Source organism: Lysinibacillus sphaericus (assembly GCF_006864135.1).
GTDB lineage: Bacteria > Bacillota > Bacilli > Bacillales_A > Planococcaceae > Lysinibacillus.
Map to the genome: position 1 here is coordinate 57,672 of NZ_SADV01000002.1, position 57,671 is coordinate 115,342.

Below are 57,671 nucleotides of genomic sequence, written 5' to 3' on the forward strand. Positions count from 1 at the left end.
ACACTATCGCTACTTCGACTTAAAATCATTTCTTTAATATTGCGGTCGATTGGTAAAATTTCATGAATAGCCATCCGTCCACGATACCCGGTTTGATTACACGAAGGGCAGCCTCTTCCGCGTCTACCATGTGTGAAACCTTCAATGCCGTTATTACGCATTATTTCTAATTCATGGTTCGTAAAAGTATAGTCCTCTCCACAATCTCGACAAATTCGTCGTACTAAACGCTGTGCCATAATTCCTACAAGTGAGGAAGATAATAAAAACGGTTCTACCCCCATATCTTGAAGTCGAGAAATCGATTCTACTGCACTATTTGTATGTAACGTACTTAACACTAAATGCCCTGTTAACGAGGCACGTACTGCTATTTGCGCCGTTTCAAAATCCCTAACTTCACCTATCATTACAATATCTGGGTCTTGGCGCAAAATTGAACGTAATCCAGTGGCAAAAGTTAAGCCTACTTCTTCTTTCACTTGAATTTGGTTTATGCCATCGAGCTGATATTCAACCGGATCCTCAACTGTAATAATATTGACACCCTCTTCATTCAAGTTAGTTAAGGCAGCATATAATGTTGATGATTTCCCTGATCCCGTAGGACCGGTAATGAGCAGAATGCCATTCGGATTGGCAATCATGTTTCGGAAAAGGGCCTCGTTTTGCGCTGTAAAACCAAGCTTGTCAATAGAATTGGCAACACTGCTTAAGTCTAAAATCCGCATTACTACTTTTTCTCCATAAACTGTTGGCAATGTCGAAAGTCGAATATCTACTGGCCTAAAATTAACATTCGTTTTAATGCGTCCATCTTGAGGAATTCGATTTTCGGTAATATTTAAATTCCCCATAATTTTAATACGTGCTAATACTATATTTTGCATATGTTTTGGTAAAGAGCGCTCTGTTCTCAAAACGCCATCCACTCGATAGCGAACCCTTAACTCCGTCTCCTGTGGGTCAAAGTGGATATCGCTCGCTCGTTGGGCAACTCCGTTAGCAATAATTTGATTAACTAGTCGAACAATCGGAGAATCCTCTCGTTCTATTTCTTCCTGTGTTTCAGCAACTGTCGCGCCAATGTCGAGCAATGCGGCTTCCATAGACTCTTGTAAATCATAGTATTTTGTTAGTGTTCGATATAAATCATCCTTAGCTGCAATACTTGTTTCGATTTGGCAGCCCGTCGCCATACGTACTTCTTCAATTGCAAAATAATCCATCGGGTCAGCCATCGCGATAAACAGTTTATTTTTTTCGCGACGAATCGGGATAATATTAGTTCGTTTAGCGAGTTCGGCTGGAACAAGCTGCAGTAAATCCGGGCTAATTGAATATTGGTTCAAATGAATGTGTGGGATTCCTAGCTGAAACTCTAGTACTTCGATTAACTGTTGCTCAGTTAGAATATTTTCTTTTATAAGAAAATCACCCAATTTCTCTTCTTTTGTTTTGTTTGTAAGAGCACATTCTAATTGCACATTTGTAATAACACCAGATTCGACAAGTAAATCACCTAAGCGCTTTCGTCCAGTTTTTACGACCATTCGCGTTTGCTCCTCTCTTTACGGGCTGGTTTGTATAAAATTCCCACCTTTATCGTAGTAGCCGTATACAATTTCGGGGTCATTCGGGTCTGTTGAAGTATTAGTATCTTTACTCGATATTGCAGCATTATTGCCGGATTTTTTATTTTCAGATTGTGTATCTGGTAATCCATCTCCATCTAGATCCATTTGTAAGTCAGGATCATTGGAATTTACCTTATCCGTTCCACTACTATTTTCAGAAGCAACAGGTTGTCTTGAAGATTTCACAATAATTTTATTAACTGGTGGATAATAGTCACGACTAACAAGTTCCTCTGCAGTGTTACCATCTTCTGAAATCGAGCGATACACTTCGACCCGCACACCTTCTTGACCTTTTTGAATAACTTCTTCTCTACCTATTGGTAAATCTTTCGAATAACGAGTAATGACTCGAGGCTGTATAATCTTATCTTTACTAACACGAACTGAAATTTCTTTTTCTTTCTTTTGAGCTAGTAATTCCACTTTTAAAGAATCACCTTCTATTGTGAGTTTTAATTTATTCGGTTGATCCGTACGGTTTATAAATTGCAAATCTTTCTCTAACGCTTGATTTACCTTCGCATCCAAACCTTGTTGTAAATAATTTGGCTTCTGTCCTTGAGAATGTCTTTCTAAAATCTCATAGTCGGTTTGAAGAGCAACATGATAAAGCATAGAGGCGAAGAAATTAATCGCTTCACTATCTGATTCTTCATATTGTTCTTCTATCATCGTTAAAAAAGAAAACGGTTCATTCGGTAAAACAATAGCATCATTTAATGTATTCGCTAATTTATCCACACCCATTGCATTTGCAGGGATTTCCTCAATCGATAGAGCTAAACGCTCCGCTTCTATTAAAGTAGTATCTGCAACTGTTGCAGCGACTTCATGACGTTTTAAATTGGAAGCTTCGGTAATAATCGTATGTAATGTCTTTTCAACTTCCCATACACCAGTAGCCTCAAGCTGCTTCTTCACTTGCTCGTCAACCACCACATGTAAGGGTATATGTACTACTTGTCTTTGCTTCCAGAAAGCAAGCCAAGACTTGTCAGTTAAACTATGATATTCAGCTAACGTACTCTCTACATCAAATACAAACAATTTAGGATCGAGTGAAATCGTAACATTAGCCCCTTCTACATCGATAGGAGCCTCTTGCCAAGTATTTATGGCCTCTCGTAAAGCATTTTCAATAGCATCATCTTCTAAATCCTTAACTGATATTCCACCGATTGTAGATTCATCGCCTTTAGCTAATGCTCTATCCATCATTAAATTCGGTACCCAGACTGTTAATAAAATGATTAGAACAGCTACTATTGAGCCTAGCTTCAAATGTAATTTCATAGCCTTACCGCCTTTACAAATATATCCAAAATTAAAATGTCTAATTACTCATATATGTCCATTACTTTTTATTCATATTTTTACCATACAACATACTAGATATTATTTAATGAGTCTTTTTAACTAAAAAAAGTTAAAATTTTATGAACTGAATTTTTTTCATATGTAATTAAAATCATCAATAACACATTGTCAATAAGGTAAACACCCTATATAATAGGGTTATATATACCTATACTTTTCCGAATCAAACTTATTAAATCAAATTTTCTAGATAGAAAAAACTATTAGATCGGAGGTAAGTTTTTTATGTTGATCAAATCACAGAGAGGATTTTCTTTAATCGAAGTAGTTGCATCACTTGTATTAATATCTATTATTCTTTTATCCTTTGCCCAAATATTTATATCTACGAATAAAACAGCCACAGTAAATACCGAAAAATTAGTCACTGTAAATTTAGCCGATGCTGTATTAGCTAAATTAAAATCTGATCCATTTACCAAAATAGCTACACAAGACTTAAATGATTATTTTAAAGATACCGGTGAACCAGATACCAAAAAGAAAAACCCACCTCTCGAGATAGATTTAAATGGAAAAACATATGCAATTACATATACCCCTTATCAAAATTCTAATAAATATGTAAATTCAGATTTCACAGAAAAGGATTTGAATCTAATAAAAGTAGTTGTAACAGTAACTTCTCAAAATGGAAAAACAAAAGGCTCGTCGGAAGGATATGTGTCAATTGAATAAATATATGAAAAATCAAAATGGTTTGACACTAATTGAATTACTCGCAACGATTGTTATTCTAGCAATCGTCTCCACCTTTATCTTTTCAATCCTTGTGAAAACTTTAGAAACGAATCAAAATATTCAACAAGAAACTATGCTTAGGGATGAAGCAGATCTAATCATAAGTAAATTTATTAAAACCCTCTATACAACAAACCAAAGTCATATTGTAAGGAATATCAGTAATCAATATATTGAAGTAACCAATGATCTGTCTAAATGTAAAAAAAACGATGATGGTAAATGGATTATTACTAGCGAATGCGAAAAGACTCTTGAGCCGATAGGATTTAAAACTGAAAATAGCACTACATATATCCATTTTAAAAAGGAGAAATATAAAGTTCAAAACAGCAACATTAAAATTTCCGAAAATTCAAAAATAACAGGAAACCCTATAGTCGAATCCATTTACACAATCAATTTAAAGCTTCAGATTATAAAAAAACGTTCAGGTAATGACCAAACAAAAACTATGGAATTTAAAAATCAGATTGAACCTATTGTAAGCTCAAAATAGTTTAAATAAAGGAGATTGTACTATGAAAATTTTCCAGCAAAATGAAAATGGCTATTCATTGTTACTAACATTTGCAGTCATCATCATTTTCACTATACTCGGTTTGAGTCTTATCACTTTAACGTCAAGCGGCATTACAAAAAACAACACCCGAGAGGAACTAGTACAAGCACAAGATTTATCAGATAAAGGAATCGACTATGCCGTTAAAGACATTCAAGCTATTCTAAATAAAGAGATTAAAGATAAACCTATGGGAAAGACTGCATTTGAAACTTTCCTCGATAACACCTTGAATGCTTCAAAGCTAAGTTGCTCGCAAGGCATTAACATCCCTGCTGAGAAAACGAATCAAACAAACGTCTGCATCGAGAAAGTAGAACTAATGTCAAATGAAGAGAAGGATCGTTATAAACGCCTAGTAACATTTAAAAGTACTGGAAAAGTAAATAGTAAAGAGCATATTACATATTCACAGATTATCATCGGCACAGATGCAATTCCAGATCAATTACGCTATGCTGTTTCAACGAATGACGAGGGGAATCTTTATTTACATGGTGGTGTTGAAATTCAGGGAGATATTAAAACAGATGGTCATTTAATTATCTCTGAAAAAGCCCATTGGCTAAAAAATAATATAGCACAATGGCCAGATAGCGTTTTTCCTAGAATAATTCCAGACTCTAAAAGTGTTACCCCAAAAATTATTATGAGGGAATCAGAAAAAAATATATATTATGTAAATAATACTGTTGATTACTCCTCACATATATCTGGCAATACAAACTATTTAAACAGTTCAAGATATATAAAATTCATCCCTTCAAATCCTGCTTCAAAAAGTGAATTACAGAAACGTTTGTTTTTAACAAAAAATGTATCCCTAGTCACAAAAAGCTTACCAGGAGATAATCTTGAAATAACAGAGAAAGTTATACCTTTGTATACAAATAAAAATTATAATAAAAATTATCCCGCTGGATTAAGTGTCTCGTACACAAATCACGAGACATCTAAATTTAATAGAGACAATATCATTTTCATACATGGAGAAAAAGAAGACTGTAATATTTGGGGTTTATTTGGATGCAAGAAAACCCTCGATAGAGGAAATTTTAATATTAATGGAAGTGGAAAAACTTTAAATTTGTCGGGCACCTATTTTATTAATGGAGATTTCAATGTCAACAATACTAATTTACGTAGCGATGCCATGCTATATGTAAACGGAAACGTTGATATTAAAGATAGTACTTTAAATGGCATAAATTCAAACAGCACCCTCTTTATTTTCGCTACAGGAGATATTTCAATTAGTAATATTTCTGTTGATAGTGCTACGCCAAGTATGATTAAAGGCTTTTTCTATTCAAAACAAAACATGATTATGTATGGAGTTGGCTCGAATATTAACTTGTATGGAGGCATTTCTGCAAAACGAACGATTCTAACTGCAGTACGAGGTAATAGTTATAACTATACTTATGAAAGTTCTAAAAACCAAAAAGAAACCGTTATTACAAACGGTGTTGAAGTACCTAAAAGAAATTCTAGATTGAAAATAACCTATGACGAAAATTTAATATCCCAATACACGTCCTTTAAACGTGATGAAGAAGAAGAATTTATTACAGAATTGAACGAACCCGAAACTATTAATCGTTATTAAAATAAGGGTTGTTTAGAAAGACTGATTTCACACAGTCATTGTAAACAACCCTTTTCTATTATTTCCTCAAGAACCATCCCGACAAATCGAAGAATATATGTTTTTCAACCGCTTAATGCTATTTAGTCAACTTCAAGCATACCATTAGAAATTGTTAAATTGTTATTTTCTTCAAAAATCAAGCCACCATTTGATATTGTATCTTCAATCGTTTTCGGTTTGTACGTAACAGCCGGAGCTCCACTAGTCTTTACTGTATGAGCCATTATTCCGCCTATAACTGTTCCTGATCCCCCCAATATGACTCTTGCATTAGGGGCATATATATATAAGTTATGATTATAAGATCCTCCTTCAATAGTGATATTTGATCCACCTGCATAGATATTTCCTTGTACGCTACCCGAACCATCAATGTTTATATTGGTTGATTTAGCATAAATAGAGGCTTTTGTGCTTGTATCACCAGTAAAATCCATTGACGAAGTGCCTGCATAATAGACACTTAATTGGCCTATGTCCCCTGTATTATTCATACTTGAATCCCCCTTTAAATCAAAAGCATTCTTTATATACAAAGTTAATTTACCACTTCCTATAATCTTTAAATGACCTTGAGAGAAGTCAAAGTTATCTATAAATAAATTTTTGTCTGAATTACCAACATCAATCGTTAATGTATTATTCGAAGCAACCATAAGCGTCTTGACGTACATATCCTGAGAAATCGGAAGAATACCACTGAAATTTGGTTCACCATTTATCTTTCGATCCCCATCGATCTCAATTGAATTATTTTTCAAAAAATGTTGAACCCGCTCCCCACCGATTGTAACTTGGATTGATTTCGTATATGGCCTTGTGCTTAAATTAGTAAATTGATTATCCGGGAAAGGTGGCAATATATCTTCAGGAAACGCAACATTCCCTATAATCTCATTTGTAATAGTCATCCAGTCTGGTTTTGAAAATTTATCCAATGTCGTTCCAATTTTCCCACTAATTTTTGTATCATCTTGTTTAATAGCAATATTTCCACTTTCCGATACAACATCCCCATTAAACTTACCGCCCCCAAGTACGATGTTTTCAATAGCGTGGATAGCAGCGGCATTTGAAAAAGCAGGGCCAGTTTCCGTTCCACTTCCTAAATTAACTGTAATTGTTTGCGCTACGGCTCTCGTTTTCTTACCAATAGATCCAACAGACGTTATTTTATATTGCAAAGGTTCTGTATTTTCTTGAACAATCGTTACATTCGCAATAGGTTTTTCTTTAAATTGTTCATCAAAAGTGACTGTAGTAGTATATGTTGATTGGGTATTCTCTTCAAAGGTTTTTTTTAAGCTACGTTCAAATGCATCAATAAAATCTAACTTAAATTTTTCCGGCTTTCTTTTATCAAGAGGTAGCTTATTGAAATCCTTTCTATTTTGATCGTATGTAATTTTTGCTAATTGTTCTACTTTGCTTTTTGTACTGTTTAAACCGCCTTCTGCAATGTAAAATACAGATTGGTCATCTCGCTCACTAGTAGAAATCTTTAATGAATTTGCAGTAAGTGTTAAAAGCATAATTCCAAGAACTGATAGTAAAGCAATTGTCAAAATTACTAAAAGTAACGAATACCCATTTTCTTGTTTTAGATACTTAAACATCTAGCTACCTCCTCTGAAATATATAGTTGATGAAAAGGGCTTATTATTTGGCGTTGTAATATCAATAATTATATGACTCCGTTTATCTTTAATTTTAAAATCAAGTACATTCACAGCAATTATTTCATCGTTCCTTGCAATTGTCTGATTATTTCGATGAAACACGTAGTTGTATTTTTGATTATTTTGATTATTAGTTAATATATATTCTGTACGATCATCTAAGTCTTTCGTAATAATTTCTGTAGATTTACGAGTATCTTTAGTAACAACTTTCAAAATATAAGTTGCATCAGACAATTGTACACTCGATTTCATTTGTTTATCGCTAGAAGTCTTGCCATTCGTTAAGATCGACATTAGAACAATAGAAACGAGCGTAACTATTATGGTAACAGCCAAAACTTCTAGTAAGGTCATGCCTCTCTCATTATGAAATTTAGACATATGCACCACCTCTTTCCTTATAAGCTAAAAATATTTTGCACTTTTGCTTTTAATATCTTCCCTCTTGAATCATAGACTTCAATAGTAATCCTAACTGTTTTATCAGACGACATATCTTCAGCTGTCACTATTATGATTTCCTTATTTTTAGCATTCACGGGTGTCACTTTATACTGAGTGGTATTACCGCTCGATTTCTCTTCATCCTTTTCGTTTACGTATGGAAAGTCAGATTCCCAAGTTTCGATTTTGGTGGATTTGAAGTAGTTATACATTTTCTCCATTTCCTTTTGCGCTAAATAGGTTGCATCAATAATTTGTTCAGAGCTTTTTCCTGTTTTATTCGATTGAATGAGTAAGCCAAAAAAGGATACTAAGATGATAGTTATGATAACTAAAGAAGCAATAACCTCAATTAAAGAGAATCCCCCTTGACTGTTAAATAATTCTCTATTTTTACGCTTCATTTTCGCCCTCCTTCTGCAGATAATACTTTTATTAATATAAGATATCAAAAAAGTCTATTAGCCTTAAACACTATAATAACAGTGCTTATAGAAACTAATATTTACTAATTATTCAATTAAATACTATTTTATGATAATTACACTATTCCATATCTAAACAATATTTACAAGACCACTTCTTCATATGAATATATATATTTTTAAAAATTTTCCATACCTAAAACTACGTTTAAATTACAATAAAAAGCAATACGATGTAAAAAAACGTTTACCCAAATTATGGTAAACGTTTTTGTGAAAACATTTTATTCATTTCCTCAACAACCTACCCGACAACAGCAACCCAATCCCACCAATCGTCATAAATAGGACTGCTCGTATTAGTAAGTCTAGTGCTGACAAATCAAAGAATATAAGCTTAATAAACGCAATAACTAAGATGATAAAACCCGTTATGCGTAATGTTCGTAAGTTTCGCACGTTGCTAAGCCAAAGGGAGATACTTGCTGTCAGGAATAACGTAATCGTTGAGAAGGCAATGCTTAGCTTCCAATCAAGCAAACTGTTGTAGGAAAGCTGGAAGATGAGACCCCAAACAGATATCATCGCAAGCACCACACCTGCACTTACAATTGGGTCAAGAAGTTTCTCTATTTGCTCTTGATAGCTTTGATAAATGCGCCCCTTCATCAGTAAATCGATCATCATTGCTACGATAACAGCTATATAGACAATTCTTGTCACTATATTTAACCACTCGACACCTTGCATATTGTACGGAATTATTTCAAGCATTATTGTGAAGAGTATGAAAAATACACTAAGGACCGGCGTTAATGCACGCCCTTTGTATTTTGTTGGTACTAAAAGTGATCCCGCGAAAAGTACAGCGAGGATCATACACATTAGATGTGGAATATTACCAGCACCTGCAAAGTACGTTCCATCCAGCTTTCCGATATAAGCTAAGAAATAACCAGTCGTTATTACTGCTAAAAAGTCAATCACATATAGTTCCTTCATTACCTTTTCAAATACAGTCTGTGTCTCTTTCGGACGTCTTGCATATACATAAATAATTAGGAGATATATTCCTGGCATTATCAAGCTAACATGGTCTATGCTAAAAAATGGTGTTGGCTCATGAATTATAAAGCTTAAAGCGAGTGCAATCATAAATGAAAATGAGCTGACAATCTTCATCCTACTAATTCGTAAACGTAAACTCATCATTACGCCCATAAAGGTAATGAATGGGATGAGCAAATGATCCACTTTCTCTGGGAAATTCATAACTAGTAGTGTATTACATAATGTAATAAATGCGAGTGTTACGGCACTATCAAATGCCTCCTGCCATTTTTGCTTATAGCCATAACCCGCTAAAGCTGCAAACAAGCAAACTAATATGAGTAATAGTGCTTCGCTATATTCAATAGGACTAATGATAAAGTTCAAGAGCAATAAACTAAAGGCTCCTAGGCTAAATTGAAGTCCAACATGGATATATTTCAATTTAGACTCTGCATTATATAAACGGCACCAACTCGTGTGAAAAATAGATAAAACAACAAGGAAACCTATTGCAAAAACAGCTCGATTGTCCTGATTCATAAACGCTATAATGCTGACAGCTAGCACTGAGAAAAAGGTTGCTATATAGAGAGCCAACTTCTGCTTGTGTTGATGAATAACAAATTGCAGCATCGTAAATAGGACAACCACATAGATTAAAATAATGATAGGACTAAAATCCATATATTCTAATAAATAAGGTAATAATAATGAGGTAAATGCTACGAATATTGTTAGTACTTCGTTTTTCTTTAAATAGCTAATAGCAATACCGTAGCCGATATAAACGGCTGCAATAACAAGTGCCATCGTTAAACCGATGATTTCATACAATATCGCACTAGCCGCTGTTGTTAATATTCCAACAATAAACGCCCCACCGTATAAAGATATTGTGATGGCTGAAGACCCTATTTTTTTATGTTCCAACACATAAGCTGTTGCGGCTAAGGCAAGCGATAATGCATAGGCGAGAATAATTTTAACCTCGTTCGATAAATAGCCATAATCACTCACAAGCTTAAGACCCCAAAGCACCCCCATCACTAAAATTACCATAAATACTTTTGGAAGTGCCCACATAAAACGTTCTTCCAACGTTCGCTGTGGCTCCATCTTTTTTTCTGGAGCTGGCATTGTTTTTGGCCTTTGTTCCAAGTTTGAATTTGGCTTTGGGCTTTGCGCTAGTTTTGGCGTAGATTGCTCAATGATGGATTTTCTGGCGTTCAATATGCTTGTTTTCTCAACAGATTGCTGACGCTTTAAGCCCTCTAATTCCCGCCGTAAATCCACCATTTCTTGCTCGAGCGTGGCAATCCTCCGCTCCATTTCAAGCGACATTCAATCATCCTCCCTGCACTATCAATTTTTAACATTATAACATATTTATTCTTGTTGTAAAATTACACTTTTGATTTATTTTTACCCCATTATTTATCTTGGTCTTCGATACATTAAAGCACGTTCACTATCACTGGTTCCCCGTGTAGTTGGATCTACTACAACTCCTATTAAAACGAAAATTGATAATACGGTATTTAAGATGTGCGTTGCCTGATTACTCATTGCACTCGTTAAGTCATAGCCAAAAATAGTTGCTACTTGCTGTGCGAGTAACAAAATCAACGAAAATAGCGCAAATAAAAATGGTTTATGCTGAAAACGGATCATCCAGTTAATTCTCATAAATACTCACCTCCCTCCTTCTTATACACAGTATATGCTCCTCCGTAATATGGCACATATGCAAAAATGGAGCTATAAATAGAATAAGAGGGATTTTTATACCACAAATATTATTAAGTACAAATATGCAATGCTAGTTTTCGCAAAATGCACATTAAAAAGCCATCTCAGCAATGAGATGGCTTCGAATTGTTGAAAATCTATTATGTTAATGAAATTAAGTATAGCTCTTCGACAAAACGAGGGATTGATTTCCATTCCGACTGGGCGCTTTCTCGGGGGCGTCAAGTCTTCGCTCTATTTTATATCAGCTGAAGTTTTTTGTGGGAAAGTGAAGCGACAGCAACACCAAATGTTTTATGTCTGAAAAACAAAGCCTCCTAGCTATGATGATCCGTGCGAAAGCGGAGTGTCAGTGGAATTGTTTATTGCTAAGTTACGAAGTGTACGCAACAACAAAGTGCAGTAAGTGACACACCATTTCTTATACACCATTTTTGTTTTTCATCACATTAATCATTTCAGTAATGAGATGCTTCAAAGCCTTTTCGTTTATCAAATTTTCGCGCAACGAAAACTAGCCCATAAACAAGCGGTGTTGCTACAATGGACGCAAAAAATTTAAACAAATACTGTGTTATAAATAATGTCAGTAACACTTTAATTGGCATTATTCCATAAAAGGCTATCGTAATAAACAATGCAGTATCGATGAGTTGACTTAACATCGTAGACGCATTGTTTCGAAGCCAAAGTTTACCGCTTCCATGCTTTTCTTTTAATTTATTAAATATCACTACATCCAAATTAACACTTACCGTATAGGCTACAAGACTTGCAATAATGACACGCATACTGCCGCCGAGAATTGTCTCAAACTCCTGTTGATGAACAAAGGCTTCTGCAGGTGGTAGTGCAATGGCAATCGCGATAAAGCATGCTGCAAACACCTGTGCCATAAGCCCTGTTCTTACCGTGCGAGCGCCCGCTTCCTTGCCATATACTTCACAAATTACATCAATAAGAGGATACGTGAAAATAATTAAAATAGCTGCTGCCGGAAGCATCATCCATTCGCCTATACTAAACACTTTAACAGCTAAAACATTTGCTAAAATTAAAAAACCTACAAACAATCCATTTAAATAGTAAAGCATCAACGATTATCTACCTTTTCTGGATACAGATCGTGGTTCATCAAACGATGCTCCGCCATTTTTTCATATTTTGTGCCAGGGCGACCATAGTTACACCATGGATCAATGGACAGGCCCCCACGTGGCGTAAACTTACCCCACACTTCAATATAGCGCGGCTCAATCAGTTTAATTAAATCATTCATGATGATATTAACACAATCCTCATGGAAGTCCCCGTGATTACGGAAGCTAAATAAATAGAGCTTTAAAGATTTACTCTCCACTAGCTTTTTATCTGGAATAAAAGATATATACATAGTCGCAAAGTCAGGCTGCCCTGTCATTGGACAGAGGCTCGTGAATTCTGGGCAATTAAATTTCACAAAAAAATCGTTTTTCGTATGTAAATTGTCAACTGCCTCAAGTATCTCCGGAGAGTATTCAAATAAATACTTTGTGTTTTGGTTACCAAGTAGGGTTAAATTCTGTAATCCTTGTTCTTCATTTCTTCCTGCCATAAAAATGCCTCCTCAAGTTGTGAGAAGTCCATTACGCATTAAATCTAATAAAAAAAAATCGCCATATCCGCATTTTTGGGATATGGCGTAAATGACGTCATCCATAGTTTTTTATAGAGGGTATGCGCTATGAACCTCTTTCTTATTCGCTAGTAATATTAACTTAATGAACGCATTCAGTCAACTAAATTTTTCATAATTTAGCATTAAAAAAAAATACTGTCGTTATATCTTCCATAGTACAATGGCAACGAGTTACTAAATAGAACGTTACCTTATTATCTAAAAGCTTGGTTTAAGTAGAATACAGTATATATTCAATGCTGGAATATTTTCCATCTATTGGAGCTTATTAGGCGCTTTTATTATTGCCTATACACATAAAATAGTTGCTTACGTTTCTAATAAATGTGAAAGATATTTACACTATCCAGCCAATTTTATTTTTTAATCATTCTCCTTTGGGTAGTGTTTTACTGCTCTTCTTCCTAATATCTAGCCTTTTATTAAATGTTGTCTTGTATCGCTTAGTAACTGTTGGTAGTTACAATTTTATAGGGTTTCTAGGCTTAATTCCAATTGTTACAATCATCTTCAAGTTGTATTCTTCTTTGTTTGACCTTTTATCAAATATATCTACATTTACTTTAATAAGTAGTTTATTAGTTTTTAGTGCCCTACTTTACTCTATCCTATCTATGGCGATTCGAAATGCTCCTGTAAATCCAGAATAGTTCCATAAGGATTATTTAAATACCCAATGCTTTTTCGATGTATTTAATTTTATAGAGTAAATCATCTCTTAAAGTAAAGCCTTTTTGTTTTAACAGCAACAATCTTTAAGAAAACAGCCATAAGAAAATGATGCCAAGCCCATATTAAAGGTCTTGGCATTTTTTATTATCCATGTTCATCCTCTTGCGTTGTATAGTCAATGGAATTAGCTATGTCAACTAAAACTTCAGGTGTCACCTTATTTGAAACCCTTTTATCAATCCACAGCATGTATTGCCAATCTTCTCTTTCAAAAGCAAGAACATTAAAACCTGATATTTCCATATAAATAGAAGTCATTCCGTTTTTCAACTTGAATGTCTTTACTATATTTTCTTTTTTAGATGGGAACTTAAACTCAATAGGTCGAACCGTTATTTTATAATGATGCTCGGGAAGTTGATGATTAATAAATGTCGCTTCAAAAAAATCATTCATCTCATCGTCAAGATCATTAAATCGACCAAAATGATGTGTAAAACTAATAGGAGGTACTCGAAGTGGTAGCTTTAGCCCTTGATGAAAGTGCCGTTCAAAATCGGAGGCAGCTGCTTCAACCGTTTTATAGCCTATCTCTGGATAAATTTCTTCATAAGAACTGAGCGAATCATTGATATAGGCATCACTTGGTTGAGAAAATAATAAATAACAGGAACTTAAGCAGAGAGAAAAAATTCTGTCCATTTTATCACCTCAGTATCACTTTACGTGTAGTTTTTCCCAACTCAATGAAATTATGTGTCAAGTTGTATTCGGTTCACAGTTATTTATTCATTTTTCCTACGGATATTTTCCATTAACGCGCGATATAGATAAAGAAAAAAGCAATTGTTCGCGTTAATAAGTTCGAACAATTGCCTTTTTAGTTTAAAAGAGTATATGTGCAACTAATGCTGCGATTGGTAGAGAAATAATCGTACGTATTAAGAAAATAACAACTAGATCAAAAAATTTAAGTGGAATCTTTGTACCTAAAATAAGTCCACCAACTTCAGACATATAAATAAGCTGCGTCACAGAAACGACAGCAATTACAAATCGTGTAGTGTCAGCTTCAATCCCTGCTCCTAAAATTGAAGGTAGGAACATGTCAGCAAAACCAACAACCATCGTTTGTGCTGCCTCAGCTGCTTCCGGTAAACCAAGCACTGTTAAAATAGGTTCAAACGGCTTTCCTAAAAGTGCAAAAATATTAGTGAATTCAGCAAGCATTAAAGCAACCGTACCAAATGCCATAACAACCGGTGCTACACCAACCCATAAATCCAAAACATTTCTAATGCCATCTTTCAAAAATTGACGTGGGTCACGATTTGCATGCGCAACAGTTAAAGCATTTTCTAAGCCATGTGACACAGAATTATAACCTTCTGGTAATTCCTCACGCGATAAATCTACTGGTGTTCCGTCGATATAAGTATCTTCTTTGTTAGCAAGTGGGAAAATTCGTGGCATTACTACCGCTAACACAAGACCACAAAGAACTACTGTTAAGTAATATGGAATAAAATAGCGTGACAAATGCACTGTATCTAATACTACGATACAGAATGTGATAGATACTACCGAGAAGCTCGTTGCAATAATGGCAGACTCTTTTTTCGTGTAGTTCCCCATTTCATATTGCTTACTCGTCATAAGAACACCAATTGTTCCATCCCCAACCCACGATGTAAGTGCATCAACCGATGAGCGACCAGGGCTTTTAAAGAGAGGACGCATGATTTTTACCATCATCGTTCCGAAAAATTCAAGCAAGCCGAAGTTTGTTAAAAACGGTAATAGTAGGCCTGCAAATAAGAAAATCGTGAATAAAAATGTTACTAAACCACCGTCTGGGTTCATTAATAATCCACCAGTATTTTCATTATTAATCGCTGATGGTCCAAAATCAAAGACAACCATTGAGGCAAATACTAAACCGATGACTCTTATAATTGTCCAAAACCAGTTGACATAAAATAATGTATCTAAAATACTAGGCTCTTTTGAATTATTTCGCGGAATAAATTTGGCAATGAGTGAACCAATTGCCGAAATCGCAAACATAATTATAGTAAAATAACTAATAACCGGAGCAATAAAACCTGCTAGTAAATTTGCTAAAATAGCAATCGGAACTTTCCATCCATCTTCCGTTAAGACCGGTGTCATAAATAACAGGACACCAATAAGAGACGGAATTATGAAGAAAAAGTATGTAGAAGTAGGATATTTTTTCATCATTTAAAGCCTCATTTCTCTTGGTTTTCGAAGTTCTATATATCAAGCTTGTTAGTTATGGACTGATCAATTTTACCTCGGCATAATTAAGTCCGGAATCGGCCTAATTCCGTGACATCCGCCGGAGGCTTTAACTTCTTTTGTGCGAATGTCTTTTGTACCGAAAGCGTAGCGACAGGTACTGATGTTTGGACACCGGCTAAAAGAAGTTATCCCGCTAAGAAATGTATATCTGCACTTTAATCAGTAGGAATTTTTTTACTCCTCACTGATTATTAGTCTTTACCAATTAGGCATTTACGAGCCGTTAATCTCCCACTCTTAGCGAGAGCGTTGTTACCTGAGCTTCTCTTTTTTGTACAGATAAATTACTGTCCGTTAATGCGCGATAAAAATGGGATACGGATAAAATAAAAAAACATCCCTCTAAAAAGTAATAAAGGAATGCCCAAACATACTTTTTTATAATTAACATCCGCAATGCAAAATTTCTATTCATTAAGTCATAGCTATAAAATATCATAAACCAACAATACATCGGTTAATTCTACAACAAAATGCATTTTTATTCAATCCATAAAAATTTGTTATTATGATAATTCTCTTCTAATTATCCACGCTTCTTCTTAGTATCATTCCCTTTCAACAATGCTCAATTTTACATTGTTTAAAAGAAGACCCATTTGGCCTTGCATACTTGCGTCCGGAAACTTTAAGTTCTCTCAGCAGGTGTCCAAACATCCGCTGAGAGAACTTAAAGTTTGGTGAAACTCTCCATTAATCATATCTATTTTAATTGCCTAAGAGATTTAACCAGCCCTTAATAGGCATACAAATAGACCATACTGTCTTTCATCTCATATGTTAATTATGAACCACAACTTATCAAAACAGGAGGTTTTACCATGCATAGACGTATGCATCATCATCATGCAGGTCCACATTGTTGTCCACCACAGCATTGCCCAACTCAATTTGATCCACCACACTTTTGTCCGCCAGAGGAATTTGTTCGCACTAATTACATCCATACGGTCGTACCTCATGTACAACCAGCACATATTACAACAGTTAACAAACATATAATTGATCATCAATATCATTTCCCATGCACTGAATGTGTAGTGGAAGAATGTTGCGAAACTCATACACTTTGCGAGATGCCACCTGATCCTTGCCATATGCCACATCATCATATGGGACACCATCATATGGGACACCATCACCATCACATGGGCCATCATCATATGTGCCATCATACAGATCATCATATGGGCCATCATATGGGTCATCATCATATGGGCTATTAAAAAATATGCGATGAGGTTAGAAATACCTCATCGCTTCATTTTTTCATAGCATACTGCTTACCTAGTTCTATTATTGATCTCTTAATTTCATAAGAAAAACCGAGCACCTATACTAGGTACTCGGTTACTATTTTTAGTACATTTTTAAATATTGATCGCGTTCCCATTGGTGTACTGTTGTACGATACATGTCAAACTCGATTTCTTTTGCCTCTTTAAAGTTTGCATAGATATGCTCACCTAAAGCTGCTTGCGCTACTTCATCTTGAGCAAGTAATATTAAAGCATCGTCCAGTGCTGCTGGTAAGTTTGCGATACCATTCGCTTTACGCTCTTCATCAGACATCACGTAAATGTTACGGTTAATAGCTGCTGGTGGTGTTAAGCTACGGCGAATACCTTCAAGACCCGCTTCTAAAATAACAGCCATCGCTAAATATGGATTAGCAGATGGGTCCACAGAACGTACTTCTACACGAGTTGAAAGACCACGTGCTGATGGGATACGGATAAGTGGTGAACGATTTTGAGCTGACCATGCTACATAACATGGTGCTTCATAACCCGGTACAAGACGTTTATAAGAGTTAACCGTAGGGTTTGTCACAGCTGTGAAGCCTTGAACGTGAGCAAGGACACCTGCCATGAATTGCATCGCTGTTTCAGAAAGACCTAGTTCAGTAGATTCATCGTAGAATGAATTCTCTTTACCTTTAAATAATGAAACGTTGAAGTGCATACCAGAGCCAGCTTCACCGAATAATGGTTTTGGCATAAATGTAGCATGTAAACCGTGTTTACGAGCAATTGTTTTAACAACTAATTTAAACGTTTGGATATTGTCACAAGCTGTAATTGCATCTGCATATTTAAAATCAATTTCGTGTTGTCCTGGAGCTACCTCATGGTGAGATGCTTCAATTTCGAAGCCCATTTCTTCTAGCTCTAATACGATATCACGACGGCAGTTTTCGCCAAGATCAGTTGGTGCTAAGTCGAAGTAACCACCGTGGTCATTTACTTCTAGTGTCGGTTCACCTTTGGCATCTAATTTAAATAAGAAGAATTCTGGCTCAGGCCCTAAATTGAAGCTTGTGAAGCCCATGTCTTCCATTTTCTTAAGGATACGTTTTAAGTTGTTTCGTGGGTCACCAGCAAATGGCTCGCCTTTAGCAGTGAATACATCACAGATGAAACGTGCTACTTTCCCTTTTTCAGAAGTCCAAGGGAACACTACGAAAGTATCCAAGTCAGGATATAAATACATATCTGATTCTTCGATACGTACGAAGCCCTCAATAGATGAGCCATCAAACATCATTTTGTTTTCTAGAGCTTTGTCTAATTGGCTTACAGGAATCTCAACATTTTTGATTGTGCCAAGAATATCTGTAAATTGTAGACGTATAAAACTTACGTTTTTTTCCTCGATTAGACGTTTAATGTCCTCTTTTGTGTATTTACCCACAGTTTTCCACACTCCTATAAAATGTCTAGCTTTTTTATCATTACCCTACCCTATTAATAAAGTAATTAATGATGTTGCTTTTTATTAATAGAATCGAGATAAATCCCCACGACGGATGGATGATTTTTGCATGCGCTGCGCTTGAAGCATTTCCTCACGCATGATGCGACGTAATTCTGAGTCACTTAAATTAGGTTCATCTGTTGAAACAGGTTCATTCTTTTTAGCGAACAGCTTTTTAATTTTTGCCATGTTCATACCCTGTTCCAAGTAATCTTTTATTTCTAGCAATGCATCGACGTCATTTAATGAAAACATTCGACGGTTGCCTTCTGTTCGGTGCGGCTCAATTAAATGGTGTTCTTCATAATAACGAATCTGACGTGCCGACAGCTCGGTCAATTGCATTACGATATTCATTGATAATAACGGCATAGTTCGTCTAATTTCACGACTCATTTAAGTCCCCTCCAATACCTGCTAATAATATAACGAAAAATTTACACTGTCAACCGCTCGTGTAAGGTTTCCTAACATGAGTTAAAAATTTTTTTCGAAATTGTAAAAAACTAAAAATATTATCCTAACGTGGAGATTGATTTCCGTTCCGACTTGACGCTTTTCCTGGAGCGTCCGATGTCCAATTCACTTAATTACATTTCTACGTTTTAACAAATGAAATCTTCAACTTTTCATCTATAAATAAAAAACTATTCAAAATAGAAATTTTGAATAGTTTTTTCTCTACCTATTTTTGGATTTTTTGAACAGCACTACAAATTGCAAATTTTACGTGCTCGTATGTTAACCCACCTTGAATAAATGCTGTAAATGGCGGACGAATAGGACCGTCTGCTGTAAGCTCAATACTAGAACCTTGAATGAATGTTCCAGCTGCCATGATGACATCATCCTCATAGCCAGGCATATAAGCGGGCTCTGGTGCATAATGCGCATTAATTGGTGAATTCGCTTGAATTTCACGGCAAAAAGCAATCATTTGTTCCGCAGTTTGGAAAGAAACCGATTGAATTAAATCTGTACGATTAGCATCATAGCTTGGTGATGTATTCATACCAATTTCTCCTAGCATAGCAGCCGTGAAAATCGCACCTTTTAAAGCTTGAGATACAACATGTGGTGCAAGGAAAAACCCTTGATAGAAATCACCAAGCGTATTTAATGTTGCTCCTGCTTCAGCACCAATACCTGGTGATGTCATACGATAAGCACATTTTTCTATTAAATCTGCACGGCCAGCAATGTAACCACCAATTTTCGCTAAGCCTCCGCCTGGATTTTTAATGAGTGAGCCTGCTATTAAATCAGCCCCAACCTCTGTCGGTTCCTGTGCCTCAACAAATTCACCGTAGCAATTATCAACGAAAATAACTGCATCCGGTGCTAATTCACGGATTTTTGCACACATGTCTGTAATTTGCGAAATGGTAAATGATGGGCGTGTTGCATAGCCCTTCGAACGTTGGATAGCAATCATTTTTGTGTTTGGTGTAATTGCAGCTGCAACACCTTCCCAATCGATCGCTCGATTATCGATTAAATCTACATGGCTATAACCGATTTTATAATCTTTTAACGAGCCAGTATCTTTATCGCCACCATCAACTATTGATTGCAATGTATCATAAGGCTGACCCGAAATATAAAGTAATTCATCACCCGGACGTAGTACTCCGAATAAGCTAAGTGTAATTGCATGTGTACCAGAAATAATTTGCGGACGTACAATGGCAGCTTCCGCTCCAAAGACCTCTGCATAAACTCGTTCTAGATTGTCACGCCCCTCATCATCATAGCCATAACCATTAGACGGGTGCAGATGATAGTCACTTACTTGATGCTTTCGGAACGCGGCAAGCACTTTTTGTTGATTGAAGAACGCCATGTCTTCTACCTTTGCATGAAAAGGGCGTACCTTTTCTTCTATTTTAGCAGCTAATGCTAGTGTTTCTTCTGATAAATTGGTTGTAAAAGTCATACTGTTCTTCTCCATTTCACATTTGTTCAAATCTTATCTTAACAATTTGTGAGCTTGCCTGCAAAGCTTGCTAATTGCATTAGGCACTAAGATCAGGACTCGGCATAATTGCGTGACATCCGATGGAGGCTTTCATTTCTTTTTAGCGATGTCTTTTGTGCCGAAAGCGTAGCGACAGGGACAGGTGTTTGGATACCTGAAGTAACTTAAATCCGCATTCATCTCACCACCTATAGTGCTAGGATATTTCTGCTGAAAAGAAGTTGAATTACGAACTTAAAGTTTTAATTCTGCTATAATAAAATATTTAGTATCTGATAATTCCTTTCTTTGCAAAAACTTGTAGATACAGTAACTAATCTACAACAACATAAAATGATTTATTCACATAAGGGGTGAAAGGGTTGACTTGGGAGGTTTTTAGTATCATCGGAACAATTGCCTTCGCAATTTCCGGGGCAATAATTGCAATGGAGGAAGAATACGATTTATTCGGTGTATATATACTCGGTATCGTAACTGCTTTTGGTGGTGGAGCTATACGAAACTTACTTATAGGTTTACCTGTAACAACACTGTGGGGGCAGGATAGAATGTTCCAAATTGCCATTGCAGCTATTACGCTCTTTTTCTTATTTCCACATCGACTCATTCAGCATTGGCATCGTTGGGGCAATGTCACTGATGCTATTGGATTATCAGCATTTGCGATTCAAGGTGCCCTTTATGCTGTGAAGCTCGACATGCCTATTAGTGCCGTTATTGTTGCTGCTGTCTTAACAGGGTCAGGTGGTGGAATTATTCGTGATTTATTAGCTAGACGACAACCATTAGTCCTCCGCGATGAAATCTATGGTGTTTGGGCAGCATTAGCCGGGCTTATCATAGGACTTCAACTATTTTCAGGGGATATCTTTTTATATGTATTATTTGGTGTGATTACAGTACTTAGAATACTTTCATATATGAAGAAATGGCGTTTACCGTTACGGAAGTTGAATCGAGCATAGTTATACTGTTGCATATTAAAAAGCCCAAATCTGATATTGGGCTTTTTTGAAATTTTAAATTCAATTTTTCTTAGCGGTTCTTTCCGTCGCCTTGGCGGTTCAATCCATCACTTTGACGGTTCTATCCAATGACTTCGGCTGTTCTATCCACGATTTTGACGGTTCTATCCATGACTTCGTTTATCACACACCGTGATCCACATAATAAAGTTACTTTTTCAACAGCAACATTGCTTCTTCTAAAGTAGCCATATTTTTCATCATAGAGCACGCTGCGTCCAAAATAGGAAAAGCTAAAGCTGCACCAGAGCCCTCCCCCAATCGCATATTCATCTGCAACATCGGTTCAACTCCGAGCATTTCAGCGGCAATTTTTGCACCTGGTTCTTCAGAGGCATGCGAAGGAATGATATAGTCTTTTACGTTAGGTTCAAGTTCGTAAGCGATAAGGGCAGCGATGGTAGAAATAAAACCATCAATAACAACAGGTTTACGATGGGCAGCGGCAGCAAGTATCACCCCAGTCATAGCGCCTATTTCTAATCCACCAACTTTTCCAAGAATATCTATAGCATCATCACGATTTGGTTTATTTAATGCAATAGCATCATAAATGACTTGTACTTTATGCGCTATCCCGCCTGGTCCAACACCTGCACCGAAGCCTGTCACTTCATTCGGATGACATTCACGAAGAACCGATAATATGGCAGCACTCGGTGTTGTATTACCAATACCCATTTCACCTGTCCCGAGTACATTTATCCCATTTTTTATTTCTTCCGTAGCTACTTCAATTCCTACTTCAATAGATTGAATGGCTTCTTCCCTTGACATAGCAGGACCCTTTGCCATATTGTCCGTGCCATATTTAATTTTTTTTACGATAACACCAGCATCATGTGGAATATCTTCTTTTACGCCAACGTCAACTGTGACAATTTTAGCATCTGTGATTTTTGCGATGGCACAGACACCAGTTCCTCCTCTAGGAAAATTTAATGTTTGAAAGACTGTCACATTTTGTGGATTAGATGTCACCCCTTCATCACAAACACCATGATCTGCGGCACAGACAATAATTGCTTTATTATCAATCGCAGGAAATAGTTCGCCTGTAATTCCGGATAGTTGCACAGCAAGGGCTTCCAGTTTCCCCAAGCTTCTAGGAGGCTTGCAAAGTGCATCTATGCGTTCTATTGCCTTCTCCATCATTATGTAGTCAGCACTTTGAATGTTTTGAATCGTCTGTTGTAATAATTGCATGAAAATTTCCCCTTTCTTTTTTGCCCTTGTAACTTGAAGAATGATTTATAGAAAAAATAAAAAGCCTGTAGTTTATTCCATAACAAATAAACTACAGACTTTTCCATCGTCTATATAACCAAAGCAGATAGGCAGGTCTCCTGGCTCAATTTCAACATTTCATAGAACCTTCCCAGAACGATGCTAGTGGCATTCTCTATGAAACTCTCTTTTACAGTGGTGGGACCGCTAAAGCTTTTCACTTTATTCCCTATTCTCCCGCAATGGGCACCTAATGCTTTTATGCAACTACTTTAAATCTACGTCAAAGTGGTTTTTGTGTCAATATATTAGTGAAATTGTATATTTCTTGCCAACTTTTCTGAGTCCGACTATCCAAGTAACTCAACAATCAACCGAGACAAGAAAGCATTTTTGTAAGGTTCTATTTAAAACTTATCTTTCATTTTAAGCAATACATCAGGCTCTACACCTTTCAATTTGATATGGCTATTTTCAACTCTTTATGCTCCGTATCCGAAAAGCTCCCTACTGCCAAAAAGGCATTAAGAAGCTTCCTGTCCATCTATTGTTGTGATATCGTCTTTGTTTTATCTAATTCACTCAGAAATGTTGCGCCGAGTAAAAGGATAGCACCTAGTATTTGTAGGGTCGCCATTTTTTCTCCTATAATCATCGTCGAAATCACTAATGATGTTAGTGGATCAATATAGCTTAATATAGCTATACTTTGCCCTACTAAATGACGCATTCCAAAAAAGAACAGATAGAAGCCGATCCCAGCATGGACAATGCCCAATGCTATAAGTAAACTAATTGATTTTATATCGATTTGCATTACTTGGAACCCATTAGTCCCAAAGAGGTAAAGAGCAAGGAATAACGCTGCTAAAGCAAGTTGAATAATCGTATTATCAGGCTCTTTTAATCCACGAATATACTTATTGGTGAATGTTACTACTGCATAGAAGCAAGCTGCAATAAGGCCATAGACAATACCAATATAACGTTCGCTTGTTTCGGTAGTTTGGCTTTGAACGATAAAATACAGTCCTACTAATGCAACACAAACATAAAAAATTTTTTTCAATATTATTTTTTCTTTCAAAACTATAGGTGACAAACAAATCACTAGTACTGGAGCAAAATAGTAGCTTAGAGCTGCATTGGCGATGGTTGTTTCCTTGTACGCCTGGAAAAGGAAAATCCAATTACCACATAAGGCAAAGCTCGAAAGTACCAACGGCCATTTATTTTGTAAAATAGTTGTTTTCGTAAATCTTTCTTTTTTAGAAAGGAACACCAAAAGTAAAAAAACAGAGCCAATGAAACTCATCCAAAAGGCAATTTCACTTGAAGGCAACTTAATATATTTTGCAAAAACACCGACAGCTCCAAAAATAATCATTGATAACATAAAAGATAGTTTTCCGCTCATTTCTAATTCCTACTTTCTACATGTATATAGTCTTCGATATACAGTAGAATCTATTGAGAATTAGCAAGCTTTTATTGAATGCCTAAACAGCAGATTCTACTGTAAAGACATTGTTGGGGGTGCTATTGTTCGATACATACGAATCCCTCCTTGCATATTACATTAATAACACATTTTACCAAACGATAACGAACTGCTTCAATCTTATATCAACTCGAATGTATAAGAAAAACCCTCGCCTAAATTAAATAGACTAAACTAATAAAAGGATATTATGTTCCAGTGAAGCGAATGTATCAAAAGCAACACTCTATAACAACAAGGACTTCCGTACCAGGATTGAAACATTACGAGAACAGCAATCACAAGTACCTACATCCTAACCAAGTAAAACGAGAAATGAACGAAAGCAATAAGGATGCCCTTATTGCCTCTCTAAAAAGGAAGAACAAAAAATTGGAGGAAGAAAACAAGCGGCTTAGAGAACAGCTGAAAGTAGCTTATGCAGATGTTTACAATGCGGATTCTAGTATTAATGGTGATCTTGAACTAGGCTTAAGTTTATGCCATGAATTGGTTACCTAATACTTTCTTGGAAAGGACCCCACATTTAAGTTCTCATTACCAGATTCACAACATTCCTTAGATTATCAGATGGTTCTATATAACTTCACTTATTCTGATCAAAAGGTTTGGTTCTATGAATGAAACAGCAAAAATCCAGCTTTATCTCAACATCTTTTATTTTTAAAAAAATTAAAAAAACTATTACTTTTGAAGGAGAAATAAACCTTTTTGTCGAAATCTATTATATGATAATTTTCTCCAAAAAAATAACTGTTTTTATAGTTTCTGGGTTATTCTTTAGTTTTCTAACTTTTTTACATTTTACTTGGATGAATTTTACTAACATTGCAACAGGAGTTGAAGCTATACAAGGAACGGTTGATTTAAGAAGTATTGATACAAGCCATAATTTCATAGTTAAGCTACAGAGGGAGTGGGAATTCTATCCTAACGTCCTTCTCGCTTCAGAAAATGCCCAATCAGTTGATCAAAATAAGGTTTATACGAATCAACCAGAATCTTGGGATCAATATTTTAAAAATAATGAGAAAGTTCATTATGGTTCATATCGTTTAAAAATTTTAAAAGAACATTCTTCACCACAGATGTATGGCATTACGATCCCTGAAGGTTTAGCACCCTATGAGCTTTATATAAACGGTCAATCCATTGGAGGACTAGGAAATCTTACAACGAGTCTTACTCAAACTGCCCCTATCGGCAGACCTATAACTTATTATTTTACGCTTAATACTATTGAAAGCGAAATTATCATACAAGGTGTTCAAACAAATCCTTATGTACAAGGTGGGTTTCAACGAGAAATTATTCTTGGTGATCTACACTCAATGGAACAATCAAAGTCTTTTTCCATTGAAACTCAAATGGCCGTTTGCCTAGTCTTTCTAATTTACGTACTATTTGCAATTTTACTTTGGGGTATGGGCATTCGAAATAAAACTTTATTTTATTTTGCCATGATTACTATTTCAGCTTGTTTAACGATACTCACTTCAAGCAATAGAATATTATTTAGTTATTTACCAATAAATTGGATTTGGGCAAACAAACTAACCTATTTCTCTTACATACATAATGCGTTATTTTTTGTTTTATTACTACGTGAATTGATGAAGGAATACTCTAAGCCTAAAATATTAACTATTGTCCCATGGGTATGTGCTTTTTATTTATTATTTATTGTAGTAGCTCCCATTGAATATATTTTTAAAACCAAAATGATATTTATAATACTTTTTATCGTCTCTCCTATTATTATAACTATTTTCACATTGATTATAGCTTTAAAAGGTCAAAAAGGCGTGATATTTTTATTATTAACAGGAACAGCCATGGCAACCAATTCATTATTTTTACCTTTAAGACAGAATACAGCGTTACCTTATAGTCATTATCCTTTTGATATATTAATTGGAATAACTGCATTATCTGGATTTTGGTTTACAAGTTATTTTCAAACAACCTTACAAACAGAAAAGCTTTCTGCGAAATTAAAAAAAGAAATAACTACAAAAGATTATTTCCTGGCAAATACCTCTCATGAACTGCGCAACCCTTTGCATGGCATGATGAGTATTGCCCAAACGATGTTAGCTAAGCAGGTAGATAAAGACGATCAAAATGATTTAAAACTAATGGTAAGAATCGGAAACCATATGACCCACTTGTTAGATGATTTATTGGATTTAGTAAAATTAAAAGAAAAAACTCTTCAGCTACAACCAAAACCTTTGAATGCTTATAAACTCGCAAGTGGGGTCAGCAATATGTTTCGTTTTATGCTGAAAGGAAAGCCAATTGAACTTATCGTCCGTATACCCAGTAATTCGCCATTTGTTTTTGCCGACGAGACACGACTAATTCAAATTTTTGCGAACTTAATTCATAATGCCATTAAATTCACTGAACATGGTTCCATTACGATTGATGCCCAAGTAGTTGGGAAACAACTATATATCTCCGTTACAGATACGGGGATTGGCATTGATAAAAATATGCAAGAAAGCGTATTTGAGCCATATGAACAAGTGGATTCTACAATGACTTCCATAGGTGGTGGCCTTGGATTAGGCTTAAGCATTTGCCAAGAGCTTGTTTCCTTACACGGGGGAACAATGTCGGTATCGTCTACTATTGGTAGAGGCTCAATCTTTACTTTCTCATTACCAATAGCGAAGTCGCAGAATGTGGAAGACAGTGAATTAAATGTTGAGAAGGATCCTGCATCCTTCAAATATTCATTATTAAATGATCTTTCGAGAGAATACAATATTGCTGCTACTACAGAAACAAACTCTTTAGTAACTAGCCATGCAAGAATTCTCATTGTTGACGATGACGCTGTAAACTTACAAGTACTTGTCAATGCATTTTCAACTGATTCCTTTGAAATAGAAACGGCTTTAAGTGGGACAGAGGCTCTCGATATGCTTCAAAACAATAACTATGATTTAGTTATTTCTGATATTATGATGCCGCATATGTCTGGCTATGACTTGGCCAAGCATATTCGTGAAAAATTCTCTATTTCAGAGCTACCTTTATTGTTCTTAACAGCTCGACAACAAAGTGAAGATATTCGACTAGCATTTTTAAGTGGTGCCAATGATTATGTAAAAAAACCAATGGAATATATGGAGCTTAAATCACGTGTTCAAGCTCTTATTCAAGTTAAGCAATCTAGCGAGGAACGTCTGCGCATTGAGGCTGCATGGCTTCAGGCACAAATTCAGCCACACTTTTTCTTCAATACTATTAACTCTATTATTTCTTTACATGGTATAGACGAAGAGAAAATGGAAGAATTACTACTTGCCTTTAGTGACTATCTACAAACAAGCTTCGATTTCCAAAATGTCGATTTAGTCGTGCCCATTGACTATGAATTAAAGCTCGTTCGTGCCTATCTTGCCATTGAACAAATACGCTTTGGTGACAGGGTACATGTAGTATGGGATTTGCCAAATGAAATGGAGCTTTTTGTTCCTCCGCTTTCCATACAAACCCTTGTCGAAAATGCTATTCAGCATGGCATTTTACCGCTACGGGAGGGTGGTACTGTGACCATTTCTATTCAAGAGGTAAAAGACCATTTTACAATAGGCATTTCAGATAATGGTGTTGGATTTGAGCCAAAGACTTCTCACAAGAAAACGAGCGTAGGGCTCATAAATACGGAACAACGCCTGAAGCTATTATTTGGCGTGGAATTAATTGTAGACAGTGTCATTGGTCAAGGCACAACCATCTCATTCTCCATTCCCAAAAATTAATGAGGTATTATGTCGATCTATCCGTCAGTTCGATGACTTTATCTGTCACTTTCGTAATCCTATCCGCTATATATATCAAAAAAGACTAGGCTCACAAGGAAGCCTAGTCGCCTTATTACGGTGCATACTTGTAATCTGTGTTTTTCTTAACGTATAAGGGGCAACATTTATCCACTTTTTTATGTTCTGACGGTATGTATTAGAGTTAATTTGGATAGAGCTGTAATTTCCCCACTTATCAACCTTTCCAACAAAATAATCATCGGAAATCAATTTAAAGCTAGATATATAACGTTGAACTGCAAATAATGCTTCCATTGTTAACGGCTTCCTATGTAAAGTTTTTTGCTTAATTAACTTTACAGCGACTTCTCTTCTGGGAAAATCAAAATCCTTAACAAGAAGGCGGACCATTTCAGAAGGTCTATTTGCAGTTATAAGATTGACTAAACATATTGCATAAATACGGATGTCTTCAGGTTTATCCGTATTAAACTTTTCAATCAGTGATAAAGCTTCTTCTTTCTGCATTGCAAAAGTGACCGGGTTGATTCCCTTTTTCTCCAAATATGGCTCAAAATTATACAGATCGCGCAAAGCCTGTATGAATCATTTAATGCGTCTGGTTCATTATATCCATTGATTTCACTTAAATAGAAGCGGAGTGCAGCAACTTTTCGATTTAGGGTATTTAATCGGATCCCTTTAACTTCAACTTCAACTTCAACTTCAACTTCATGTAATAAGTATTTATCTGCCCCAAAGAAGTCAATTGCAAAGTGATTAATTGAACACCATTTTTTAAATAAGATGAATTCCCCTTCATTTTCCTTCCCCCTTCTTCTCGAGCAATGTGATGGATACTTTCTTGTCCATTTATATAACGTTATACGATTCTTTTTTTCATCTGATGTAAATTCGCTTATAAAAACACCCCGTAAAAGTTAGATTTTATGTCTAACTTTTACGGGGCAGTTCATCACGGAGTGGTCTTTTGGTTCTCTTTTTTAATTCAAAAACTAACTTATTTTTAAAACAACGAACTTTTCAGATGGTAAATCGTCTAATTATTGGTAATACCTATTTTTTAAATAAAAGGAGAACTACATATGAAAAAACCGATTAAAAAAACTTGGATGGTTGCCTCTGCACTTACAATAGGAATGGCTGTTCTGACACCACTTCAAGCAGGAGCTGTATCAGTAGAAACAACAGATAATAGCAGTATTACCGTTCAACTTGAACAAAAAATTACAGGAACTATTAAAGACATCTACAGCGAGAGCGATGGAATGATCCTTAAGGGAAGAGATGGTAAAAATTACTTCATCAGTTTATCTAAATTTTCAGATGAGCAATTAGAAAAAATAAATTTAGTAGAAGGACAAGAAATTTCTATAGAAGGTAGCTTAGTAGAGAATTATTCAGACTTTTACACGTTTGACGTATTTAAAAGAGGCTTACCTAAAGAGGTAACACAAGAAGATTTAACAAAATTAGAAAAAATGTTTAATGAAATCAAAAAGCTAAAAAAAGAGATGTCAGCTGAAATAGAAAAAGAAGCGATTGAAGAAGAGATTGAAAAGAAATATGAAGAAATAGAAAAAATTCACGAAGAAATGTATAAAATTACAAAGCCATATTATTTAGCTGCTTGGCAACCAAAATCTTTCGAAGAATTTATACAGGATTACGGATTTAATGAGAAAAATATCGTTATTAAAGAAAACGATACTACACAGCTTAAAGCTATTTATACCGAATGGGTAAAGCTTGAAAAAAGTGGTGATGAAGAAAAAGCTAACAAAAAATTTGAAGAGTTTGATAAAATCCTTGAACCATATTTAGATGCGCTATATGTACCAGAAACATTTGAAGAATTTATGGATAGCTATAAGGAAGTCACGGAATTTTTAGATATCCCAGCTGAAACTTTAGCCAAACTAAAAACTCTTCATGGGGATTTACAAAAAGCATCAAAAGATGAAAATGATGAGTTATATGATAAGTTACACGAAGAATTCTATGGACTCCTTAATCAGTTCGAAAAGCCTCAAACATTTGAAGAATACATGGCTAACTTTGAATTCAAAGTTAGTGAAGCAGATAGCAAGAAATTAAAACAACTTTATGAAGAATACCAAGCACTTGATAAAAAAGGAGAACAAGAAAAAAGCGAAGAAACATGGGAAGCTTTTTACAATACTTTAGACCCATATTTTGAAGCAAATAAAGAAATTCTTATTTCAGCTTCTAAAGTAACGATAAACGGCCAAGACCATCTTCCACAACATTAATCAGTATAAATTCGGGGTTATCCAAACAGTCATTAAACAATGATTTAGGGATTAACCCCTTTCTTATTTCCTTATAGATCAGTACAGCACGCTTAATTTGCTCTTTGGCCTCTATATGATGATAATTAGTCCCTTTCCTATTCAAACAGCATAACTATATTTCCTACAAATACGGTAAGTTTCATTCCCCTTATTTCGGATTTTTTCCAAGTACATCATATAACTTTTCACTTCCCGTTTTAATTCTTCTAATGTTTCGCACGCTTTCAGCTTAGTTTCATCTTTAAAATGACCGAAGAACCATTCTTGAGCGGCATTATCCCAACAGTTTCCTCGGTGTGACATAGATTGCTCTAGTCCCATTTTTTCACAAGTTTCTGGAATTGTGGATTCGTATAATGGAATCTTTGATCTGAATGAATGCATCTTTCGTTAAATGGTGGTGGTTTCGCTTCAACTTACGAAGAGTATTGAGTGTGATATCCATACTTAATGAAGCAGATACTTCATACGCTAAAATTTCGTTTGTCTCAGCGTCCTTAATCGTTGATAAATAAGCACGTTTGTGTTTCCGTACACCAAATACGTGATATCTAGTAATACTTTTCCTGCTACACCTTGTTTAAAACAATTCATTTGAACATGTACGATGTTCTTTTGTCGCTTTGGCCATTCTACGTGCCGGATTCGCTTTTCGAATTGGGCATACAATCTCGAATTTCTTCATAAAACGGCGAATACGTTTTAAGTTATACGTAATCCCATATTGGTTTTCTAACGTCTTTTTAATTTGACGTGCACCTTTCCTACGTTCTCAGGAATGATATGCTTTTAAAATGATTTCTTTGAGGGTTTCATCGGCTAACTCATGGGTTGCACGCTTTTGTGCTGATTTTTCGTTGAAAGTGGTCAAAAAAGAATGGAAGATTACAGATATAGACTAGAAATCCCCATTATTAAATAACGCGTCTAGTATTTCTTTACCAAAAAACGCAAAAGACAATAGAAACACTACAATTAAAATGGCTAAACTACCGAATATAATCGAGAACACTATCCCCTTTTTATTATCACTCAATAAAACCCCTCCTAAACTAGCACTATTAATTTAATAATACTTCAAATCCCATCCATATGGATAAATATTTCCATTTACCTTAGGCTAAAAATGATTGAACAAATGGGTGTTCAATGTGTACTTCCGCTGGGAATCTGTCTGTTTACGAATCTCAATATTATGAGTTTCAATAATCCATAAATTGCTTGTCAAAACAATAAAAACAACAAACTTTGAGCAAATAGCCTTTAATTTTAAAACCTCAAACAAGCATAACCCCGTTCTAAGTAAGGACGGCCATACCCACATTTCATACTACTTTCATTTGTATACTTCACTTTAAGCAAATACTTTGTAATCGACATTAAACTCTTAAGTCTATATACACCAAATTCCTTGAACAGCTCCTAATATACTAACGCTAGAGAAACATTAGACCTATTAAAGAAGCTTTACGCTACGTTTACTATTAAAAGTCTCTGAGAAAATAGTCTAATAACATACGGAGAGAGAAGCATATAAATCTCGCTTCTCTTTGTCAATTTTTACTATAAAAACACGTTTTTCTTATGCCACTTAAAATACTTCTTATTTTCTTCGTAACGATTCACCCGCATTTTAGGATAAATACCATACTTTACATAATCCAATTCATCAATTCGTTCAGAGATATGTATCTTGCCAGTACCATCAAATGCAATATAGCCTTTGTCATATAATGCATCGTGATTACAACATAGCAACAAACCATTAAAAGCATCTAACCTTTCTTCATTTGTGCTATCCTTCCACGGCTTTGAATGACTTGCTCTAAGTATTGCAGGTAAATCAATACCACATAATGCACATTGATGATTCCATAATGGAGCTAACGCCTCTTTATATTTTTGCTGACCTTTACGAATTTTCACTTTTGCTTCCGCGTCTGTCTCAACTAATATTGGTACAAGTTTATTGCTTTCTCTACTTACAACAGAGCCAATTGCAAACTCTAATTGCTCCTGATTTTCTTCATAGATATTCAAATCACTAATCAATTCTAATAACTTAATTGCGAGCGTTTCATTACATGGGTATAAATAACCTTGATTGCCATTTCCATCTTGCTGGAAAGGAGAATACTTTAAGGGTAGAAGCGGTAAAATCGCATCAAAATTTGCTTTTATATTTTGCGGTATGTCAACTCATGATATTCTAAATCTACTAAATAACCTGCATTTTCCCATTGTAAATAACTTTGCATCTCACCAGGTTTTGAAGCTTCATAATAATTAGACTGTGCGATACTAACAGCAACTAACTCTCCACGTACATAATGAAATACACAATCCCCTTTTAATACTTCTTTCATTCAATTCCATGAGTGCGATACTTTACCTGATTTATCCTTTTGCGGTGACCAAATAATACCTGCTTCTTTTTCTTCTAAATAGGTATGCCCTTGCATTACAATATAATAATTCATCTAATTAACCCTCTATCTTGATCTTTCCTATATTGGAGTATATATAAAGTAAACTTCCCTTTAATTATAACATCATCCTTATTCAACTATCCTGTCCGTTAGTGAAAAAGCGATTGCTCTAATTGAACAATCGCCCCCTTTAAGTGTTTAATATTGAAAAACACATTAGCTGTAAAATAACTCCACAGTCATCTTGCTAAAACCTCTTTTAGTTTAATAAGGAAATTTTAAGAACCAACTTCTTTAGTCCCAATCCATATAAAAACTCACCTTTAGCTTTTCTTGCCTACAATCTGGACAATCTAGAACATCACTTTGATTAATATCGATTAAAGGCTTTGACGGCATTTGAGTATTACATCGAGGACAAGTATGAATGTTCGTATAAGATTGGGTTCCTGACTTCATATGTAAATGTACTTTATTTAATAGGTAACAACAGTTCTGACAAACATATAGACCGTCGTAGCATTCAAAAGACGTTTCCTTGTTATTAATAAACTCTCTGATGTATTGCCGACCTTCTTCTTCCTCATACCATTCTAAAATCGAACTCAAGTTTATATACCTAAATCCAATTCCTAAAAAAACATTTTGATTGTAAGAACAATGTCCGCAGTTCAAATTACAAGCTTCTCCCATAAATCTCAAATACCTCTCTGGTCCAATTTAGATTGGAAAACAATACAGAGAAATTTTAACACAAATATCCAGATTTTAATGGTGTTATTCCATAAAATGCCGCGATTGTTGAAGAAATGTTATTTGTAGTCTTTCCTCCTCCCACTAGCACTAAACCAAAGCGGTTGTTTACCCTGCTGGAATTTGATCTAAGAAATAGGCTAAGTTCATCCAGTAGTGGCCTGTAGGCACAATCCCTATTATTACTTCAGTTTTCTTAGCTTCCTTCATCGTTTGAAGAATCTTTTCATACAAGTTTTCGAAGCCTTCTTTCGATTGATGTACGGCAAAAGCTTTTTCTATTACTCGCCCACGTTCATCTACAAAGCATGCGTAATGAATACGCTTGGCAATATCCATGCCGACAACGAGTGTATTTTCAGTAACTTGATTAATTTTATTATTCCATTTAAAATGCATAAAGAAGTCCTCCTTGTTTGATGATGGGTCAATGGTCGTTGACACTCATGCATCATACTAGAGGGCTCTTTTTCTTTCAAGACCTTGAACATCCTTCAAACAGGAATGCTGCCCCGTTAACCATCCATGTCGTGTAAAATTAACACTACACCACAGTAAATGAAAAATGATTACGTTCTTTCATGGGAGTTCAATAAAGAAAAAAGAGCTGCATATGTAACTCAATGATCTTCAAGTAAAGAACCCCAAGTAGCCTAAGCGATTGCATAAAAAAAATAAAACGAAGGTTGTTTTATTCCTCCTCTTAATCACTTTAATTATATGAGCGCGAGAAATCGTTGATAACAAGGTTCGTGGATAACCTTATTCAACGACATCCACTAGTCTCACATCTCAATTAACTTTTAGGAGGAAATAATAATGGCTTCATGTTCTCAATCTGATTTAACTGCTGTGACAATCCCAAATGTTTTACCATCTTTAAACTTATACGGTAAAGCAAGTAATAATCAACGTTTTTTCTTGTCTGATAATCCAGAAACTATTAATAGCTCTGTTCCATTCACTAATGGTTATGCAACGCTTTGGGCAGATACTACATCTGGATTACCAAGTGTAACTTATCGAATGTTTGTTTGGCATCTAAATAACACAGGTGCAACTATCAAGTTCGGTGTTACCATTGGTAATGGTTCAAGTGGCAGTACTTATAAAGTCTCTGGTGTTAAAGACTGTATCGATACTATTACCGGCTTTGTAGCTCATGGGAAATGTGCCGCAAAAGCTTTACTTGGAAATACATTAACGCCTAGTTCTCCGGTTGATAGTTCCATTGCAGCGGGGAAAGTTGGATTAGTTAAAGAATGGAAAGTACCAAATGGTTATTTGGTGGGGGGAATTATTGAGTTTACTTTATCGTCTAGTTCTCCAATGTCTTATAAAGTCAGAACAGTGGCTGCTAAAAATACTACTGCCGATCTTCGTAGTAATCAAAATGCAGTTGTGTCACCAGTTGGGACTCATCCGCGTGGTTCTTGGAACTTTTCTAATATCGACGGCTTTGGTACTTCAGATGGCGCTGCTGCTCTATATACTGTCGGAGACGGCAATAAAAGTTTCTCCATAAATAATGGAAGAAATGACAACTTAATGACTAAAGACACTAGCTATTCGCCTGGCGATGCTGTAGCAACTAATAAGGGGCATTATGGTGTTATTTACAAGGCGAATATCACTTTCAAAAACCCAACTCAAGCCGATAAGACATTAAAGGTATATTTGACAGGTCGTGGAGGTTCATACGGCGGCGCTGTACGTTGGAACAATGGTCCAACTTACGGTGTTCCTACACTGTCTTCCAATACCCAAGGTGTTCGGATTGCTACATTTACTGTACCTAAAGGAACTAGTGTTACACATTCAGTCTATACTTCTACAGCTGGCTCGCTTAACACCCCAGCGGCGATACTGATTACAGAGTAATTTAAATAATTTCTCGTTAAATAAGGAACCTTGTAGCTTATCGTAAATTCTCCGATGAGCTACAGGGTTCTCTACATATCATAATAAAATATTCATTTCTTGCAACGTAAAACTGGGGAAAACGGGGAAACTGCTAAAATTGGATATCACTAATTATTTGAGCTTTATCTATTCAAAAAAGAATAAAGATCTGCGTATGTAACTCAATGATCTTTAATTAACGCACCCCCTTAGGTTTGCATATGTTATTAATCATATTTTACTAAAAGTTAAACAAGCCTACGATATTCCCCACCACAATAAACGAAATACTTCCCAACCTTAAAAAAACATACATTAAAACACTTTCTTTTGAAAAAGTTCGAACTTTCATGAATTCTTTACCGGCATCATAAAAAGAATAAACAACGACTGGTAATATTAATGCCATCGCTAACCAATGTTTCCACTCCCCATCATTCCAGGAAAGCTTCCATAATGCATCATAAATTGGTAACATAATTGCAAATAAAAAACCCTGTATATATTTCTTGATGTATCTCTCCACACCTATCCTCACTCGTCACCTCATAATTTTAAAACACTTAAAAGTTATCGTATTTATTCAGGTGTTTTCCTATCTAAATTTTTTAAGTGTAAATCAAGTCTTAAAAGTGCTATTCAACAATTTTCCTTTTTTATGGTCGCAACTAGGAAAAGGTCGGATAATTTTTTTACAACAGTTAGTTTATTTTCAATTATCATTTCAGTCTCTTCACCGTATTCATGATCTAATAAATAGACAGGAGGATTATTTCCTTCATGTATATGTATTGCGTATGGATTTCCAATACCTATTTCTAACCCGATACAAATATAACCGTTTTTATGTACTGCGCATCCTGGAACATATAATAAACATTCTTTACTAATACTCTCTGGATTCAAGAATTCTATTCGCAATTCAGCTTCTTCATCTAGAGGAACTACCAATTTACTATCACACACTTCTACCGTAGTCATTAGTTCTATCAACCACTCTGGAAGTTTAATATCTAGTTTTTCATTTAGGTCATTTATTTCTCTAACTGTGGCTATCCTAGTGGATGTTCCAGACCTTTGAATCATTTCTTTAGCATTTGTAATTACTTCATTCACCAACGTGACTCCTCCATACAATTGGAAATATATTTTTTATGTACCTTATACATTCAAATACAGCCAGCTATTGCATCTCGTTAGTAAAAAATTTCTTTCCATTATCCTCTAATGAAAAAAATTTTTGATTTAAAATATCCATTTAAAAAATGTATAAACTCCAACCAATGCAAAAATAAATATTAAAATTATGATTGAAAGACAACCAAAAATAATCCAGTTATGTTCACCCTCTATTGAAGCATCTGGTTCCTCTACTAATTTTTCTTTTACTTTATTGATAGATAAAAGTGCTGGGTCTAAATCCAGTCCTTTTAAAAGTCCAATATCACCTTTATACTTTAAAGCTCTTGCTATATTATTAATGTCATTTCCCATAGAGCTTTCAAATTCAATACACGCATGTACCATTTTTGGAGTCTTATTCTTTTCTAAATACCAGTATCGACCAGCCATTGCAGGATATTTTAACTCAAAATAAATGTCTCCCAACTTTTTACGGAGTTCTAATTCATTAGGAAAGGTTGCTATTAACCCGTGTAATCTATCCCTTGCTTTCCCTAAATCATCATTTTTAATATCCTCTTCTATCCGTTTTAAAGTCTTTGAAATTTTCTTTTCAATAAAAAACACCCTCTTATGTCCTAATTCTTTACTCTTATTATTTTTCGATAGTATACTGCATGGTTAGTAAAAACGTCTCCACTTGTTGGCGAAACGTTCCCACTCTAATTTCTTTCCATAGAATACTTGGCCTATCAAATCTTAACAATGTATAGCCTTATTTTATATATGTAATTTTTTCCTTATTCAACTAAACTGCCTCGTTTAGTTGAAGTAAAATTTTTCACAAAATAACCATCGATATTAACATAATTATCCAAATCGGGTGTGATTACTGATCAAGAAGAAAAAGGGTGATACATATTATATATGACTAATATGTATCACCCGTTATATTTTATGATTTTTACAATTTAAGTCTTGATAATGCGTTCGAGGTTTAATCGACCATTATTTAAATTCTAACTCTCCATCATAAGCAAGCATGCCGCCTTCAAGGTTTGTTACGTCAAAGCCTTGAGCTTCTAGGTATGCACAAGCATTTGCTGAACGACCGCCTGCCTTGCAAACGATAATGTATGGCTTAGTAGCATCTAATTCACCTAAGCGCTCAGGGATTGTCCCAAGAGCAATGTGCTGCGCACCGGGAATCATGCCTTGTGCTACTTCATCATCTTCACGAACATCAATAATGTATAGATCTTCGTTCGCATCTAATAGTCCTAATATTTCTGTTGTTTCCATAGTTTTCATCTGTGTAGTCCTCCAATATGTCGATTTCCTCTTACATTATAGCCTGTGGGCAAAAAAACAGCTAGTGTCATGAACACTAACTGTTTTACTCTCATGTTTCTATTCTTCTGTTTCTAAAAAATCTACTTGCTTTGCTGGAACAAATGTAGAAATAGCGTGTTTGTAAATAAGATGTTGCTTGCTTTCAGCATCTAGTAATAAAACTGTAAAATTATCATAGGATTTCACAGTTCCTTTTAACTGAAATCCGTTTAACAAAAACACAGTTACAAAAACATTATTTTTACGTAGATGGTTTAAGAATGTATCTTGCAAGTTAATTGATTTCATCAAATATGCCTCCCTATGCTCTCTTTCTACCTCTTCATTCCTATAGTAGCATGTTCTACCAATTTAGCAATTAGTAATTTTTAGGAATTAATTAAAGTTTTTCTCCATTATTAACAAAATATACATCCATTTTGTTGCGGAAGTATGTTAGCTGTCTTTTCGCATAGCGGCGAGAATTTTGCTTTAAGCTGTCACTGGCTTCTTCTAAAGAACATCTTCCATCAAGGTAATCATATAATTCTTTGTAGCCGATTGCTTGGATTGACTGTACACCTCGTATATTTTGCTGCCATAGGCCTTTTACTTCTTCTAAAAGTCCTTTTTCCATCATTATATCAACACGGCGGTTAATACGATCATAGAGCACCTCACGTGACATATTTTGCCCAAGCCCTATTATCACATGATTGTAAAGTGGGATTTCTCCACGATTTTGTGCTTCGGATGCCTTTGAAACGCCACTAAGCTCAATCATCTCTAACGCACGTATAACACGGCGAGTATTATTTGGATGAATCGTCTCTGCTGTTTGTGGATCAAGTTTTTTAAGCTTAGCATGCATTGCCTCTGGACCTAATTTCTCCAGTTCTGCATAATAGGCTTTTCGTGCCACCTCATCTACCTGCTCCTCTGTAAATTGAAAATCATAGAGTACTGCCTGCACATATAAACCTGAGCCCCCTACAATAATCGGTAGCTTACCGCACGCTTGAATTTCTGCAATTTTAGCTCGCACTAATTTTTGATAGTCTGCTACTGAAAAAGATTCTGTTGGCTCTTTGAAGCTTAGTAAATGATGGGGTACACCCTCCATCTCTTCCTCAGTAATTTTCGCTGTCCCAATATCTAATCCTCGATAGATTTGCATGGAGTCACCGTTGATGATTTCGCCATTATATTTTTTTGCTAACTCAATGCTTAGTGCCGTTTTCCCAGAAGCAGTTGGCCCTACGATTGCTACGACCTCTGCCTGCTGTAGTTTATCTTGTATCATATTTTTCTAACCACCGTAATAAAACTTGATAGACTGCCTCTTGATTGTCCTCGTTTAGGATTTCATGGCGCTTATCCTCAAATAAGTAAACCGTGACATCCTGTATGCCCGCTTCTGCCAATTGATGTGCTACAGCGTAAACACCTTGGCTTTGTTCTCCGACTGGATCCTTACTACCACTTATTAATAATATAGGTAAGTCTTTTTTTGTTTTTGCTATCTCTTTTTTACGATTTAACGACATAAAACCTGTTGTTAAATCCACAAAAAATTGGTTTGTTGGAATAAAGCCGCAATACGGATCATCTATATATTTTTGTACCTCGTCTTCTGCTGAACATAACCAGTCGTACGCAGTCTTCGAATTCGGGAACTGTTTATTAAAGCTACCAAAGCTCAGCTTATTTAATAACTTGCTCTCCGTATCTTTACCAAGTCGTTTGGCCAATACTTTTGCTACTAAATTTCCCATCGTATGCAATGTTGTAACGTTTCCTGTTCCACAAAGAATGACATTATCCACTTGATCGCTGTACAATTGAATATATCTTCTAGTAATGAACGATCCCATACTATGACCAAATAAAATCAAAGGTGCATCTGTAAATTGTTCATGCAATATTGTTACTACTTCATGTACATCCTCCACGACGCGATCGAACCCATTTTCTTCAGCGAAAAAACCTAGTGTGCCATTATAGGCTGCTGTTTCTCCATGCCCTCGATGATCATGCATTGTCACTGCATAACCAGCTTCATTTAGTCTATTTGCAAATTTAACATAACGTCCACTATGCTCCGCCATACCATGTAAAATATGAATATGACCAATACATGGCTTCGATGGCTTTAATGTCCGAGTAAACAGAAAATGGCCATCTGACATTTCAATATAACGCATTGCCTACACTCCTTCCTCCGCAAAATTTGTTGCATCTACAATAGCTTGCTCTAGTTGTGCGACATAAGTATTTCTTTGTGACTCTGTATAGTTAAAATGTTGTTGCATAACTTGAATGACCTGCTGTTTATAACGTTTTACCGCATCAATATCGAAGTATAATAAGCCTGTTCGACGGATAAAGAAATCACTTGGAGTGTACACCATTTCCGCTTCTATACCATAAAGTAGTATGGCATGTAAGGCTAAGGGCATCGTACTTCCATGTTCATGCAAATATTTCACCTGGTTATATAATGCATCAACATTCGTGCCATACTTTTGAACAAGCTGTTTTGCTTCATCATAATTTAGACCGTACTGAACGCCCTCTTTAGCTTTATAAGTACAATAATCAGTGAAATTAATGGCATTAATGCCTTTTGCACCAGAAAGTGATAACTCACGTGTTACACATGGACTTGCATGCTTATATTTATGTGTTTTCACAATTTTATCAACGATTGTCTCTGCCATTTGACGGTAGCCCGTTAGTTTGCCACCCGCAATCGTCATTAGTCCACTCGGAGCCGTCCATATCTCATCTTTGCGTGAAATTTCCGATGGATCCTTGCCTTTTTCAAAAATAAGTGGACGCACACCTGCCCATGACGATTCAATCGTATCTCTTGAAATATTTGCCGTTGGAAAGACGGTTTTTGCAGCAGCGATTAAATAATTAACATCCTCTTGGGTAGCGACGGGATGTACAGGGTCTCCCTCGTAAACTGTATCTGTTGTCCCTACATAGGCTTTACCATCACGTGGAATAGCAAAGGCCATACGCCCATCCACTATATCAAAGTAGACTGCTTGTCGTAATGGAAAATCCTTTTGATCAAGGACAATATGGACTCCTTTTGTGAGACGTAATTGTTTTTTGTCTGCTACTTTATCTTTTTGGCGAACCTCGTCCACCCAAGGTCCAGTTGCATTAACAATTTGCGCAGCATGTACTTCAATCGTTTTCCCTGTAACATGATCCTTCACTTGTGCCCCAACAAGCTTTTTCTTCTCATATAAAAATTCTGTCATCTCCGCATAATTTAGACAAAGCGCCCCATATTCAACAGCTTTTTTCAGCACTTCAATTGTCAGACGGGCATCATCTGTACGATATTCTACGTAGTAGCCACCACCAATAAGCTCATCTCGATTGAGTAAAGGCTCTAGCGCTGCCGTTTCCTGAGCGTTTAACATTGTTCTACGTTCATGCTTTTTAACACCTGCTAATCGATCATATACCTTCAGTGCCATTGATGTTGTAAATGGTCCAAGAGAGCCCTTCTTATATAATGGTAGTAGCATCTTTTCAGGAGTTGTCACGTGGACAGCATTGTCATATACAATTTCACGCTCACGCCCAACCTCAGCTACTACACCTACTTCAAGTTGCTTTAAATAACGAAGTCCACCATGAATAAGCTTTGTTGAACGGCTTGATGTGCCAGCAGAAAAATCCTGCTTCTCAATCAAAGCGACTGATAGCCCTCTAGATGCTGCATCAAGTGCAATGCCAGCACCAGTAATGCCGCCACCAATGACTAAAACGTCAAAGCTATAGTGCTCTAAAAACTGCATAATTTTAGGACGATGTTCAAATGAAAACATAACTTTTTCCCCCATTAGCTATAATTTAAAAAACGTGTAACCTCTACTGCGTATGCCAGCCTGTATAACTAGCATTATGCTCTACCTATAAAATTCCTTTATGCAGCATGGACTATTCATGATGCTCTTGAATAGTCCCTGTTAATACCTTTCAATAAATTGGCAGGCGTTACATCTACATTACCCGTTTAAACATTTTTTCCACTTCATACGTTGTAAAATGTATCAACACTGGACGTCCGTGTGGACAAGTAAATGGATTGTCGGCATTGCGTAAATCTAGCAGTAACGTATCCATTTGCTCTTTCGTTAAATAATGATTGGCCTTTATCGACTTTTTGCAGCTCATCATAATCGCTGCCGCCTCACGTAATTTTTTGACGTCCGCCTTTTTAGTTGTCAGTACCTGTTCAATTAAGTCCTCAATAATTTCTTGTTCTTCTCCCTTAGGGAACCAGCTAGGATGCTCCCTTACTACAAATGAAGCCTGTCCAAATTCCTCTAAAAATACGCCAACAGCTTCTAACTCCTGACTATTTTCTCTTAGTATAAGAGCTTCGTCAGCAGCATAATGGAAGGTCAATGGAAGCAATAAAGTTTGACGCTCATTTGGGTTCACCTGACCGACCTTTTCACGGAAAAATTCATATTTAATACGCTCCTGAGCAGCATGCTGATCAATTAAATAAAAACCATCCTCCATTTGTGCAACAATATACGTGCCGTGAATTTGCCCTACCACCTCAAGCGCAGGGAATGGTTCTTTAGTAGGCTCATCCTCTAGTATTTCCACTAGCTCCTCTAGCTTCACTTCTTCAGGAGGATTCTCCATCACTGCTGTCGGTTGCCAGCTATCTTCAATGGCAGTAGGAACGGATTCAGGTTGTGGCACTATAGGATCTATTATGTTCGATTCTTGCACTGTTTGCACATCATAAAGTTTTTCTACAATAGCATTCATTTTCTCCACATTAAGCTTTGGTGCTGGTTTCCAAATATTTAACTGCTCCGTCGCAGGCTTTACCACTTTCTCCTTCTTTTCCATTAACGGTACCCGAATAACATTGCGGATTTTCTCTCGTATTGTTTCTTCAATTAGCTTAAGAAGCTCAGGCTCCTTACTTAAACGTATTTGGTGTTTGGCAGGATGAACATTGACATCCGTTAAATAAGGATCACCCTCTATATAGAGCGCGACAATCGGAAAACGTTCAATTGGCAAATACGTATGATAGGCGTCGACAATCGCTTTTTGTACCAAATAATGCTTCACCCAGCGACCATTTACAAACAATGACATATAGTTTTTCGAAGCTCGAGTCACCTCAGGTAGTGATATGAAGCCAGAAATTTTATAATCATGTGATTCTCCATTGAATGACACCATTTTTTTCGCATTATGCACACCGTAAATGGCAGCTAATACTTGTTGTACGTCACCTCGTCCATTTGTTTGTAACAACTGCTGACCGTTATGCAATAATCTAAACGCAATTTGTGGATTTCCGAGTGCAAGACGGTTCATCAGATCAATTGTATGCCCAAGTTCGGTCTGTATTGTTTTCATATATTTTAATCGAGCAGGTGTATTGAAAAATAGCTGTGCCACTGTAATATCTGTTCCCTTGCGCAAAGGGCCAGGTTTATGTGTAGCAATATGCCCACCCTCAAGCTCTAAATACGTTCCTGATTCACCATTAGATGTAATAAGCGTCATTTTTGACACCGATGCAATGGAAGCTAAGGCCTCACCACGGAACCCGAGGGTACGAATACGAAATAAATCGTGTTCTTGATGAATTTTACTAGTCGCATGGCGAGAGAATGATATTAATGCATCCTCTTCATCCATACCACTACCATTATCAATTAGTTGAATTGAAGTGAGGCCCGCTTCTAGTAAAAAAACATCAATGGACGTACTTCCTGCATCAATGGCATTTTCAACAAGCTCTTTAACTACAGAGGCCGGTCTCTCAACTACTTCCCCTGCCGCGATTTTATTGGACAGCCACTCGTCCATAATTTGTATTTTTCCCATAGCGTATCACTCCTTTACTTTTTTGCGTTTACTAGTTGCTGCTGTAATTCGTATAAAATATTCATCGCTTGCATTGGTGAAGTGCCCAGAATATTTACTTTTTCTAGGTTTTTAAGCACTTCTGACTCTGCTGGAGAGATTGGTACTCCCTCCGTAAATAGTGACATTTGCACTGGCTTTTCAATAACTTCCTGTACCACGGCTACTTTGTTTTCAGCTTCGTTTCCGGCCTCGAAGTTTTCAAGCAATACTTGTGCTCTTGTTAAAATTTCCTCTGGCAATTGTGCAAGCTGTGCTACATGAATTCCGTAAGATTTATCGGCAGCACCCTTTTTCACCTTATGCAAAAAGACAACCGTGCCATTTTTTTCAGTAGCAGATACGTGTACATTTTGCAGTCGAGGAAGCTCCTTTTCGAGTGCCGTTAATTCATGATAGTGAGTTGAAAACAGTGTATTTGCCCCAATTTTGTCATGGATGTATTCCATCATAGATTGGGCAAGGCTCATACCATCATAAGTAGATGTCCCACGACCAATTTCATCAAACAGCATTAAACTATTTTTTGTAGCATGCGTAATGGCATGCTGAGATTCTAGCATCTCCACCATAAATGTTGATTGTCCCGCAGCTAAATCATCCGCTGCACCGATGCGTGTAAAGATCTGATCTGTAATTGGTAATCTAGCTTTTTCAGCAGGCACATAACAGCCCATTTGCGCCATGACAACAATTAGTGCAACTTGACGCATATACGTACTTTTACCGGACATATTCGGACCTGTAATAAGCATCATATTGTTATTTTCTTCAAGTACACAATCGTTTGGTACATACATTTGCTTATTAAGCATCTTTTCAACAACCGGATGGCGCCCTTCAATAATTTCTAGCGAACGTCCGCCATGAAACTCCGGCTTCGTAAAACGATATTTCTCTGAAACACTTGCAAAGCTTAATAGCACATCTAGCTCACTAATGCTCGCTGCTAACGCTTGGACACGTGGAATAAACGCCTTTAATTCATCACGTATTTTCACAAATAAGTTATACTCTAACGTTAAACTCTCTTCCTCAGCATTTAAAATTAATGCTTCTTTTTCTTTAAGCTCTTGTGTAATATAACGCTCGGCATTGGCCAAAGTTTGCTTACGTTCATAACGTGTTAAATCTGCTAAATGGATATTAGACTTCGTAATTTCAATATAGTAGCCGAAAATTCGATTGTAGCCGATTTTTAAGTTTTTAATGCCCGTTTTCGTCCGTTCCTCTTGCTCTAGTTGTGCAATCCAATCCTTCCCATTACGAGAAGCATAGCGTAGTTCATCTAAGCGTGCATCATAGCCATCGCGAATGACGTCACCCTCTTTAATTGTAATTGGTGGATTGTCTGTAATAGCACGCGCTAATAGTGCCTCTACATCTGCACACGTATCAAGCGCCGCGCCTAGCTTTTGCAATGTTTCTTTATCGGTATCAAGTAATTGCTGCTGAATGGCAGGTACTTGACGCAATGAATCACGTAGCTGCGCTAAATCTCGTCCACCAACATTACCAAAAGCTACACGTCCAGCTAAACGCTCTAAATCATATACTTGTTTTAAAGAGGCTTGTAGCTCTGTTCTTACAAAGTATTCCTCTAATAAATCAGTGACGTATGCTAGTCTTTCTTCAATGGCAGCGCGTGAAGCAAGAGGTTGGTGTAACCATTGCTTTAACTTGCGTCCCCCCATTGCTGTCACTGTATCATCTAACAACCATAAAAGTGTGCCCTTTTGATCGCCACCGCGAATAGATTGAATAAGCTCTAAATTACGCTTAGAGCTAGAGTCAATACGTAAATAATTTTTCATTTCATTGTAAGTAAATGCTTGAATATGTGATAATGAACGCATTTGTGTTTTATCGATATAAGCGAGTAAACGAAGGCAAGCAATTTGTAAATCATTTGGCACCGCATCTAAATAATGTGCGGCTTTAGCCATTGTCATTTCATCTGTTCCAATAGAAAGGACGATACCCGCGTTTACTGCATGCTCTGCTAATAGAAGCTGCAAACTTTCCGTTACAATTAATTCACGAATACCGTATGCCTGCATTTGCAATAAAAGTGCCTTACCGTCGCCCTCAATCGAGGAGGCTACTGCTTCACCTGTAGATAAGTCTAAATAAGCGTAGCCAAATGTCATATCGTCAAATTGCTCCGCAGCACCAATAAAATGATTGGTTTTACCATCAAGCGACTTACCTTCCATGATCGTTCCTGGTGTAATAAGCTGAACAACTTCACGTTTTACTACACCCTTTGCTTGCTTCGGATCTTCTGTTTGCTCACAAACAGCAACCTTATAGCCCTTTTGCACAAGAGTTTCAATATAATTTTTTGCCGAATGATGTGGAACGCCACACATTGGAATACGCTCTTTTGCACCCGCATCTCGGCTCGTTAATGTAATTTCTAAAAGTTGAGAGGCATTAATAGCGTCCTCAAAAAACATCTCGTAAAAGTCGCCTAATCTAAAAAATAAAAAGGCATCCTTGTAATCTTCCTTTACCTGCAAATACTGTTGCATCATTGGTGTATATGTTGTCATTTTAAAAATTCCCTCGCTCTAACCATTTAGATATTTTTATTATAACAAAAGATACATGCGAAACGCTTAATTCACCTTTTTTAAGATGCTAGCGCTTCGCATGTATAGAATGTTTAGTATTATCTTTGTCTTTCATCAGGAAACGATGAGGACTCTAAAACATACCTGCCTTCTTCACTGGAGCTAGACGATGAGCTGGAACTGGAGCTAGATGAAGACGATGAGGAGCTCTCATCAAAACTCCATTCCTCTTCGAAATCTAGTGGATGTACACTAATGCAAATCGTCGTTTCTCCCATTACCTCTACAACTACTTCACGTTCTACTACGATTTCAAACTTCGTACCACATGGAGAGATAATTGCCTCTATGCAGTTTGGCTCTTGAATAACACGTACACGAACATCATCACCAGCACTCACTTCGCCTTCTCTAAAAGAAAGCTTCACTTTGTCTTTATAATGCACCGTTTCAGAAAACACTGCTGTTTTCGAATGACTACTATAGGCATACCATACATTGACATCAAATTTCCCCGATACTTCTACAAATTTACCGACTTTTTTCGCGGAGCAAGTATGATTGATAACCCAGCAACCGAGAATACTCGTCGGTTTATTCGATGGACTTAATGTTACACGGTCTTCCGTTCTTTTCTTCCCTTTGGCAACTACTGCTCTCGTCACGATTTGTCGTAAACGTTTCAGCGCAATTCCTCCTTTGACTCTTTTCACTCCATCATATGCAGGTAGCGCCTATTGGGTGAACATATATTTTTATAGAATCGAATTACTGACTTTTTCATACTATGTTGTCTGAAATGCGCTAATTTCCAAGAGTATTATGCAATTATGCCTCGGCATAATTGTAGCTGTACAGAGAACATTTGCCGCTGTCGCTTTGCTTTCGCGCAGAAAACATTTGTAGCTGACGCTTTGCTTTCGCTACAAAAAACATTTGCAACGCGTCCGGAATCGGCTTTGTTAGTCCTGCATCAGGGTCTACACAATGTCGGTCATTTCGGTAATACCAATGAACGTGGCGTTCTTAAACGGAGTTCCTCTATTTCAGAAGATGTCTTTTGTCCCGAAAGCGTACTACAGGTACGGATGTTTGGACACCCACTAAAAGAAGTTAAACATATAAAAATAGCCCGAATGCTTGCATTCGAGCTATTACTTTTATTATTTTTATGAGCAGCTGCCTGGTGTTGTATTGGCTACGTATGAGCCAGTTTCTCCACGAAGTAAATCTCCATCAGTTGAGCGAACAATCTCATTTGTAACATTGTTAGCAATTGTGTTTGAAACTAATTGCAATAAATCATTTACATCAATTTGAGATTCTTTAAATTGTTGAACCACTGGGATTGAGTTGATTTCTTCTTCAATTTTTTCGATTTTATCTTCAATTAATTTAAGCGCTTTTTCTTTTCCTAAGTGTTGGAAGTTAACAGCTTGCTTCTGTAGGCTTTTTAGGCTGGCAATACGCTCACGTACAAATTGATTTTCATTAATTTGTGCTTCGGCTTTTTTGAAAAATTCAACTTCTTGCGTATTGGCAATCATATGCGCAATTTCGTGTGACTTCTTGATTAAATCATCTTTTGTATATAATACTTGTGACATTTACGCTTCCACCTTTTCATTTTTTACTACTTCTACGAATTCACCACTTAGTGAATAAGAAGTAGCCTCAACTATTTTTACCTTCACTAATTGACCAATTAAATCTGCTGGCGCTTTAAAGTTTACAAGACGATTTTTACGCGTATAGCCAGCTAATACATCTTCGCGTTTTTTACTTGTACCTTCGACTAAGACTTCTACTATTTCACCTTTCATGCCCTCTAATGCTTTTCGAGAGTATTCCCCTACAACTTCATTTAATCGTAGAAGACGTTCTTTTTTCACTTCTTCAGGTACATTATCCACCATTTTTGCAGCAGGTGTACCCTCGCGAGGAGAATAAATATAAGTAAAGGCCATTTCAAAGCCTACTTCACGGTACAAGGATAATGTCTCCTCAAATTGCTCCTCTGTTTCATTAGGATAGCCTACGATAATATCAGTCGTTAGTGTTACTTCCGGAATAGCCGCTTTAATTTTCGCTACTAATCCAAGGAAATGCTCACGTGTATACTTACGCGCCATAATTTTTAGCACATCATTTGAACCAGATTGTACTGGTAAATGAATATGTTCAACTAAGTTACCACGTTTTGCAAGAACTTCGATTAAATGATCATCGAAGTCACGTGGATGACTCGTTGTAAAACGAATGCGTGGAATATCAATTTTTCGTAATTCATCCATTAAATCACCAAGTCGATATTCAATATCCTCAAAATCCTTGCCGTAAGCGTTGACATTTTGCCCTAGTAGCATAATTTCTTTATAGCCAGCAGCCGCTAATTCACGAACTTCAGCAATGATTTCGTCTGGACGGCGACTACGCTCCTTACCACGTGTATAAGGTACAATACAATACGTACAGAATTTATCACAGCCGTACATAATATTTACCCAAGCTTTGATGGAGCCAAGACGTTTTTTCGGCAGATTCTCAATAACATCGCCTTCTTTGGACCAAACCTCAATGACCATTTCCTTAGACATATATGCTTCTTTTAAAATGTTCGGTAAACGGTGAATATTATGTGTACCAAACACCATATCGACATGTGGATAACTTCTTAAAATTTTATTTACAACGGATTCTTCCTGTGACATACAGCCACAAACCCCAATAAGCATCTCTGGATTTTTACGTTTATATTTTAGTAGGAAGCCCAGTTCTCCAAATACTTTGTTTTCTGCATTTTCACGGATAGCACACGTATTCAGTAGCACCACATCAGCTTCATCAATCACATCTGTAGGCGTATAACCTAGCTGCATAAAAATCCCAGCCATCACTTCCGTATCATGCTCGTTCATTTGGCAGCCATACGTACGAATATAAAAGGTACGCCCCGTACCCATACCTGCAAACTCTTCTGCAATGTTAAAGTCCTTATGGTACTTAACTTCTTCTTTCCCACGTTTTTTAGCATCTTTTAATGAAGGTGCCGTAAAGACCGTTTCAAAATATTTACTATAATCCTTTTCAGGCTTGTCTTCTTTTTTTGGTTGATTGACTTGTTGATTTGCTAAGCGTTGTTCTTCATTCATTGCAATCAGGTAACTCCTTTCAAACGAATTCCATACATTTGAATTCCCATTTTACTATTATACTGAATAATTGCAACATCCTACAAGGTTTGCGAACTAAATGTCGCGGTTTAGACTTAATTACACGTTGGCTAGATGTATATTTTTGTTGGGTTGAGGGGTGCTACCAGTTTTATGGGGCTTTCTTTCAGTTTATTGGTTCTATCCGTCGCTTTGTCGGGGCTATCCATCACTTTGATGGTTCTATCCACGACTTTGGTTGCTCTATCCATCATTTCGACAGTTCTATCCACGACTTTTGCTGTTCTATCCATCATTTCGACGGTTCTATCCACGTCTTTTGCTGTTCTATCCATCATTTCAACGGTTCTATCCGTCGCTTTGACTGCTCTATCCACGACTTTAACTGTTCTATCCACGATTTTGACGGTTCTATCCACGATTTTTGCTTTTCTATTCTTCACTTTGACTTTCCATCCTTCACTTCGCTGAAGCCTATTCACCACTCTTCCTAAAAATAAAAAATCACCGAAGATATCCATCAACGGCGACGTTTATTATAGTTCTATAGATTGTTTTTGGCGTTGGTCAAATCCAATAATTGTTTGAACGCCATAGCTTTTTAGTAAAGCTGTATTCGCAAATGTGTATTTACCTAAATCGTCTGGGAAATGCGCATCTGAGGAAACTGTAAAGGCTACTCCATGTTCAATTAAAATTTGCAAGAAACGTGGTCCTGGGCACATTTCCTTTACTGGATAGCGATAAAATAAACCGGCATTTATTTCAGTGGCAGTTTGTGTGGTCACAAGTGCCTTTGCAATTCTTTCATACCAAGAGTCAAGAAAAGTTGTGTCCTTCACTCGATAATCGAACACTTTAAAGTTGTCTAAATGCGCCACAAAGTCAAACATATTCGAGAAGATCATTTTTTCTACTGTAGCAAAAAAACGTGCAAAGTTTTCCTGTAAGGCTGCTGCGTCCATGTTCTCAAATATGTATTGGGTTTGGGGATTATCAAAGCCCCAGCCATCCATAAAATGAACAGATCCGATGACATAATCCCACGGATAACCTTCTAATAATAATGCTAATTCTTCTTCACCGCCGACAAAATAATCTGCCTCGATGCCAAGCTTTAAGGAAATACCATGACGACTCCATTTTTCCTTTGCTCGATTAATAGTTGACACAAAATCATCCATGCTTTCCGTCATCACACGATCAAGCCAGTAACGCTGAGCTCTACCAACTTCATTGTCATCTAATTGCATATAACGTTCAAAGTATGCTCGCGTCTCCTTGAAACGATAGAGATGGTCGACAACCCCAACCTCGCGCAAACCAAGCTGCTTTGCTTGTTGTAAATATAAATCTAACCATTCCACACTATAGCAACCATTCTGTAAACGCTTTGATAATTGCTGCATTTGTAGCTCTATAAATGCTTTAGTACCTTTTGTTGCTCCTTCATCTTCATTAAAAAATCTAATTGCCCGAGAAGTACGCTCTAGCCAACGAAATGAATATGGCCCCTCCTCTAAATGTACATGATAATCAATCATCCGATTTCCCTCCATTGCATACCGTCCACTTTTCCTCATACGCATGCCACTCTAATGGGCAAGCTATATCACAAAAAATTTCTGAGCACTGCTCTATGTGACAAATTTGATAAAAGGACTTACCATTTATTTTAGATGCATCCGTTAATAAAAAGTTCATCTTGCTACGATCAAGCATTTTTTTAGAAATTAATGATTCATCCAAATCATAATCGTACACAATACCATCACTTATTCCACCACACGAAATAAATGCCTTATCAAAATTCATATTTCCTAACAATTCCAATGTCATAGCTCCTGTTACTGAGGATTGTCTCGGATTTGTCGTTCCACCAAGTAATATGACCTTTCCAGTCATTCGTCGCTCCTCTATCGCTAAATTAAACTGTACAGCTGCAGCGATAGAGTTGGTTACGACAGTTATATCGTCGACTGCCAATAAAAAATCTGCAATATGCACTGTCGTTGTACCTGTATCAACCGCAATTGTATCCCCGCCACCTATACGACTAGCTGCTAAACGAGCTATATTACGCTTTGCCTCTTTTTGCATTTGAAGCTTACGTAAAAATGCTGGTTCATTTCTAACGTTCGTATACTTTACAGCTCCTCCGTGTACTCTCGTTAATAAATGCTGTTGCTCCAGCTCATCAAAATCTCTACGAATCGTTTCTGGTGCTACTTGTAATTCATCTGCAATATTAGCAACGACAATTTTTCGATCAGCCTCTAATTGTTTTAAAATAAATTCAAAACGTTCAATTTTTGCATATGTCATGATAATGCAATCACATCTTCCTTCGCTATATAGCACACATATTGCTTACCAAGCTCAAACGAATGCCCTCGTTGGTGTAGCTGTTCCATCGTAAAGAGACATTCACCCTCAAACGTTGTCCGAATAACATTGCCACTCATTAATGACTGCTTCGCCTCTCCAGTCATACAAACATCCCCCTGTCTCTGATCGAGATGTATAGCTTCTGGTCGAATCGCAAATTTTGAGTATTCTTTTGGCAATGCCTCGCCAATCATTTTCTCAAGGGCTTGACGCGTAAAAACATTGTAATGTCCGATAAAATTCGCGATAAATTCACTTTCAGGGCTTGTATAAATCGCAGTAGGTGTTCCACTTTGTGCAATCATCCCATTATTCATCACAAATATTTTGTCAGAAACAGCCATTGCTTCTTCTTGGTCATGCGTAACTAAAATCATCGTTATACCTAGCTTTTGTTGAATAGCTCGTAAGTCTGCTTGAAGTTTCTTACGAATTTGGGCATCTAACGCACTGAGCGGTTCATCTAATAGCAATACTTTTGGACGTACAATTAATGCTCGAGCAAGGGCAACACGCTGCTGCTGACCTCCAGATAATTCTTTCGGATATGCATGCGCTTTTTCACTTAAATGCACGATTTCAAGTATTTCTTGAACACGTTGATCCACTTCAGCCGTATTGACTTTTTGCATACGTAAACCGAAAGCTACATTTTCTTTCACCGTCATATTTGGAAATAGTGCATAAGATTGAAACACCATACCAACTTGGCGATCCTTTGGTTGAACACGATTCATATCCTTGTCTTCTATGTTAATTTTTCCCGCAGATGCATTTGTTAAGCCTGCCAAAATACGTAGGATTGTACTCTTGCCACAGCCACTCGGACCTAAAAGAGTTATAAATTCACCTTTTTCAATCTTCATATTTATATTTGATAAAACCGTCGTTGATCCATATTTTTTATGAAGTCCTTCAATCACAATATAACTCATAGATTTGTAGCACCTTTCGATCGTTTCGTTAATGTTGCAATAGCGTACGTTAATAAGCCCATAAGAACGATATAAATAAAGACAACTGCACTAGCAATATGTCCACTTGTACTAAGCTTCTTCATTAAATAAATTTGCACCGTCTCAAAGCGAGAACCAACCACTAGATTAATCAGTACAAATTCTCCAAAAAGTACGGAAAACGATAATAATGCACCAGCAAATAAGCCTGGGTACACAGTAGGTAATAATATTTTAGTAAATGCCTGCAATTTTGATGCTCCCAGTAATTGCGCTGCGTCTAAAAGCTGTCGTGCATCAACATTCTGCAAACTATTGCGTGTCCCCTGATAAATGTATGGGAGGATACCGATGACATATGCCCCTAAAACTACTAAAATCATCGGCACACCAAATTTGCTATAAACACGAATGAGCCCGACTGCTAAAATAATTCCCGGGAATGAATACACCATCACAACAGCCATCTGTATCCATTTTTCGTATTTTGGAAAATACAACACGATCACAAAAATAGCCGGTACGATAACGAGCAATGCAATCATGACAGCCCCACTAGACAATAAAACCGAACGTCCAAACGCCTGTATAAATTCTGCATCCTGAAATAATGTCGCAAGCCATTTCAATGTTAATCCTTCTGGCAAAATGGTCTTATTCCAATTCGTCGCAAAGGCATAAAGCATCGTTGCAACAACTGGCAACAATAAATACACCACTAACAGGAGGAAAAATAAATCAGCAAAGCCTCTTTTTTTCACTATAACTTCCTCCTTGTTTTTGAAATGCTCCATTCGCTTAATAGCATTGCCGTCACCATCGTTACTGCTAATATTACTGCAATAGCACTTGCCAGCTCTGGTTGTGCAAAAATATCTCCCTTAATAAGAGAACCAATACGAATGGCTACTAAATTGTAATTACTGCTAGTTAGTGCATAGGCAGAGGCATACGCTCCCATTGCATTGGCAAACAATACGCTAAATGTTCCAACAATCCCAGGAAGCATAACAGGGATCCCAATCTTCACCCAAAACTGCCATGTAGAAGCTCCAAGTAATGCTGCTGCGTCTTTCCATTGTTGCTGAATCCCATCATAAATTGGGTATAAAAGCATTAAGGCTAATGGTAGCTGAAAATAAATATAAATCAGTAACAAGCCACCCCAGCTATAAAGAGAAAATGATGAAAATGTGTCAATACCCCATTTATCGAATAGCAATGTAAAGAGCCCGCTATTGCCAAGTAATACAATAAAGGCAAAAGCTAACGGAATACCTGAAAAATTTGATGTTAAATTTGTTAGTATTAAAATTTTTTCACGCACTGGCTCAGAAAATCTCATAAGCGCATAAACAGCAAATAGGGTAACAATTAAGGCAATGACTGCCGAAATTACAGATAGTGTAATACTATTTGTAAAGCCTTGTAAAATGTAATCGTTCGTTAGTACAGTTCGATATTGTGCGAATGTAAAACCATCACTATTTTGAAAGCTTGTGATGAGCATATACAGTAACGGTACTAAGAAAAATAACAAGACAAGTACTAGAAAAGGAGAAAGCCAGGCAACTGTTTGCCGCTTCGAAATCAAAACAATCACTTCTTTCAATATTTAATAGCAGTTCATGTTGATTTAATCATTTTTATTAATTAGAAGGCTCATCACCATAACGGGGGTTGATTTCCGTTCCGACAGGGCGCATTGTTGCTGGCGCTTCGCTTTCGCACAGATAAAACCCTGTTGCTGGCGCTTCGCTCTCGCACAGATAAAACATTTGTTGCTAGCGCTTCGCTTTCGGGACAGATAAAACCCTATTGCTGGCGCTGCGCTTTCGGGACAGATAAAACCCTATTGCTGGCGCTTCGCTTTCACACAGACAAAAACCAGTTGCTGCCGTTACGTTAGCACTACGCTTTCGCACAGAAAACATCCGCTTCACTGCAGAATCTCGGGCCAACACGATGTTGGACACGAAGGCGTTATCACAGGACGTGATAGTTTTAGCCTTCGTTTCCCTATCGCTGATCCCCAAGGAGTCACCCTGTCTTCACTTCAATCAACTAACACATAAATATTTTGAAAATGTCATCCCAACTTTTGATGATGGACTAATAGAATTTCTCTGCTGGAAGCTTCCCAAACACGCCCAATTAATATTGATGATTAAACCTTTTATAATGAATGCATCCCTTCTAATAACAGGGGAACCATTTCATCAGAAGGTTCGATATTCAATAAATGACAGCAAAGCGGAGCTATTTGTAACTGTGATACAATCTCATCGTTAATGCCTGCTTTAACGTGATTCGAAATAACAAACATTGGTACATGACGATCCTCACCTGTTGCGCCTCCATGATTTCCATCACTCGTCATCCCATGATCTGCTGTCACGATCACTTCATAGCCCTGCGCAAGACATTTTGGGATAAATACAGATAATAATGCATCAACTGCTAAAACACGATTTCGATATTGCGCCGAGTCAGCTGTAAATTTATGACCGTCATCATCTACATTCATCGGATGAATATATAAGAAATCTGGTTGCTTTTGATCCATTAGCCAAGCAGCTTCAGCAAATAAATGACTGTCTGGATAGTGATCCTCAAAGTAGAACAGTCCATTCTCAATCGGCAATTGGGTATCTAATTGTAGTCTTTCCTCCATATGCACAAATGGTGCACGATTATATAGCTCACTTACCCAATAATAGGCGGCAGCTGCTGTAGATAGACCGTTTTCTTTCGCTAAATGAAATAAACTATTTTGCGTCGATAAACGCACTGTCATATTGCTCGTTACTCCATGTACAATGGGTGGTGTCCCCGTTAAAATCGTTTCATATAAAGGCCTTGATAGTGAAGGGACCTCTGAGCAAACCTTGTAGCGTGCTGCTAGTTTACGTTCAACTAAATGGTGCATAAATCCCATATGGGTACAAGCTGTATCAAAGCGAAGTGCATCTACGACAATTAAGACAACTTTATTATTTTCCATGAATTAATACCTGCTCCTGATATTGTTGTGGAATTTGCTTTGTTGTTTCTTCCCATTTCTTTTGGTCTTTTACTGGCTGTGCATTTTTGTACATTTCCGCAGGTAATAATAGCTTCTGAACATCTTGAGGTAATTGAACCTTGTCACGAATTGGACGAGCATAACCCTTCGCTAAATTTTCTTGTCCTGCATCCGATAAAATGTATTCACGAGCTAGCATAGCTGCATGAGGATTTTTGGCATATTTATTAATGATTGTTGCATAGCCTGATGTTACAGAGCCTTCTGATGGAATGATGACATCAAAACGTTTCTCATCAATTTGGTGTCGATAGCCAAGTGCATTAAAATCCCATAGGATGGCTACATCAATCTCGCCTTTTTCTAAATTCGCTACAGTTGGATCTCCTTTTAAACGCCCTTGTTTTGCTAAAGATGCAAAAAAGTCTATTCCAGGTTGAATATTCGACTCATCACCACCAAATGCCATAGCAGCTGCTAAAATAGCAAACTGTGCTTGATTCGCTGTTAAAGCATCACCAATACTAACCGTATAATTTCCGTTTTTAATATCCTCCCATGATTTCGGGACATTTTTGACGTTGTTTTTATCAGTTAAAAATGAAATAGTTCCAGTGTAACCCACGATCCAATGGCCATCATTATCCTTTGCCCAGTCAGGTATTTCATTCCAATAAGATGTTTTATACGGTAATGTTAAACCCTTGTCCTTGGCAATCGGTCCAAAAGCAATTCCGACGTCACCAATATCCGCAGTGGCATCATCCTTTTCCGCCTCAAACTTCGCTAGCTCCTCGGCACTCGACATGTCTGTATCCTTATGCTTAAGGGTATATTCAGTACTAAGATCACCCCAAGTCTCTACCCAGTTAGCCCATGTATCTGGCATTCCGACAGAATTTACAGTTCCTTCTTCTTTTGCTTTTTTCGTAATCTCTTCAAGTGTCAAATCACTTTTCACTTCATTCGAACTAGATGAACCGTCGGAACAAGCTGCCAACATTGAAATTGCTAATGCTCCGATTAGACCTTTCTTCCACAACTTTTGAATTGCCATGAGTTGGAACCTCCATTTGTTTATGTTTGTTTTCATTTGCCTTACAACATTTATGTTAGGAAACAAACATTAAGCAAGTATGGAGGACATTAAAATATTCAGTAAAAATTATGAAGGAATTATGAAAATTTATAAACGATTATTAATTGTAGGGGGATTGTAAAAGTTTTAGAGGAGTAAGTAGGAATCTAGTTCTGTATGCGCACGTTTATGTAGCTTTCTAAGACGTGCACACACTCTAGATTCATTTTATAAACCAAGAAAATCTGCATATGTATGCGGCTCGTTTTCTTTTAAAATTGTTAAAAATGTAAAGGCAAGCTGTACAACTGACCACCATTTCATATTGTAGGACATCTCAAAGTGGGCAGGTGCTAATGTAAAAACATCTTGAAAAATATCAAGTGGATCGATTTTTT

Annotated in this window: 48 protein-coding genes, 4 pseudogenes and 1 riboswitch (2 of these 53 cut by a window edge); of the genes and pseudogenes, 9 read left to right on the forward strand and 43 right to left on the reverse strand. The window is 36.6% G+C overall.

All coding sequences use genetic code 11. The features are described 5' to 3' along the window. Both C7Y47_RS02600 and C7Y47_RS02605 read right to left on the reverse strand, forming a co-directional pair. Positions 1-1,553, reverse strand: the 5' portion of a protein-coding gene (locus tag C7Y47_RS02600; RefSeq protein WP_142507351.1) for a GspE/PulE family protein. 118 nt of this gene lie to the left of the window's left edge; only the first 1,553 of its 1,671 coding nucleotides appear in the window; its start codon is at positions 1,551-1,553; the stop codon falls past the left edge of the window. 18 nt (positions 1,554-1,571) lie between these two features. Continuing rightward, complete coding sequence (locus tag C7Y47_RS02605; RefSeq protein ID WP_142507352.1) at positions 1,572-2,933, reverse strand: VanW family protein; 1,362 nt, start codon at positions 2,931-2,933, stop codon at positions 1,572-1,574. Positions 2,934-3,242: 309 nt separating this feature from the next. Between C7Y47_RS02605 and C7Y47_RS02610 the strand changes: the two genes are divergently transcribed. From C7Y47_RS02610 to C7Y47_RS02620, 3 genes are read left to right on the forward strand one after another with little or no spacing between them, the layout of a single operon-like run. Next, entirely contained in the window at positions 3,243-3,695 is a 453-nt protein-coding gene (locus C7Y47_RS02610; RefSeq protein ID WP_142507353.1) for a type IV pilus modification PilV family protein, read from the forward strand. Continuing rightward, positions 3,688-4,257 (forward strand): PulJ/GspJ family protein, encoded by a 570-nt coding sequence (locus C7Y47_RS02615; protein WP_255504983.1) that lies wholly within the window; start codon positions 3,688-3,690, stop codon positions 4,255-4,257. Before C7Y47_RS02610 ends, C7Y47_RS02615 begins: the two co-directional genes overlap by 8 nt. 22 nt (positions 4,258-4,279) lie before the next feature. Then, positions 4,280-5,929: a hypothetical protein gene (locus C7Y47_RS02620; protein WP_142507354.1), complete on the forward strand. Its 1,650-nt coding sequence runs from the start codon at positions 4,280-4,282 to the stop codon at positions 5,927-5,929. A 122-nt stretch (positions 5,930-6,051) separates the two neighbouring features. Here the strand turns inward: C7Y47_RS02620 and C7Y47_RS02625 are convergent, their stop codons facing one another. From C7Y47_RS02625 to C7Y47_RS02665, 9 genes are all read right to left on the reverse strand, one after another. Beyond that, positions 6,052-7,587: a DUF7305 domain-containing protein gene (locus C7Y47_RS02625; protein WP_142507355.1), complete on the reverse strand. Its 1,536-nt coding sequence runs from the start codon at positions 7,585-7,587 to the stop codon at positions 6,052-6,054. Further along, positions 7,588-8,007, reverse strand: coding sequence for a hypothetical protein (locus tag C7Y47_RS02630; RefSeq protein ID WP_142507356.1), 420 nt, complete (start codon positions 8,005-8,007; stop codon positions 7,588-7,590). 44 nt (positions 8,008-8,051) lie between these two features. Next, on the reverse strand, positions 8,052-8,501 hold the full coding sequence (locus tag C7Y47_RS02635; protein WP_142507357.1) for a type IV pilus modification PilV family protein: 450 nt from the start codon (positions 8,499-8,501) through the stop codon (positions 8,052-8,054). A 309-nt stretch (positions 8,502-8,810) separates the two neighbouring features. After that, positions 8,811-10,916, reverse strand: coding sequence for a DUF2339 domain-containing protein (locus C7Y47_RS02640; protein WP_142507358.1), 2,106 nt, complete (start codon positions 10,914-10,916; stop codon positions 8,811-8,813). 93 nt (positions 10,917-11,009) lie between these two features. After that, positions 11,010-11,261: a phage holin gene (locus tag C7Y47_RS02645; protein WP_142507359.1), complete on the reverse strand. Its 252-nt coding sequence runs from the start codon at positions 11,259-11,261 to the stop codon at positions 11,010-11,012. 521 nt (positions 11,262-11,782) lie between these two features. Beyond that, a complete protein-coding gene (locus C7Y47_RS02650) occupies positions 11,783-12,418 on the reverse strand; it encodes a queuosine precursor transporter (protein WP_142507623.1) in 636 nt (211 codons plus the stop codon). Next, complete coding sequence (gene queF / locus C7Y47_RS02655; protein WP_132363257.1) at positions 12,418-12,918, reverse strand: preQ(1) synthase; 501 nt, start codon at positions 12,916-12,918, stop codon at positions 12,418-12,420. Before queF ends, C7Y47_RS02650 begins: the two co-directional genes overlap by 1 nt. A gap of 900 nt (positions 12,919-13,818) precedes the next feature. Continuing rightward, positions 13,819-14,376 (reverse strand): hypothetical protein, encoded by a 558-nt coding sequence (locus tag C7Y47_RS02660; RefSeq protein ID WP_142507360.1) that lies wholly within the window; start codon positions 14,374-14,376, stop codon positions 13,819-13,821. Between the two features lie 183 nt (positions 14,377-14,559). Next, on the reverse strand, positions 14,560-15,915 hold the full coding sequence (locus C7Y47_RS02665) for a YjiH family protein (protein ID WP_142507624.1): 1,356 nt from the start codon (positions 15,913-15,915) through the stop codon (positions 14,560-14,562). 905 nt (positions 15,916-16,820) lie between these two features. On the opposite strand from C7Y47_RS02665, the gene C7Y47_RS02670 reads away from it, so the two are divergent. Further along, positions 16,821-17,225, forward strand: a complete 405-nt coding sequence (locus C7Y47_RS02670; RefSeq protein ID WP_142507361.1) for a CotD family spore coat protein — start codon at positions 16,821-16,823, stop codon at positions 17,223-17,225. A gap of 133 nt (positions 17,226-17,358) precedes the next feature. On the opposite strand, the gene glnA is transcribed toward C7Y47_RS02670, so the two are convergent. The 3 genes from glnA to C7Y47_RS02685 all read right to left on the reverse strand — a co-directional run bounded on the left by glnA (position 17,359) and on the right by C7Y47_RS02685 (position 20,692). Then, positions 17,359-18,693, reverse strand: coding sequence for a type I glutamate--ammonia ligase (gene glnA / locus C7Y47_RS02675; RefSeq protein WP_142507362.1), 1,335 nt, complete (start codon positions 18,691-18,693; stop codon positions 17,359-17,361). Between the two features lie 84 nt (positions 18,694-18,777). Beyond that, entirely contained in the window at positions 18,778-19,152 is a 375-nt protein-coding gene (locus C7Y47_RS02680; protein ID WP_142507363.1) for a MerR family transcriptional regulator, read from the reverse strand. Between the two features lie 289 nt (positions 19,153-19,441). Then, positions 19,442-20,692 carry an aminotransferase class I/II-fold pyridoxal phosphate-dependent enzyme gene (locus C7Y47_RS02685; protein ID WP_142507364.1) on the reverse strand — a complete coding sequence of 417 codons (1,251 nt, stop codon included), beginning with the start codon at positions 20,690-20,692 and terminating at the stop codon, positions 19,442-19,444. 404 nt (positions 20,693-21,096) lie between these two features. Here C7Y47_RS02685 and C7Y47_RS02690 point away from each other — a divergent pair, with 404 nt between their 5' ends. Next, a complete protein-coding gene (locus tag C7Y47_RS02690) occupies positions 21,097-21,702 on the forward strand; it encodes a trimeric intracellular cation channel family protein (protein WP_142507365.1) in 606 nt (201 codons plus the stop codon). Positions 21,703-21,912: 210 nt separating this feature from the next. Here C7Y47_RS02690 and cobT read toward each other — a convergent pair whose 3' ends face one another. Then, on the reverse strand, positions 21,913-22,968 hold the full coding sequence (gene cobT / locus C7Y47_RS02695) for a nicotinate-nucleotide--dimethylbenzimidazole phosphoribosyltransferase (RefSeq protein WP_142507366.1): 1,056 nt from the start codon (positions 22,966-22,968) through the stop codon (positions 21,913-21,915). A gap of 113 nt (positions 22,969-23,081) precedes the next feature. Further along, positions 23,082-23,258: riboswitch (cobalamin riboswitch) on the reverse strand. Between the two features lie 275 nt (positions 23,259-23,533). Beyond that, positions 23,534-24,406 carry a DMT family transporter gene (locus tag C7Y47_RS02700; protein WP_142507367.1) on the reverse strand — a complete coding sequence of 291 codons (873 nt, stop codon included), beginning with the start codon at positions 24,404-24,406 and terminating at the stop codon, positions 23,534-23,536. Positions 24,407-24,684: 278 nt separating this feature from the next. On the opposite strand from C7Y47_RS02700, the pseudogene C7Y47_RS02705 reads away from it, so the two are divergent. After that, positions 24,685-24,922: pseudogene (locus C7Y47_RS02705) on the forward strand (DUF6262 family protein); the annotation flags it as partial. 188 nt (positions 24,923-25,110) lie between these two features. Then, complete coding sequence (locus tag C7Y47_RS02710; protein WP_142507368.1) at positions 25,111-28,266, forward strand: ATP-binding protein; 3,156 nt, start codon at positions 25,111-25,113, stop codon at positions 28,264-28,266. Positions 28,267-28,341: 75 nt separating this feature from the next. Here the strand turns inward: C7Y47_RS02710 and C7Y47_RS02715 are convergent, their stop codons facing one another. After that, positions 28,342-28,833, reverse strand: coding sequence for a tyrosine-type recombinase/integrase (locus C7Y47_RS02715; RefSeq protein WP_142507369.1), 492 nt, complete (start codon positions 28,831-28,833; stop codon positions 28,342-28,344). Positions 28,834-29,375: 542 nt separating this feature from the next. On the opposite strand from C7Y47_RS02715, the gene C7Y47_RS02720 reads away from it, so the two are divergent. Beyond that, positions 29,376-30,563 carry a hypothetical protein gene (locus C7Y47_RS02720; protein WP_142507370.1) on the forward strand — a complete coding sequence of 396 codons (1,188 nt, stop codon included), beginning with the start codon at positions 29,376-29,378 and terminating at the stop codon, positions 30,561-30,563. A 141-nt stretch (positions 30,564-30,704) separates the two neighbouring features. Here the strand turns inward: C7Y47_RS02720 and C7Y47_RS02725 are convergent. The 4 genes and pseudogenes from C7Y47_RS02725 to C7Y47_RS02740 all read right to left on the reverse strand — a co-directional run. Beyond that, positions 30,705-31,467, reverse strand: a pseudogene (locus C7Y47_RS02725) (IS3 family transposase); the annotation flags it as partial. Positions 31,468-31,503: 36 nt separating this feature from the next. Further along, positions 31,504-31,641: a hypothetical protein gene (locus C7Y47_RS24810; protein ID WP_185903377.1), complete on the reverse strand. Its 138-nt coding sequence runs from the start codon at positions 31,639-31,641 to the stop codon at positions 31,504-31,506. Positions 31,642-32,168: 527 nt separating this feature from the next. Continuing rightward, a pseudogene (locus tag C7Y47_RS02730) lies at positions 32,169-33,085 on the reverse strand (HNH endonuclease). A gap of 825 nt (positions 33,086-33,910) precedes the next feature. Further along, positions 33,911-34,186 (reverse strand): annotated as a pseudogene (locus tag C7Y47_RS02740) (IS110 family transposase); the annotation flags it as partial. Between the two features lie 420 nt (positions 34,187-34,606). On the opposite strand from C7Y47_RS02740, the gene C7Y47_RS02745 reads away from it, so the two are divergent. Then, positions 34,607-35,668, forward strand: coding sequence for a hypothetical protein (locus C7Y47_RS02745; protein ID WP_142507372.1), 1,062 nt, complete (start codon positions 34,607-34,609; stop codon positions 35,666-35,668). A 262-nt stretch (positions 35,669-35,930) separates the two neighbouring features. Here C7Y47_RS02745 and C7Y47_RS02750 read toward each other — a convergent pair whose 3' ends face one another. The 22 genes from C7Y47_RS02750 to C7Y47_RS02855 all read right to left on the reverse strand — a co-directional run. Continuing rightward, positions 35,931-36,215, reverse strand: a complete 285-nt coding sequence (locus tag C7Y47_RS02750; RefSeq protein ID WP_142507373.1) for a hypothetical protein — start codon at positions 36,213-36,215, stop codon at positions 35,931-35,933. Positions 36,216-36,328: 113 nt separating this feature from the next. After that, on the reverse strand, positions 36,329-36,805 hold the full coding sequence (locus tag C7Y47_RS02755) for an SMI1/KNR4 family protein (protein ID WP_142507374.1): 477 nt from the start codon (positions 36,803-36,805) through the stop codon (positions 36,329-36,331). Between the two features lie 129 nt (positions 36,806-36,934). Beyond that, positions 36,935-37,429 carry a DUF6584 family protein gene (locus tag C7Y47_RS02760; protein ID WP_142507625.1) on the reverse strand — a complete coding sequence of 165 codons (495 nt, stop codon included), beginning with the start codon at positions 37,427-37,429 and terminating at the stop codon, positions 36,935-36,937. A gap of 390 nt (positions 37,430-37,819) precedes the next feature. Next, positions 37,820-38,122: a rhodanese-like domain-containing protein gene (locus C7Y47_RS02765; protein WP_142507375.1), complete on the reverse strand. Its 303-nt coding sequence runs from the start codon at positions 38,120-38,122 to the stop codon at positions 37,820-37,822. A gap of 99 nt (positions 38,123-38,221) precedes the next feature. After that, complete coding sequence (gene hfq, locus C7Y47_RS02770) at positions 38,222-38,452, reverse strand: RNA chaperone Hfq (protein ID WP_049668557.1); 231 nt, start codon at positions 38,450-38,452, stop codon at positions 38,222-38,224. A 91-nt stretch (positions 38,453-38,543) separates the two neighbouring features. Further along, complete coding sequence (gene miaA, locus C7Y47_RS02775; RefSeq protein ID WP_142507376.1) at positions 38,544-39,446, reverse strand: tRNA (adenosine(37)-N6)-dimethylallyltransferase MiaA; 903 nt, start codon at positions 39,444-39,446, stop codon at positions 38,544-38,546. Further along, positions 39,433-40,347: an alpha/beta hydrolase gene (locus C7Y47_RS02780; RefSeq protein WP_142507377.1), complete on the reverse strand. Its 915-nt coding sequence runs from the start codon at positions 40,345-40,347 to the stop codon at positions 39,433-39,435. The genes miaA and C7Y47_RS02780 overlap by 14 nt, the downstream gene beginning before the upstream one ends. 3 nt (positions 40,348-40,350) lie before the next feature. Next, positions 40,351-41,997, reverse strand: a complete 1,647-nt coding sequence (locus C7Y47_RS02785) for a glycerol-3-phosphate dehydrogenase/oxidase (RefSeq protein ID WP_142507378.1) — start codon at positions 41,995-41,997, stop codon at positions 40,351-40,353. Positions 41,998-42,172: 175 nt separating this feature from the next. Further along, positions 42,173-44,038 carry a DNA mismatch repair endonuclease MutL gene (mutL, locus tag C7Y47_RS02790; RefSeq protein WP_142507379.1) on the reverse strand — a complete coding sequence of 622 codons (1,866 nt, stop codon included), beginning with the start codon at positions 44,036-44,038 and terminating at the stop codon, positions 42,173-42,175. Positions 44,039-44,052: 14 nt separating this feature from the next. Continuing rightward, complete coding sequence (gene mutS / locus C7Y47_RS02795) at positions 44,053-46,632, reverse strand: DNA mismatch repair protein MutS (RefSeq protein ID WP_142507380.1); 2,580 nt, start codon at positions 46,630-46,632, stop codon at positions 44,053-44,055. 119 nt (positions 46,633-46,751) lie between these two features. After that, positions 46,752-47,366 carry an outer spore coat protein CotE gene (cotE, locus tag C7Y47_RS02800; RefSeq protein WP_255504984.1) on the reverse strand — a complete coding sequence of 205 codons (615 nt, stop codon included), beginning with the start codon at positions 47,364-47,366 and terminating at the stop codon, positions 46,752-46,754. A gap of 456 nt (positions 47,367-47,822) precedes the next feature. After that, complete coding sequence (locus tag C7Y47_RS02805) at positions 47,823-48,260, reverse strand: RicAFT regulatory complex protein RicA family protein (protein WP_142507381.1); 438 nt, start codon at positions 48,258-48,260, stop codon at positions 47,823-47,825. After that, positions 48,261-49,805, reverse strand: a complete 1,545-nt coding sequence (gene miaB, locus C7Y47_RS02810; RefSeq protein ID WP_142507382.1) for a tRNA (N6-isopentenyl adenosine(37)-C2)-methylthiotransferase MiaB — start codon at positions 49,803-49,805, stop codon at positions 48,261-48,263. Positions 49,806-49,936: 131 nt separating this feature from the next. Then, on the reverse strand, positions 49,937-50,269 hold the full coding sequence (locus C7Y47_RS02815) for a hypothetical protein (protein ID WP_255504985.1): 333 nt from the start codon (positions 50,267-50,269) through the stop codon (positions 49,937-49,939). 93 nt (positions 50,270-50,362) lie between these two features. Then, positions 50,363-51,370, reverse strand: a complete 1,008-nt coding sequence (locus tag C7Y47_RS02820) for a histidinol phosphate phosphatase domain-containing protein (RefSeq protein ID WP_142507383.1) — start codon at positions 51,368-51,370, stop codon at positions 50,363-50,365. Next, positions 51,363-52,151: a DeoR/GlpR family DNA-binding transcription regulator gene (locus C7Y47_RS02825; RefSeq protein ID WP_142507384.1), complete on the reverse strand. Its 789-nt coding sequence runs from the start codon at positions 52,149-52,151 to the stop codon at positions 51,363-51,365. Before C7Y47_RS02825 ends, C7Y47_RS02820 begins: the two co-directional genes overlap by 8 nt. Next, positions 52,148-53,149 carry an ABC transporter ATP-binding protein gene (locus tag C7Y47_RS02830; protein WP_142507385.1) on the reverse strand — a complete coding sequence of 334 codons (1,002 nt, stop codon included), beginning with the start codon at positions 53,147-53,149 and terminating at the stop codon, positions 52,148-52,150. Before C7Y47_RS02830 ends, C7Y47_RS02825 begins: the two co-directional genes overlap by 4 nt. Further along, positions 53,146-53,931 carry an ABC transporter permease gene (locus C7Y47_RS02835; protein WP_142507386.1) on the reverse strand — a complete coding sequence of 262 codons (786 nt, stop codon included), beginning with the start codon at positions 53,929-53,931 and terminating at the stop codon, positions 53,146-53,148. The genes C7Y47_RS02830 and C7Y47_RS02835 overlap by 4 nt, the downstream gene beginning before the upstream one ends. Further along, the gene (locus C7Y47_RS02840) at positions 53,931-54,773 is read right to left on the reverse strand and encodes an ABC transporter permease (RefSeq protein ID WP_185903384.1); all 843 of its coding nucleotides are present in this window, start codon (positions 54,771-54,773) and stop codon (positions 53,931-53,933) included. Before C7Y47_RS02840 ends, C7Y47_RS02835 begins: the two co-directional genes overlap by 1 nt. A gap of 573 nt (positions 54,774-55,346) precedes the next feature. After that, on the reverse strand, positions 55,347-56,174 hold the full coding sequence (locus C7Y47_RS02845) for an alkaline phosphatase family protein (RefSeq protein WP_142507388.1): 828 nt from the start codon (positions 56,172-56,174) through the stop codon (positions 55,347-55,349). Continuing rightward, positions 56,164-57,252 carry an ABC transporter substrate-binding protein gene (locus tag C7Y47_RS02850; RefSeq protein ID WP_142507389.1) on the reverse strand — a complete coding sequence of 363 codons (1,089 nt, stop codon included), beginning with the start codon at positions 57,250-57,252 and terminating at the stop codon, positions 56,164-56,166. The genes C7Y47_RS02845 and C7Y47_RS02850 overlap by 11 nt, the downstream gene beginning before the upstream one ends. A gap of 249 nt (positions 57,253-57,501) precedes the next feature. After that, a protein-coding gene (locus tag C7Y47_RS02855) for a 2-oxoglutarate ferredoxin oxidoreductase subunit beta (RefSeq protein WP_255504986.1) crosses the window boundary here: on the reverse strand, positions 57,502-57,671 show its final stretch. Its footprint extends 202 nt past the window's final position; 170 of the gene's 372 nt are visible here — the last part of the coding sequence; the start codon falls outside the window, past its right edge; it ends in the stop codon at positions 57,502-57,504.

Coding starts and splice junctions, on each gene's coding strand:
- C7Y47_RS02605 (WP_142507352.1), bottom strand. CDS start 2,933: ATGAAATTACATTTGAAGCTAGGCTCAATAGTAGCTGTTCTAATCATT.
- C7Y47_RS02610 (WP_142507353.1), top strand. CDS start 3,243: ATGTTGATCAAATCACAGAGAGGATTTTCTTTAATCGAAGTAGTTGCA.
- C7Y47_RS02620 (WP_142507354.1), top strand. CDS start 4,280: ATGAAAATTTTCCAGCAAAATGAAAATGGCTATTCATTGTTACTAACA.
- C7Y47_RS02625 (WP_142507355.1), bottom strand. CDS start 7,587: ATGTTTAAGTATCTAAAACAAGAAAATGGGTATTCGTTACTTTTAGTA.
- C7Y47_RS02630 (WP_142507356.1), bottom strand. CDS start 8,007: ATGACCTTACTAGAAGTTTTGGCTGTTACCATAATAGTTACGCTCGTT.
- C7Y47_RS02635 (WP_142507357.1), bottom strand. CDS start 8,501: ATGAAGCGTAAAAATAGAGAATTATTTAACAGTCAAGGGGGATTCTCT.
- C7Y47_RS02640 (WP_142507358.1), bottom strand. CDS start 10,916: ATGTCGCTTGAAATGGAGCGGAGGATTGCCACGCTCGAGCAAGAAATG.
- C7Y47_RS02645 (WP_142507359.1), bottom strand. CDS start 11,261: ATGAGAATTAACTGGATGATCCGTTTTCAGCATAAACCATTTTTATTT.
- C7Y47_RS02650 (WP_142507623.1), bottom strand. CDS start 12,418: ATGCTTTACTATTTAAATGGATTGTTTGTAGGTTTTTTAATTTTAGCA.
- queF (WP_132363257.1), bottom strand. CDS start 12,918: ATGGCAGGAAGAAATGAAGAACAAGGATTACAGAATTTAACCCTACTT.
- C7Y47_RS02660 (WP_142507360.1), bottom strand. CDS start 14,376: ATGGACAGAATTTTTTCTCTCTGCTTAAGTTCCTGTTATTTATTATTT.
- C7Y47_RS02665 (WP_142507624.1), bottom strand. CDS start 15,915: ATGAAAAAATATCCTACTTCTACATACTTTTTCTTCATAATTCCGTCT.
- C7Y47_RS02670 (WP_142507361.1), top strand. CDS start 16,821: ATGCATAGACGTATGCATCATCATCATGCAGGTCCACATTGTTGTCCA.
- C7Y47_RS02680 (WP_142507363.1), bottom strand. CDS start 19,152: ATGAGTCGTGAAATTAGACGAACTATGCCGTTATTATCAATGAATATC.
- C7Y47_RS02685 (WP_142507364.1), bottom strand. CDS start 20,692: ATGACTTTTACAACCAATTTATCAGAAGAAACACTAGCATTAGCTGCT.
- cobT (WP_142507366.1), bottom strand. CDS start 22,968: ATGCAATTATTACAACAGACGATTCAAAACATTCAAAGTGCTGACTAC.
- C7Y47_RS02700 (WP_142507367.1), bottom strand. CDS start 24,406: ATGAGCGGAAAACTATCTTTTATGTTATCAATGATTATTTTTGGAGCT.
- C7Y47_RS02710 (WP_142507368.1), top strand. CDS start 25,111: ATGAAACAGCAAAAATCCAGCTTTATCTCAACATCTTTTATTTTTAAA.
- C7Y47_RS02720 (WP_142507370.1), top strand. CDS start 29,376: ATGAAAAAACCGATTAAAAAAACTTGGATGGTTGCCTCTGCACTTACA.
- C7Y47_RS02745 (WP_142507372.1), top strand. CDS start 34,607: ATGGCTTCATGTTCTCAATCTGATTTAACTGCTGTGACAATCCCAAAT.
- C7Y47_RS02765 (WP_142507375.1), bottom strand. CDS start 38,122: ATGAAAACTATGGAAACAACAGAAATATTAGGACTATTAGATGCGAAC.
- hfq (WP_049668557.1), bottom strand. CDS start 38,452: ATGAAATCAATTAACTTGCAAGATACATTCTTAAACCATCTACGTAAA.
- miaA (WP_142507376.1), bottom strand. CDS start 39,446: ATGATACAAGATAAACTACAGCAGGCAGAGGTCGTAGCAATCGTAGGG.
- C7Y47_RS02780 (WP_142507377.1), bottom strand. CDS start 40,347: ATGCGTTATATTGAAATGTCAGATGGCCATTTTCTGTTTACTCGGACA.
- C7Y47_RS02785 (WP_142507378.1), bottom strand. CDS start 41,997: ATGTTTTCATTTGAACATCGTCCTAAAATTATGCAGTTTTTAGAGCAC.
- mutL (WP_142507379.1), bottom strand. CDS start 44,038: ATGGGAAAAATACAAATTATGGACGAGTGGCTGTCCAATAAAATCGCG.
- mutS (WP_142507380.1), bottom strand. CDS start 46,632: ATGACAACATATACACCAATGATGCAACAGTATTTGCAGGTAAAGGAA.
- C7Y47_RS02805 (WP_142507381.1), bottom strand. CDS start 48,260: ATGTCACAAGTATTATATACAAAAGATGATTTAATCAAGAAGTCACAC.
- miaB (WP_142507382.1), bottom strand. CDS start 49,805: ATGAATGAAGAACAACGCTTAGCAAATCAACAAGTCAATCAACCAAAA.
- C7Y47_RS02820 (WP_142507383.1), bottom strand. CDS start 51,370: ATGATTGATTATCATGTACATTTAGAGGAGGGGCCATATTCATTTCGT.
- C7Y47_RS02825 (WP_142507384.1), bottom strand. CDS start 52,151: ATGACATATGCAAAAATTGAACGTTTTGAATTTATTTTAAAACAATTA.
- C7Y47_RS02830 (WP_142507385.1), bottom strand. CDS start 53,149: ATGAGTTATATTGTGATTGAAGGACTTCATAAAAAATATGGATCAACG.
- C7Y47_RS02845 (WP_142507388.1), bottom strand. CDS start 56,174: ATGGAAAATAATAAAGTTGTCTTAATTGTCGTAGATGCACTTCGCTTT.
- C7Y47_RS02850 (WP_142507389.1), bottom strand. CDS start 57,252: ATGGCAATTCAAAAGTTGTGGAAGAAAGGTCTAATCGGAGCATTAGCA.